General features: G+C 50.6%; 44 protein-coding genes and 1 pseudogene (2 of these 45 only partly in view). 33 read left to right on the top strand and 12 right to left on the bottom strand.

Annotated elements, in window-relative coordinates:
• The 4 genes from AC0YN0_RS23110 to AC0YN0_RS23095 form a co-directional block, all read right to left on the bottom strand.
• Positions 1-860 carry the 5' portion of a pentapeptide repeat-containing protein gene (locus AC0YN0_RS23110; RefSeq protein ID WP_475823375.1) on the bottom strand. It extends 10 nt beyond the left edge of the window, so only the first 860 of its 870 coding nucleotides appear in the window; it begins with the start codon at positions 858-860; the stop codon falls past the left edge of the window.
• Positions 861-874: 14 nt separating this feature from the next.
• Positions 875-1,204 (bottom strand): PadR family transcriptional regulator, encoded by a 330-nt coding sequence (locus AC0YN0_RS23105; RefSeq protein WP_442048704.1) that lies wholly within the window; start codon positions 1,202-1,204, stop codon positions 875-877.
• Between the two features lie 315 nt (positions 1,205-1,519).
• Positions 1,520-3,265 (bottom strand): sensor histidine kinase, encoded by a 1,746-nt coding sequence (locus tag AC0YN0_RS23100; RefSeq protein WP_475823374.1) that lies wholly within the window; start codon positions 3,263-3,265, stop codon positions 1,520-1,522.
• A gap of 21 nt (positions 3,266-3,286) precedes the next feature.
• Positions 3,287-4,912 (bottom strand): response regulator, encoded by a 1,626-nt coding sequence (locus tag AC0YN0_RS23095; protein ID WP_475823373.1) that lies wholly within the window; start codon positions 4,910-4,912, stop codon positions 3,287-3,289.
• Positions 4,913-5,110: 198 nt separating this feature from the next.
• On the opposite strand from AC0YN0_RS23095, the gene AC0YN0_RS23090 reads away from it, so the two are divergent.
• From AC0YN0_RS23090 to AC0YN0_RS23070, 5 genes are all read left to right on the top strand, one after another.
• Positions 5,111-6,097, top strand: coding sequence for an ABC transporter permease (locus AC0YN0_RS23090; RefSeq protein ID WP_337100160.1), 987 nt, complete (start codon positions 5,111-5,113; stop codon positions 6,095-6,097).
• Between the two features lie 24 nt (positions 6,098-6,121).
• Entirely contained in the window at positions 6,122-7,009 is an 888-nt protein-coding gene (locus AC0YN0_RS23085) for a carbohydrate ABC transporter permease (RefSeq protein WP_442048700.1), read from the top strand.
• A 99-nt stretch (positions 7,010-7,108) separates the two neighbouring features.
• On the top strand, positions 7,109-8,731 hold the full coding sequence (locus AC0YN0_RS23080) for an ABC transporter substrate-binding protein (protein WP_475823372.1): 1,623 nt from the start codon (positions 7,109-7,111) through the stop codon (positions 8,729-8,731).
• Positions 8,732-9,096: 365 nt separating this feature from the next.
• Positions 9,097-11,154, top strand: coding sequence for an alpha-galactosidase (locus tag AC0YN0_RS23075; protein ID WP_475823371.1), 2,058 nt, complete (start codon positions 9,097-9,099; stop codon positions 11,152-11,154).
• Between the two features lie 181 nt (positions 11,155-11,335).
• Entirely contained in the window at positions 11,336-11,671 is a 336-nt protein-coding gene (locus tag AC0YN0_RS23070; protein ID WP_475823370.1) for a hypothetical protein, read from the top strand.
• Positions 11,672-11,833: 162 nt separating this feature from the next.
• Here AC0YN0_RS23070 and AC0YN0_RS23065 read toward each other — a convergent pair whose 3' ends face one another.
• The 3 genes from AC0YN0_RS23065 to AC0YN0_RS23055 are packed head-to-tail and all read right to left on the bottom strand — an operon-like array spanning position 11,834 to position 14,927.
• Complete coding sequence (locus tag AC0YN0_RS23065; protein WP_475823369.1) at positions 11,834-12,979, bottom strand: DHHW family protein; 1,146 nt, start codon at positions 12,977-12,979, stop codon at positions 11,834-11,836.
• 14 nt (positions 12,980-12,993) lie between these two features.
• A complete protein-coding gene (locus AC0YN0_RS23060; RefSeq protein ID WP_475823368.1) occupies positions 12,994-14,376 on the bottom strand; it encodes an MBOAT family O-acyltransferase in 1,383 nt (460 codons plus the stop codon).
• A gap of 5 nt (positions 14,377-14,381) precedes the next feature.
• Positions 14,382-14,927 (bottom strand): DUF4358 domain-containing protein, encoded by a 546-nt coding sequence (locus AC0YN0_RS23055; RefSeq protein ID WP_475823367.1) that lies wholly within the window; start codon positions 14,925-14,927, stop codon positions 14,382-14,384.
• Between the two features lie 538 nt (positions 14,928-15,465).
• Between AC0YN0_RS23055 and AC0YN0_RS23050 the strand changes: the two genes are divergently transcribed.
• From AC0YN0_RS23050 to AC0YN0_RS23030, 5 genes are read left to right on the top strand one after another with little or no spacing between them, the layout of a single operon-like run.
• On the top strand, positions 15,466-15,861 hold the full coding sequence (locus AC0YN0_RS23050) for a GNAT family N-acetyltransferase (protein WP_475823366.1): 396 nt from the start codon (positions 15,466-15,468) through the stop codon (positions 15,859-15,861).
• On the top strand, positions 15,843-16,367 hold the full coding sequence (locus tag AC0YN0_RS23045; RefSeq protein ID WP_475823365.1) for a phage tail protein: 525 nt from the start codon (positions 15,843-15,845) through the stop codon (positions 16,365-16,367). Before AC0YN0_RS23050 ends, AC0YN0_RS23045 begins: the two co-directional genes overlap by 19 nt.
• Before the next feature lie 45 nt (positions 16,368-16,412).
• Entirely contained in the window at positions 16,413-16,934 is a 522-nt protein-coding gene (locus AC0YN0_RS23040) for a phage tail protein (protein ID WP_475823364.1), read from the top strand.
• Between the two features lie 15 nt (positions 16,935-16,949).
• Positions 16,950-17,486, top strand: coding sequence for a phage tail protein (locus tag AC0YN0_RS23035; protein ID WP_475823363.1), 537 nt, complete (start codon positions 16,950-16,952; stop codon positions 17,484-17,486).
• Between the two features lie 39 nt (positions 17,487-17,525).
• The gene (locus tag AC0YN0_RS23030; RefSeq protein ID WP_475823362.1) at positions 17,526-24,200 is read left to right on the top strand and encodes an S-layer homology domain-containing protein; all 6,675 of its coding nucleotides are present in this window, start codon (positions 17,526-17,528) and stop codon (positions 24,198-24,200) included.
• A 90-nt stretch (positions 24,201-24,290) separates the two neighbouring features.
• Here the strand turns inward: AC0YN0_RS23030 and AC0YN0_RS23025 are convergent, their stop codons facing one another.
• Positions 24,291-25,391 carry a DUF3895 domain-containing protein gene (locus tag AC0YN0_RS23025; protein WP_475823361.1) on the bottom strand — a complete coding sequence of 367 codons (1,101 nt, stop codon included), beginning with the start codon at positions 25,389-25,391 and terminating at the stop codon, positions 24,291-24,293.
• A gap of 126 nt (positions 25,392-25,517) precedes the next feature.
• Here AC0YN0_RS23025 and AC0YN0_RS23020 point away from each other — a divergent pair, with 126 nt between their 5' ends.
• From AC0YN0_RS23020 to AC0YN0_RS23000, 5 genes are all read left to right on the top strand, one after another.
• Entirely contained in the window at positions 25,518-26,171 is a 654-nt protein-coding gene (locus AC0YN0_RS23020) for a pentapeptide repeat-containing protein (RefSeq protein WP_475823360.1), read from the top strand.
• A gap of 129 nt (positions 26,172-26,300) precedes the next feature.
• Positions 26,301-27,695 (top strand): threonine synthase, encoded by a 1,395-nt coding sequence (thrC, locus tag AC0YN0_RS23015; RefSeq protein ID WP_475823359.1) that lies wholly within the window; start codon positions 26,301-26,303, stop codon positions 27,693-27,695.
• 413 nt (positions 27,696-28,108) lie between these two features.
• Positions 28,109-28,588 (top strand): DUF2975 domain-containing protein, encoded by a 480-nt coding sequence (locus tag AC0YN0_RS23010; protein ID WP_475823358.1) that lies wholly within the window; start codon positions 28,109-28,111, stop codon positions 28,586-28,588.
• A 44-nt stretch (positions 28,589-28,632) separates the two neighbouring features.
• Positions 28,633-29,115, top strand: coding sequence for a DUF2975 domain-containing protein (locus AC0YN0_RS23005; protein WP_475823357.1), 483 nt, complete (start codon positions 28,633-28,635; stop codon positions 29,113-29,115).
• 10 nt (positions 29,116-29,125) lie between these two features.
• Entirely contained in the window at positions 29,126-29,347 is a 222-nt protein-coding gene (locus tag AC0YN0_RS23000; RefSeq protein ID WP_475823356.1) for a helix-turn-helix domain-containing protein, read from the top strand.
• A 35-nt stretch (positions 29,348-29,382) separates the two neighbouring features.
• On the opposite strand, the gene AC0YN0_RS22995 is transcribed toward AC0YN0_RS23000, so the two are convergent.
• Together AC0YN0_RS22995 and AC0YN0_RS22990 are read right to left on the bottom strand one after the other, a co-directional pair.
• Positions 29,383-31,245: an ABC transporter ATP-binding protein gene (locus AC0YN0_RS22995; protein ID WP_475823355.1), complete on the bottom strand. Its 1,863-nt coding sequence runs from the start codon at positions 31,243-31,245 to the stop codon at positions 29,383-29,385.
• A complete protein-coding gene (locus AC0YN0_RS22990; RefSeq protein ID WP_475823354.1) occupies positions 31,242-33,014 on the bottom strand; it encodes an ABC transporter ATP-binding protein in 1,773 nt (590 codons plus the stop codon). Before AC0YN0_RS22990 ends, AC0YN0_RS22995 begins: the two co-directional genes overlap by 4 nt.
• 140 nt (positions 33,015-33,154) lie before the next feature.
• On the opposite strand from AC0YN0_RS22990, the gene AC0YN0_RS22985 reads away from it, so the two are divergent.
• Positions 33,155-35,623 carry a UTP--glucose-1-phosphate uridylyltransferase gene (locus AC0YN0_RS22985; protein WP_475823353.1) on the top strand — a complete coding sequence of 823 codons (2,469 nt, stop codon included), beginning with the start codon at positions 33,155-33,157 and terminating at the stop codon, positions 35,621-35,623.
• Between the two features lie 308 nt (positions 35,624-35,931).
• Here AC0YN0_RS22985 and uvrA read toward each other — a convergent pair whose 3' ends face one another.
• Complete coding sequence (gene uvrA / locus AC0YN0_RS22980) at positions 35,932-38,829, bottom strand: excinuclease ABC subunit UvrA (protein ID WP_475823352.1); 2,898 nt, start codon at positions 38,827-38,829, stop codon at positions 35,932-35,934.
• 7 nt (positions 38,830-38,836) lie between these two features.
• The gene (locus AC0YN0_RS22975; RefSeq protein ID WP_475823351.1) at positions 38,837-39,793 is read right to left on the bottom strand and encodes a nucleotidyltransferase domain-containing protein; all 957 of its coding nucleotides are present in this window, start codon (positions 39,791-39,793) and stop codon (positions 38,837-38,839) included.
• 160 nt (positions 39,794-39,953) lie between these two features.
• Between AC0YN0_RS22975 and AC0YN0_RS22970 the strand changes: the two genes are divergently transcribed.
• The 17 genes and pseudogenes from AC0YN0_RS22970 to AC0YN0_RS22890 all read left to right on the top strand — a co-directional run.
• Positions 39,954-40,616: a lysoplasmalogenase gene (locus AC0YN0_RS22970; RefSeq protein WP_475823350.1), complete on the top strand. Its 663-nt coding sequence runs from the start codon at positions 39,954-39,956 to the stop codon at positions 40,614-40,616.
• A gap of 108 nt (positions 40,617-40,724) precedes the next feature.
• Complete coding sequence (locus tag AC0YN0_RS22965) at positions 40,725-42,332, top strand: response regulator transcription factor (protein ID WP_475823349.1); 1,608 nt, start codon at positions 40,725-40,727, stop codon at positions 42,330-42,332.
• A gap of 20 nt (positions 42,333-42,352) precedes the next feature.
• A complete protein-coding gene (locus AC0YN0_RS22960; protein WP_475823348.1) occupies positions 42,353-44,197 on the top strand; it encodes a sensor histidine kinase in 1,845 nt (614 codons plus the stop codon).
• On the top strand, positions 44,194-45,594 hold the full coding sequence (locus tag AC0YN0_RS22955) for an ABC transporter substrate-binding protein (RefSeq protein WP_475823347.1): 1,401 nt from the start codon (positions 44,194-44,196) through the stop codon (positions 45,592-45,594). The genes AC0YN0_RS22960 and AC0YN0_RS22955 overlap by 4 nt, the downstream gene beginning before the upstream one ends.
• Before the next feature lie 796 nt (positions 45,595-46,390).
• A complete protein-coding gene (locus AC0YN0_RS22950) occupies positions 46,391-48,022 on the top strand; it encodes an extracellular solute-binding protein (RefSeq protein WP_475823346.1) in 1,632 nt (543 codons plus the stop codon).
• 195 nt (positions 48,023-48,217) lie between these two features.
• On the top strand, positions 48,218-49,075 hold the full coding sequence (locus AC0YN0_RS22945) for an ABC transporter permease (RefSeq protein WP_475823484.1): 858 nt from the start codon (positions 48,218-48,220) through the stop codon (positions 49,073-49,075).
• A gap of 49 nt (positions 49,076-49,124) precedes the next feature.
• Complete coding sequence (locus AC0YN0_RS22940) at positions 49,125-49,985, top strand: carbohydrate ABC transporter permease (RefSeq protein WP_475823483.1); 861 nt, start codon at positions 49,125-49,127, stop codon at positions 49,983-49,985.
• A 226-nt stretch (positions 49,986-50,211) separates the two neighbouring features.
• Positions 50,212-50,745 (top strand): hypothetical protein, encoded by a 534-nt coding sequence (locus AC0YN0_RS22935; RefSeq protein ID WP_475823345.1) that lies wholly within the window; start codon positions 50,212-50,214, stop codon positions 50,743-50,745.
• A 201-nt stretch (positions 50,746-50,946) separates the two neighbouring features.
• Positions 50,947-51,510 carry a GIY-YIG nuclease family protein gene (locus AC0YN0_RS22930; RefSeq protein WP_475823344.1) on the top strand — a complete coding sequence of 188 codons (564 nt, stop codon included), beginning with the start codon at positions 50,947-50,949 and terminating at the stop codon, positions 51,508-51,510.
• Positions 51,511-51,892: 382 nt separating this feature from the next.
• Positions 51,893-52,402: a hypothetical protein gene (locus AC0YN0_RS22925; protein WP_475823343.1), complete on the top strand. Its 510-nt coding sequence runs from the start codon at positions 51,893-51,895 to the stop codon at positions 52,400-52,402.
• A 328-nt stretch (positions 52,403-52,730) separates the two neighbouring features.
• A pseudogene (locus AC0YN0_RS22920) lies at positions 52,731-53,135 on the top strand (DUF6756 family protein); the annotation flags it as partial.
• Positions 53,136-54,033: 898 nt separating this feature from the next.
• The gene (locus tag AC0YN0_RS22915; RefSeq protein ID WP_475823342.1) at positions 54,034-54,600 is read left to right on the top strand and encodes a histidine phosphatase family protein; all 567 of its coding nucleotides are present in this window, start codon (positions 54,034-54,036) and stop codon (positions 54,598-54,600) included.
• A gap of 105 nt (positions 54,601-54,705) precedes the next feature.
• A complete protein-coding gene (locus AC0YN0_RS22910) occupies positions 54,706-55,509 on the top strand; it encodes a hypothetical protein (protein ID WP_475823341.1) in 804 nt (267 codons plus the stop codon).
• Positions 55,510-55,547: 38 nt separating this feature from the next.
• A complete protein-coding gene (locus AC0YN0_RS22905) occupies positions 55,548-56,084 on the top strand; it encodes a hypothetical protein (protein ID WP_475823340.1) in 537 nt (178 codons plus the stop codon).
• A gap of 78 nt (positions 56,085-56,162) precedes the next feature.
• Positions 56,163-56,588 carry an NUDIX hydrolase gene (locus AC0YN0_RS22900; protein WP_475823339.1) on the top strand — a complete coding sequence of 142 codons (426 nt, stop codon included), beginning with the start codon at positions 56,163-56,165 and terminating at the stop codon, positions 56,586-56,588.
• Positions 56,589-56,605: 17 nt separating this feature from the next.
• Positions 56,606-57,079 (top strand): GNAT family N-acetyltransferase, encoded by a 474-nt coding sequence (locus tag AC0YN0_RS22895; protein ID WP_475823338.1) that lies wholly within the window; start codon positions 56,606-56,608, stop codon positions 57,077-57,079.
• A 47-nt stretch (positions 57,080-57,126) separates the two neighbouring features.
• Positions 57,127-57,671: the 5' portion of a cysteine peptidase family C39 domain-containing protein gene (locus AC0YN0_RS22890; RefSeq protein WP_475823337.1), read on the top strand. Its footprint extends 106 nt past the window's final position; only the first 545 of its 651 coding nucleotides appear in the window; its start codon is at positions 57,127-57,129; its stop codon lies beyond the right edge, outside the window.

Raw genomic sequence — 57,671 nt, 5'->3', positions numbered from 1 at the left:
ATGGTAACCTTCGATAAATCGGCTCCCATGCCTTTAAGCCCGGCGTAGGTCAGTTTATCCATCAATGCACCGTCAAAGCAGATTGTTTTGATGGTACGGTAATACTTATTGGTCAACGAGAAATACGCCTGAAAAGATACATTCTTGAGTGTAGCGCCTCTAAACGAGACGTCGTTTACTGCCGACTTGTCAAATTTAACGCCGGTAAAGGTCTGACCGTCAAAACACAGCCCGCTAAGGTCGGATTTTTCGAAGTCCACGCCGTCAAAGGAACAACCCTCAAAGATCGTTTTTCTAAGGTCGATCATGCTTAGCGTAACGTCGGTCAGTTTGACGCCCGTGAATGTTGCTCCTTCCATTCCCGACTTGCTGAAGTTGGTGCGTACAAGGATCGATTTATTGAAGCTTGCATTCGCAAGGTCAACGACGGATAGGCTGCAGTCCGTCAGATTCGCGCCGTCAAAATTGGCTTCGCGTACGTCGCTGGCCTTGAACGAGCTGCCGGTCAAGTCTGCGCCCGCAAAGTAGGCACCGCGTAACGCGCTAGCGTTAAATTGTCCTTTATGGGCCGTAACGCCGGCAAAATCGCTCTCTGACAGGTCGCTCGCGTTAAAGTTCGTCACGACCTGCCGCTCCAGCGAGCGGGAGAGGTTAGCGACCTCCAGTACCGTCTGCTCGATGTCGCCTATGCTGTCAACGGTCATCTCAAAAGCCGTTTCATCGTCCTTGCCCTCGGCTTTGAGATCGCGGAAGCGCTCCTGCAAATCGGAGTGCAGGTCGGCCTTTAATTCGGTGACGCTTTTAACCCCATCGTAAGGTGCGAAAACGCCGTTCAAGTAGCTAGTCAACTTTTCATTCATAACATTCAATCCCCCTATAGTAAGTTTTCGAGCACACGCTTCGCATACTCCCAATTGCTTTTGTTGCGGACGTAAGCACCTTTGCCTTTTTCGGTAATCCTAAAATATTTACGCCGGCCGCCCTGTGATTCATCGCCCCAATACCACTCGATATCACCGTCGGCTTCAAGCCGCCGGACGCTCGAGTACATGGTGGCTTCCTTTAATTCATACTCGCCGTCCGAACGTTCTGCAATCAGCTTTACAATCTCGTAACCGTAGCGGTCAGCTTCGGATAAGAGCCGTAAAATCATCGTATCGGTATGTCCTCGCAGCAAGTCGGATGTTATTTTGTTCTCGCTCATGTAATCAACCTCCATGTCTGTATAATACGGCATACTACCATGACTGTCAATGTAGTATTTTAAATAAAATACTTTGCTTGAAAAATGGTTGTTTGCCCACAATAGAATTTATAGGTTTTCGAGGTACAGGAATCTGAAATTCTATTTGGCGATAAATCCTACCTCTAAACGCGGTCGATCATCCTGAATAGGCCTCGATAGAGGATTTCTCACCATCAAAAAGCTCCCCTTGCAGCACACAGGTTTATTGATTTCACCTGTCTACCGTAAAGGGAGCCTATGGGACTTGCACAACTTAACTTCTCTGCTTATTGCTCATCTGCCCGGAATACGAATCATCACGGTCGTCCCGATGCCGAGTCTGCTGTAGATCGAGACGCCGTAGGATTCGCCATACAGCAGCTTGATCCGGTTGTCGACGTTACGAATGCCGTAGCCGGACAGCTTGTCGCCGCTTTGCGGCAGCTCGCTATCGCCTCGAAGGCGCATGCCCATGCCGTCGTCGATCACTTTCAGCACGATATCGCCGCCGTCGCGGCAGGCGCGGATCGTAATGTTCACGCCAAGCTCATGATCCCATATCGCATGATTGATGCAATTTTCGACGAAGGGCTGAAGGGTGAGCTTAATGATCGGACAAGGCAGCACCGCTTCATCGATGTCGAAGTGAACGCGAAGCAGGTTGCCGAATCGCACTTGCTGGATTGAAATATAATAACGGGTCAACTGTAGCTCTTCGTGAATGGATAACGTGTTCTTGCCTTTGTTCAATGAAATGCGGTAAAACTTCGCCAGATCGGTCACCATCTTGTTCATGCGCGGGTCTGCGTTGCGGATGGCGAGAGACGAGATGGACGCGAGCGAGTTGTACAGAAAATGAGGATTAATCTGCGCTTGCAGCACGTTCAGCTCCGCTTCCCGCTTGTCGATCTCCTTCTTGTAGACGTCGGAGATGAGCGAGCTTAGCCGCTGGCCCATCTTGCGCAGCGCATTGCCGATCTGGCCGATCTCGTCGCGGCCGAGCGGCCGGACGTCGGCGAGCTCGAATTCTTCCTTCTCGATGCGCCTCATCATGCCGACGAGCGTTTCTACCCGTTTCGTGAACAGCCTTGCCGTAACATAAATCAGAAGCGCCATAACGGCAAGGCTGGCGATCGCGTAGATAAAGATCCGCTTGGCGGCCAAGTTCGCTTTGGACAGGAAGCTGCTGTAAGGGATGAGCGATACGCTCTTCCATCCGTACTTGGTCGTGTTGTAGACGACAAGCACATTCTCGCCGTTATACGTACTGTCGAATCTCCCTCCGCTACCTTCCGGGAAGGAGTCCGGCAGGGCGAGCGGCTGATTCAGCAGGCTCTTGTCCTTGGCGGACATGATGATGCCTTGCTCGTTAATGATGAGCACCGTCTTGTCCGACGATTCCTTCTCCATAAGCCGGAAAATATCTGATTCCAATATATTAATCGTCAGTACGCCGTACGCGTTGTTCATACTGTTGATATTCAGCATGCGCGAGAGCGTGAATATAGGAGGCCTATCCGGCTCGGAGGGCGACGTCACGAAGCGAACGTTGCCGAAGCTGCCGCTGAGCGACTTGTAGGCAAGCGATTCGCGAAACGCCTTGTCCATTTTTTTGATAAAAAGGTCGTCCGCAGGCAAGGTGTCGTTGTTGATATAGATGGTCATGGAATCAATATCCGGATTCGTCGTCAGCATGTTAACGAACGAGTTATTGATGTATTTGTAAGCATCGACGAATAAGGACGGGTCCTTCGAATAGTCGTTCGTCAGATAGGCGCGCATATTGCTGTCCAAATAAAACGTGGCGGACAGCTTCGTATACGTGTCGAGCTTGTTCTCGAGGTTCGAATTAATCTGTGCCACGGTAGAGGCGCTATTCGTCACCATCTGATCGGACAGCTCGCCGCGAATCGTCGTATAGGAATACAGGACGAAGAACAACAGCGGCAGAATGCCGCCGAGCAGGAACATGACGAACAGCTTCTCGCGGAGCCGCCAGTTGTATAACGGCTTTATTAGCCAGCCGGACAGTTTTCTCATGCGCGTTCACTCCACTCCAGCCTATAGATGCATTTTGCGATATTCGTTTGGGGTGCTGCCCTTATGCTTCTGGAACACCGAGCAGAAATAGGATACGTTCTCGTAACCGACCTTGTGAGCGATCTCGCGTACCTTGAGCGACCGGTCCTTGAGCAGCTCGGAGGCATGCCCCATGCGGATGCGGGTCAGGTAATCGAGAATCGTTTCGCCCGTCTTGTCCTTGAAAATAGAGCGAACATAGTTCGGCGACAAGAATACCTCCTTCGCAATGTCCTCGACCGTTATCGGCAGATGATAACGATCGGCAATGAGCTTCGCGATCTGGTCGGCGACCGATTGATTGCGGTCGAGATCGCGTTCGCTGGCCGCCTTCAGAAGCTCTCCGCAGAAGCGCAGCGTATAGGCATGGAAGTGGGCGATCGTCGGAAGCTGCGACAGCTCCTTCCAATGGTCGGCTAGCAGATGGTCGCGGAACGTTCCGGCCATCAGCGTCGTGAAGTGCTGCTCCAAAGCGGTAAGCAGCTGAATATTAGCTCTGACGGCGTAGTTGCGCTCGATTCGCTCTTGCCGCATGGCGGCGAACCAGTCGCCCAGCACCTGTCCGGTCCGATCCGAATCGGACGCTTGAATCGCTCCGATGAGAGCGGCGGCGGCATGCTCCGCGCTCAGCTCCTCCGATTGCTTCACGGGCGTCACCGTTCCCGGGTTGATGACGGCGCCTGCTTGCCGATACAGCTTCTCGTCGTTGCAACGCTTCGACTCCTCGTAGGCTTCCTTAAGCAGGTTGAAGCCTCTGTATGGACTGGACAAGCCGATCGACAAGTCTGCCTTGCCGCCGATTGCCCGCGACAGCTCTTCTCGCAGAAGCTCCCAATAAGCGTGCTCCCATTGCTGGGGCTTGCCTTGGAACAGGACGAACAGCGTATTCGGGCTGGTCTCCAGCACAATGGAGGCGTCGAGGCGGGGCCCAAGTACGGCTCGCGCATATTCAGCCGCATCGTAAGCCAGCTCGTAGGCTGCATTTGCTGATTCCGTGTCGGTATCGCCAGCGGCCTCGCGAATGGCAGCGACGGCGGCTCTCATGCCGTCCGGGAAAGCTGGCGGCTCGAACGTTATATAGGCAGCGCCGTAAGGCAGGTGAGCCGTGAAGCCCGTTGCCTGGCTTTCCCACTGGCGAGTCCATTCGATTCTGCGCTCCGCAAGCGGCTCTCGCACGATGCGAAGCAGCAGCTTCTCCAGCAGCCATCCGCCGCCTTGCCCGGCAAGCTGCTCCTCGTCGCATTTCTTCTTCACCTTCTCAAGGAGGGCTAGCAGTTCCTCCATATCGATCGGCTTCAGCACGTAGCCGGCCGCTTCAATGTTAAGCGCCGACTTAATATATTGAAATTCATTATGACCGCTTAAGTAGATAAGCTTGACGCTCTTGTCGATCTGCTTCGCCCGGCGTCCGAATTCAAGACCGTCCATAATCGGCATGCGAACATCGGTAACGATGATGTCGGGCTTGAGCTCCGCGAGCTTGCCGAGCGCCTCCTTGCCGTTGCGCGCCGTTCCGGCTACCCGAATACCCGCTTGCTCCCAAGGAACGTATTGAACCATCGTTTCCAGCTCGATCGCTTCGTCGTCGACCAGCAGCACACTGTACATCTAGCCACCGCCTTTCTGTGAAAATGATGCTCTTTCCTCCAGTGTAACGGCAATGCCGTTATTCAACAACGGAAGGAGAGGAAGTGTGTGCTTTTGGAGCACGAATTGTTAAATCCTTATATAGAACGGCTCTAGGACCGGACCTATAATGAGGACACGAAGCAAAGAAAGCGCAATCAATTTACGGGAGGCAACACGATGAACATGCTATCGAAAGCGCAACCTAACCAGCGCAGCGCACCTGCCGTCCGTAAGCCCGAAGGGGGCGGACTGCTCGGCAGACTGAAGGAGCAGAGGTTGCTGTACGTGCTCATGCTGCCGGCGATCATTCTGACTTTAATGTTCTCCTACGTGCCGATGTTCGGGCTGTATATGGCATTCATTAATTATCAGCCGGGCGGCGGGTCGTTCTTCAAGCAATTTTTTACAACCGACTTCGTCGGGCTGCAATGGTTCGAATATTTCTTCACGAACGGTGACTTCGTTCGAATCATGCGCAATACGATCGCCCAGAGCTTCCTGTCGCTCCTGTTCGGATTCCCGATGCCGATTATATTGGCGCTCATGATTAATGAATTGCGCAACGGCTGGTTCAAGCGAACGTTCCAGACCGTCTCCTACATGCCGCACTTCATCTCATGGGTCATCGCGGCGAACATTATCGTCACGATGCTGTCATCCGGCGGTGTTATCAACAACCTGCTCACGGGACTGGGAATCGTCGACGAGCCGATTCAATTCATGCAGAAGGGGCCATTGTTCTGGTGGATCATCGCCTTCTCGAATACGTGGAAGGACATGGGCTTCAATGCGATTATGTATTTGGCCGCGATCTCGGCGATCAACCCCGAATTGTATGAGGTAGCCAAGGTGGACGGAGCGAGCAGGCTGAAGCAAATGCTGCATATTACGCTTCCGTCGATCCGGCCGACGATCATTATCCTGGCCATCCTAGCGGTTGGCGGCATTCTGAATGCCGGGTTCGATCAGCAATATTTGCTCCAAAACAATACGGTACTGCAATATTCCGAAGTCATCGATACGTACACGTACAAGTATGGCTTGCAGAACGGTATGTTCTCCTACGGGGCGGCCGTCGGCTTATTCAAATCAGTCGTCGCTTTCATACTCGTCATCAGCGTAAATCAGATGGCCAAAAAAATGAACGAACAGTCACTGTTCTAGCAAAAACGAAGAGGAGAACGCGCCATGGTGAAAGACAAAAAAGATTTTCTCTTTATGACCGCCGTTTATGCGTTTATCGTTTCGGTGTTCGTCGTGACCTTCTATCCATTCTGGAATATATTCATTATTTCGCTGAACAGCGCGGAGGATACGCTGCGGGGCAACTTGTACTTATGGCCGAGGGAATTCAGCTTGGCAAGCTACGCGCAGATCCTGACCGACAGCGAAATATGGACGGCGATCAAGGTGACGGTGCTGCGGACGGCAGTCGGTACGCCGCTCGCTGTCATGACGATCAGCATGCTGTCGTTCGCGCTGAGTAAGAGGGAGCTGGTTGCGAACCGCTTCTGGACGCTGTACTTCGTGTTCACGATGTATTTTGGCGGCGGCCTGATCCCTTATTATATGGTGCTCAAAAACTATGGCCTTATCGACAACTTCATGGTCTTCATCGTGCCTGGGCTGATGAACGTGTTCTATATGATCATCGTTCGGACGTTCATGCAAGGACTGCCGCAGGAGCTGGACGAATCGGCGAAAATCGACGGCGCGAACTACTTGCAAATTTTTTTCCGCATCATCCTTCCGCTTACGACGCCCGTACTGGCAACGATCGGTCTGTTCACCGCTATCAGCCACTGGAACTCGTGGTTCGACTCGTACGTCTTTACTTACGATCCGGAGCTGAAGACGCTGCAGGCCGTGCTCGTGAAGATCTTGAACCAATACCAGACGGGCTCGATGGTTGGAGACGCGCAGCAGATGGCCAACTCCGCTAAGCGGCTTGCCGTATCGCCGGATACGATCCGGATGGCGGCCACGATGGTCGCTACGCTGCCTATCATTATGGTGTACCCGTTCCTGCAAAAATATTTTGTCAAAGGCATGACGTTAGGCGCGGTAAAGAGCTAATTAATGCGAATTTCTTTTGGGAGGTGTTGCGGCTACTAGTATTAGGAGTACGGAACGTTTATCTGTTAAAATGACGACAACGAACAAGGGGGATTTTACATGAACGCAAAGAAATGGCTGCTCTCGATGCTTACGGCTGTAATGTTGGTATCCGTATTGTCCGCATGCGCTTCGAACTCATCTAATAAACCTAGCAACGGCAACAATACGGAGAACGGTGCCGAAGGAACGAAAGATCCGGGTACAGATCCGATTACGATTACGTTCTTCGATAAAAACACGGGCGACAAATTCGATAACCTGATTGCCAAAGAGATTACGAAACAGACCGGCGTAACGATCGAAATTCAGCAGCCTACCGGCAACCCGACAGAAAAGCTGAACCTGATGCTGGCGAGCGAAGACTTGCCGGATATGATCATGTTCGACCGCTCCAGCGATCTGGTGGCGAAGTATATCGAGGCGGGCGCTATCATTCCTCTTAATAAACTAATCGAAGATTACGGCCATGACGTATCCGAAATGTACGGCGATGTGCTGAACAAGACGCGTTACAAGGACGGCAACAACTACTACTTGTCCAACTGGTACGGCCTTGAGCATGAGCCGGTATTCGGCTTCAATATGCGCAAAGATATCGTGAAGGAGCTTGCTCCGGACAAAGCTGACGGCGGCGTGCCGTTCACGGCGACGGAATTCAAGCAGCTGCTAAGCGACTTCAAAGCGAAATATCCGCAAATCGAAGGCAAGGATACGATTGCCCTGACGATGGACGGCGAGAACTTCGGCGGCACGATGGGAACATTCAAAGGCATGTTCGGTCTGACCAACTACTATGAGACGGACGGCAAGCTGCAATACGACGTGAAAAATCCGAAATACCGCGACATGATTTTGTACATGAACGATCTGTACCGCTCGGGCTTGATGGATAAAGAATGGGCGATCAACAAGCGTCAAGTATGGGAGCAAAAAATTGCGACAGGCACGATTTTCTCCTCGACAGGCGCGTACTGGGATCTGGGCAACTCTAATACAATCATTAAAAAGGACATCGGCGAGGAATCGCAGCTGTTCGCTTACAAAGTCGTTGCAGACGGCCTCGACCCGTCGAAAACAACGTACGGCGGCCGCAGCTCCCTTGGCTGGGACGCGATTGCAATCACGAAGAAGAACAAAAATCCGGAACGTACCATGCAGTTCATCAACTTCCTGGCTAGCGAAGCAGGCCAATACTTGCTCATGTGGGGCATTGAAGGCACGCACTGGGATATGAAGGACGGCAAGCATACGCCGCGTCCGGAAGTGCTGCAAAGCTTCAAGGACGACTGGGCTGCTTATACGAAAGAAACAGGCATTCGCAAATGGACTTGGTTCATCAAGAACGGACCAGGCGCCGACGGTACGCCGTACGATCTTCCTGGCCGTTACGAGCGTTCCCCGATCGACCAAATGGCGATCAAGAACTTGTCGGATTCGATTTTCGACACAGCGATTTATGACGGCTTGAGCCCTCAAGGCGGCACGCCGGAAGCGCTGAACGAGCAGAAGATCAACGACATTACGAAGCAGGCGATCACGAAAGCGATCATGGCTCCTTCGGCTGAAGAAGCAGGAGCGATCTTCGACAAAATGTTGTCCGACATGAAAGCGGCCGGCGACGAGAAAGTAGAAGCTGTCTATACGACGAACTTCGCATCTCGTTCGGAGCTGTGGAAGTAAGAAGCGAGCGGCAAAGGAGCAAACGTTCGAATGGGGGAGGCCAGCATTGCTGGCCTTTTCTATTAGAAGCTTATATCTAGCTTTTCGCCTGCCCCTACCTGCCTCCGCTTGCCTCCGAAAGGAATCAAGAAGCGCTTATTAGTGACTATCGGGAGCGGGGAGTTTTCTTAGGAACTTAGGTATTCTTATTTAATCGAAATAGCGTCCAAATGTATGTACAAGAGCGAAATAAGGTGTTCTGAATTCGTTAACCTACGGATTACAGCGTGAAATAGCAATTAAGGTTTCTACGATTCCTTACTGCGATTCTACTGCGATGAAACATGATAGCTGAGCGAATATGGGCAACGGGGAGAGGATTACACATGACAACGGTTATTGGGCAAATCAAGCTGGAGAAGGATGGCAACGCTTACGTGGCGGACAATGGCATCGTAAAAGTAACGGCGAATGTTGCGGACGGTACGCTTTCGTATGCATGGAAGGATGGACAGTCGTTAGGCGCTACTTATGCTGAAGCACGTTATGGCTGGGAGACCGTTCGTTCGTCGCTGTACGGCAAGCATGATGTGCCTACAGGATCGGTGAAGCCGATTGCGGACGGCTTCGGCGAAGGCGTGCGCTTCAGCTTCGAACATGAGGAGCCGGGCAAGCCGATGCTGCGTCAGCATATTCGGTTGTACAAAGGGCTGCCGTATGCGCTTGTCGAGCTGGAAGCGGCGTATGAGCACGAGTGGGAGACGAACGAGCTGACTCCGCTTGCCGCCTATTTGAATGACGGCGGCGTGCTGGACTTCGGCGATGAAGCCGGTGAAGCCGAAGTGCGTGCGCTGTTCATTCCTTACGATAACGACAAGTGGGTACGCTTCGCTTCGCATGCGAATCAGAACAGCGTGCGCAGCTATGAAGTGACGGCGGTCTACCGTTCGGAATCGCGCCGCGGCTTCGTGTTCGGTTCGGTGACGCATGATACTTGGAAAACGGCGATCGATGTCGAGGGCACGTTCACTTCGACGGTTGGCAGGGTACGTGTGCAAGCCGGTGCTGCGGACCTGCAGACTCGCGACACCGTGCCGCACGGCTCGCTGCGCGGAACGAGCATCGTCTCGCCGACGATATTCGTTGGCGCTTATCTCGATTACCGCGAAGGGTTGGAAGCTTACGGTAAGGCGAACGCGATCGTGAAGCCGGCGCTGGGCTGGTCCGGCGGCGTGCCGATGGGCTGGAACAGCTGGTCGGCCGTGATGGCGAAGCTCGATTACGACGTATACACGCATACATCGGACTTCTTCGCATCGGCGCTTCAAGGCGAAGGCTTCGCTGACGACAGCGGCAGCTTGTATGTCAACTTCGATGCTTTCTCGGACAATTTGCCGGCGGAGCAGCTTACGGATGCGGTGCGCCGGGTGAAGGCGAACGGTCAGAAGCCGGGCACGTATTATACGCCGTTCGCGTTCTGGGGGAGCAACCCGGATACGCCGGTGGAAGGAACGGACGGCGCTGTGCTGTACCGCGAAATACTGCTTAAGGACGCTGGCGGCAACCCGCTGCCGAAGCTGGATGGCGCATTCCCCATCGATCCATCGCATCCGGAAGCGATCGCTCGGATTATGCGCAAGCTTGATGAGGTTGTTGCCGCAGGCTTCGACTACTTGAAAATGGACTTCCTTGCGCATGGCGCGATGGAAGGCGTTCATTACGATTCGGCCGTGCGGACCGGCATTCAAGCGTATAACGTGGGCATGGCAGCCATTGCAGAAGCGCTCAGCCCAGAGCGGATTGGCCGCGAGTTCCTTATTAACCTGTCGATTGCTCCGCTGTTCCCTCATGGTTATGCGCATAGCAGACGCGTATCCTGCGATGCGTTCGGAACGATCGATGATACGGAATATATGCTGAACGCGGTGACGTATGGCTGGTGGATCAGCGACAACTTGTATCGCTTCAACGATCCCGACCATATCGTATTGTACAAGAGCGACAACCAGCGCGCCACCTCGGAGCATGAGGGTCGCAGCCGCTTGAATGCGGGCGTCATCGCTGGCACGTCGCTGCTGCTTGGCGACGACTATCGCATGGAGGAGGCCGCTCGCCGCGCGAAGGAATGGATGACGAACACGGCGGTCATGACGCTCGCCCGCCGCGGCGAGACATTCCGTCCTGCGGAAGGCCGCAGCGGTACGAAGGGCGAGGACCTGTTCACGCTGGCCGGCGATGGCGGCGTATACGTAGCCGTATTCAACTTCGACGCCGAGAGCGGCCAGTCGAAGACGATCGATCTCGCTCGCGTCGGCATTGACGCAGCTAACGGCTTAGTCGTCCGCGACCTATGGTCGGGCGGCGAATACAGCCTGACGCCAGGCACGGCCGAGCACGCTATTACGCTGGAAGCAGCCGAATCCAAGCTGCTGTTCTACAAATAAAGAAGAAGGGCTGTGTCATTAGTTGGCACAGCCCTTTATTTCATAGGTGCTCAATTGCATGGAATAGCGAAAATTTGTTACGCTAATTTAGAGAAGAGGCATCGATTGGTGCAAATAGCGAAAGGTATTTTCGCTATTGGGGCGCGGGAAGGTGCTTGGATAGCGGTTGGAGCTCAGTTGCATGGAAATAGCGAAAATTTGTTACGCTATTTTAGAGCAGAGACGGCGATTGGTGCAAATAGCGAAAGTTTTTTTCGCTATTGGGGCGCGGGAAGGTGCTTGGATAGCGGTTGGAGCTCAATTGCATGGAATTAGCGAAAATTTGTTTCGCTATTGTAGAGAAGAGTCGGCGATTGGTGCAAATAGCGAAAGTTTTTTTCGCTATGGTGGCCTGGAGGTCGCCCAAGTCCTCGAGCCTGTCACCACGCGCCGATATAAGTATAGAAAGTATATGTATATCGAAAAATCGAGTGTGTTGGAGGGAAATAGGTATAGAAAGTATACCTATCACCCATGAAAGTAACGTCCAAGTGTTCCAACCCAGCCTCACGCGTCTACATAAGGATAGAAAGTATACGTATACCATAAAATCGAGTGTGTTGGAGGGAAATAGGTATAGAAAATATACCTATCGCCCATGAAAGTGAGTTGAAAAACGTGGCGCATGCAGCGGACTGCATCAGTACTTCAACTTCAGCATGTTGCGCTCGGTGATGAAGGTTGAGGTGTTGAACAGCAGCAGGACATCCTCGATGCCGTTCTGTTCCATGTAGTCGGCGATGCTGCCGTTGTAGTAACGAATGTCGATGACATGGATTTCGGAGACGTGCTGCGTTAGGAAAGGCAGCAAGCTGTGCGCGTACGAATCTTTGATCACGAGCAGTTTCTCTTTGTCTGCATAGGCTGGATCAATATTCGTTGTCAGCGTCATAAGCGCGTGGACGCCGCCTTGGAAGTAGGAATACTTGTCCTTTTTCTCCAAGTAACTTGCATCGTACATGCTGTCGAACGTCTCTTCTGAATCGGCCACGTACATTTGCGTAGACGCCTCATTGAGCGGTTTATACACTTGGATCGAATCAGGCTTCAGGCCGCTGAACTGGCTGCGCGTATGGTAGCTTCCGAGAAAATCGCTTGTGACGGTCTCAATGCGGAATTCGGATTCCGGCAGCGGTGCCCAGCCCATCTGTTCCGCATATGCTACATAAGCCAAGTAGGCACCGTATGAAGTCCAGTGGTGATCCGTCCGGTAATAGATCGGTTTCTCATCGGTAGCATGCGGATTTAGAATGTCAAAGCCGTTCATGAAATGTAAGCTGTCAGCGAGCTGCTTCTCAATGTAGCCGTTAACGATCGTCTGCGGGTACGCCTCAGCGAGCCATGGCAGTTTCTTTCCATAGATGCCAACAGAGTTGGGGGCAAGCAGGAAGGACATATCCGCTTCCGGATGCGCTTTGGCGAAAGCGGCTACGGCATCGGTCAACTGCTTGATTTGCTCGAAGTCAGGTTTGTCGAACTTCTCGAATAAGTAGCCGTCCCTGCCTTTGTATATGCCGTTGTTTTCCTGCTGCAGACGAAGCTGCTCCATTGCAGACTTGACCGATACCCAATTATCCCTGTACGGAAAATGGTCGGTGATGTAGCTCTCCGTCTGCTCCGAAAACTTCTTGTTCCAAATATTGTCCCAAGTAAGCTCAGGCTTGCCCTGCAAACTCCGATTCTCCATGTCGGAGAAAGCTTGCATCGGCAGGGAGAAGAACAGGACCGACATGACGAGCAAGCTGCCGGTGAACCCCCATACGTATGCGGCATTTGTCTTCTTCATTGCTGTAACAACTCCTAGAAGCGGAAATATAAAAACGGATTAAACGTTGCATCGACCAAATAAGCGACGGACAAAAAGAACAAAATGCCGTGCCAGACGAGGCGAACGATACCGCCGCTGCTGCTTTCTCTTTTTCTTGCAGGCAGCGATGCTGCGACGAGCAGTATCAATAAGATCGCATTCGTGTACAACAAGTACAAGCTGTTGTTATCCAACAGCGGCTGCCCGCCCGCGCCGACCATCGCGGCGAAATAAGCACCCATTTCCCCCAAATCCTCGAAGGCGAAGAAGACCCAACCGATCAGAATCAATACAAGCGCGTACGTATGCCGAACCCAGGCAGGTACGCGTTGCAATAACCGCAGTCCGATCCATTTTTCGAAAATAAGCACGACCCCGAAATACAGACCCCACAGCAGGAAGTTCCAGCTTGCGCCATGCCAGATACCCGTCAGCAGCCATACGATCATAATGTTGCGAAGCTGCTTCCAAATGCCGTGGCGATTGCCGCCGAGCGGGATGTACACGTAATCGCGGAACCAGGTGCTGAGCGAGATATGCCAGCGCCGCCAAAAGTCGGTAATACTTGTCGCCGTATACGGCTTGTTAAAGTTCTCGTTGAAGCGGAAGCCGAACATAAGGCCGAGGCCGATCGCCATATCGGAATAACCGCTAAAGTCGAAGTAGATCTGGAACGCAAAGGCGATAATGCCGATCCAAGCGGTTAATGCGGGCAGCGAGCCTGGACTGCTGCTTGAGATGCCGTCCCAGAGCAGTCCGATATTGTTCGCCAGCAGCACCTTCTTGGCAAGACCGATGATGAACCGTTGAACGCCTTCGGCGAACATGTCCATCGTGACGGTACGATGCTTCAACTGCTCGGCGACCGTCTTGTAATGAACGATCGGGCCAGCGACCAGTTGCGGGAATAGAGCCACGAATGTGCCGAAGTCGAGCCAGTTGCGCTGCGCTTTCGCCGTGCCTCGGTAGATGTCGATGATATAGGACATCGATTGGAACGTATAGAACGAAATGCCGATCGGCAGCGGCAGGTCGGTCGGCGGAATGCTCGTACCCAGCAATGCGTTGACATTATGAATCAGAAAGTCGGCGTATTTGAAAAAGCCGAGCAGCGCCAGGTTGATAATGATCGAGAATACGACGATGCCTTTGCGCTTGCCTGCGCTCATATTCGACCTGCTTAGCAGCAGGCCGAAGCAGTAGTCGGTGACCGTCGACAGCAGCATGATCGCAATGTAGATCGGCTCGCCCCATGCGTAGAAGATAAGGCTTGTGGCGAACAGAACTAAATTTTTGATGCGCCATGGCGAGCTGAAGTAGAGCAGCAGTACCGCAGGCAGAAAGATAAATAGGAATAATAGGCTGCTAAATACCATAACGGTTATTTTTGAGCGAAGAAGGTTTCGTATTCAGCAGTTAGCTTATCTACATCCGCGCTATCGGCGATCACGAAGAAGATGTAGTTGCCTTTCGTGATCAGCTTATAGTTTTTGGCATTCTCGTATTGGTCTGGGAGGTAAGTCTCGAATTGCTTCTGTACGTTGCCGGCACGTTTCTTGATTGCTTCCTCTACCGTTGCGACATCCTTAGCATCCTTCACTTTAATAATCGCAATTTCGTTCGTTTTCACATTCATCATCGGCGTCATTATCGTGAATTGGTCAAGCAATGCAGCGTCGAGGTAATACAATTGCGTCAGCATGTCGCCTTGCAGCTCCATAAGTGCCGGTTGCTCGACCTTCGCCAGCAATGCATCCATCATTTCTTTCGTCGTTTGCGTCGGTTCAACGACTTTCTCTTCTTGCTGTGTGTTGTTGCCCGATCCACCATTCTCGCCGTTGTTATTGCCTCCGTTGCCGCCTGAGCAAGCAGTAAGCATAAGTCCTAATACGATCGTGAGCAGCAGTGCCATGTACATTTTTTTCATGTGTGTAATCTCCTTGTTGTCTGTTTTTTTTGAATTTCTTACCACATTGGAAAGTCTAAGTTCGCTGAAGCGTCAAAGCGAACCTAAACTTTCCTATTGACGAATAAACCAACCTTTAAACGCGGTCGCTCATCTTGGAAAGACCTCGATAGAGGTTTATCTCATAGCCTCAAACGAGCAAGGTTCGACAATTGTTGCAATGAAATTTTTGGTAAGGTATGCAATTATTTTGGCTTAGGGGTTGAGAAACGCTACCTGGCAAGGGTTTATTGCGATTTGAAACACAGACCGAATGGTATGAGCTATTCTTAAGCGAAGATTGAAAATTGTAAAACATTAGCAGGAAAATAGACATTTTTGGAGAATTTATACCAAGATTTTCTACGAAGATGTTGGGAGGGTGCGTCCAGTTCTAAATTATGCTCAAAGCTCTCTGCACATCAAAGAGGCTGCTCCGCAGGAAGAAGGTTTTCGATTTCAAGTGTACGCGAGTACGAGACTTGAGGAGTTCGCTGCTTTGAACTGGGAGACATCACAGTTGGAAACTTTTTTACGTATGCAGTTCGAAATGCAGCAACAGTCTTATAAGACGAATTATCCCGAGTCGAGTTATCAGATTATACTGGTTGACGATCAACCTGTAGGTCACATGCTGGTGGCGGAGCAGGTAGAACGGATGGTGTTGGTCGATATCGCGCTGCTGCCGGACTTTCGCGGTGGCGGAATCGGTACGGCATTCATCGAGAAGCTGCAGCGGGAAGCCGGAAGATCGGGCAAATCGATTGTCCTTCGTGTCGTGGCGACAAGTGCAGCTAGGCGACTGTATGAGAGATTAGGGTTTCGCGCGATAGGTGATAACGGCTTTCAGCTTGAAATGCAGTGGGAGCAGTCAAATTTTAACGAGGAGATGAAGGAATGGCTGAACCGTATTTAGGTGAGATTCGCATGTTTGCGGGTGCTTATGCTCCTGTAGGGTGGGCGCTTTGTGATGGCTCTCTAATAAGAATTTCTGACAATGAGGCTTTGTATACCCTTCTTGGCACGATATATGGCGGGGACGGTCAAACGACGTTTGCTTTGCCGGACTTGAGAGGCCGTGTTCCGATTCATAAGAGCAACACGACTCCTATTGGCCTCATAGGCGGAACTGAACAAGTCACGTTGACGCAGACTCAGCTTCCGTTACATACGCATGATGTCATCGGCTCTTCAACGACCGGCGAAGCTTCATCGCCGGCGAATGCGGTGTGGGCCGCCTCTCCGTTAAAAACGTATTCGGACGGCCTTGCCCAGCCTCCATTACCCCCTATCAATAAAGTACCGATGAGCGGCCGGGCGATTGGCGTTGCAGGCGGTAATTTGCCGCACGATAATATGATGCCGTCCTTAACGATTACTTATATTATTGCGCTGTACGGCATTTTTCCGCAACCGAACTAGCAGCTTTTTAATCAACTACTTTTCGTATGAAGGAGGAATTTAATAATGGGAGAACAATTTCTTGGCGAGATTCGCTTGTTTCCGATAGGGTTTGCTCCAAAAGGCTGGGCCTATTGCGAAGGGCAAACGTTATCGATCGCTAATAACTCCGCTTTGTATTCGTTGCTCGGAGTGACATATGGCGGAAATGGAACAACGACGTTCAATCTTCCCGATTTACGGGGGCGGGTACCGATAGGTATCAACCTTGATCCCGGTAAAGGTACGGTTTATTTGCAGGGTCAGTCGGCGGGAGAGGCGGCGCACACGCTGACTGTTAATGAAATGCCAGCCCATAATCATGGGGTGAGCGCCTCATCGAACGATAAGAATTTATTAAATGCGCCTACCAATAACGTATGGGCTGCAGTAACAAGCCCTTATACAACCGGGACGGGAGCACCCGTGGCCATGAATCGGGAGGCGCTTGCGATCTCGGGCGGCAGTCAGCCTCATAACAACATGCAGCCGTATTTGGCTATGTCTTTTTGTATTGCAACAACGGGAATTTACCCAAGTCGAAGCTAAAAGGGGCGATAAGAGATGGCAGATGCGTATGTAGGTGAAATTCGTTTGTTTGCAGGGAGTTTCGCTCCGGTAAACTGGGCGTTATGTAACGGAGCGATTATGAATGTATCTCAAAATACAACGCTTTATTCCATTATAGGCAATAGATATGGCGGAGACGGACAAAGAACTTTTGCTTTGCCTAATTTGAATGGTGCCGCTCCGATGGGACAAGGTACCGGTCCCGGATTAACTCCGCGCGATGTGGGGGAACCGGTAGGAACTGCCAACGTGACGTTGCTCAGCACGGAAATGCCTGCGCATATCCACGTACCGACGGCCGTTACCAATGTAGGCAATTCGGAAAGTCCCGCTAACAACTATTGGGGAGAGCTCGCTCCGTCAGGAAGGCCTCCTGCTGCGAGGCCGCTTTATGATGCAACGTATAATGTGACGATGTCTCCTTTGGCTATAGGCGTGACAGGCGGCTCGTTGCCGCATAACAACATGCAGCCGTATTTGGTTTTGAACTACATCATTTGTCTGCAAGGCGTTTTTCCGCAGCGGTCTTAATCGTCTATATAATGCAAGTTACAGGAGTGAGGACTAGATATGAAACCAATCGCTAGCACAATCCATGATAGCGATAACGTCGTTCCTACGGGCGGGCGGCTTATGGCTGCCGCGCGCGTTTTTTTGTCGCTGTTGTTGGCGTTATCGCTGATCTATCAAGTCGCTCCGCGGAGCGCGTATGCGGCTGTGGCAGACGGAACTTATGATTTTAGCGGGCTTTCCTGGACAAATAATAGCGGAGGGTCTGGCTTCAGAACGATTGGCAACGGCCTGTTCGTCGTTAGCAACGGCTTTGCGCAAGACACAATAAAGACAGGGGCCATATGGTCGGAAAACCAGCAGACGGCCAATGCAACGGGAACGTTGACGATTAAGGCAGAGGGCGGGGTCTTAAACAAAACATTCACCTTTCAAAACATCGGCATTAGTTCTTATGAACCCGCGGGTCAAAGCTTGGAGTCGATCTCTGTTATTTTGTATAACAGCAGCGGTGATGTTATAACGACAATATCAAGCGGAGCGGGGAGAAACATTGCTCTGACCGATAGTTCCGTACAGCTTGGATCTCTGCTGAATAGCGGCTCAGCATACAATGTTGCGGACGTTGCGTCTTTAACGCTTTCCTGGCATTTCAACAATAATTTGGCACCTTCCAATATGAATATCGAGAATATCACGATTGCTAATGTGGAGGCTGCTACACCGGCGTGGACGGCTGCAGCTTCCGCGGCGTCGGCAACGCCTACGGTTGGCGCGAACGACGCGATTACGTTGACGGTGAAAGACTCGCTCGGCAATACGGATACGACTTTTACCGGAGCGCGAAACGTGACGGTATCGGGTTATTCGGCGGCGCCGAACGGCTCGTACGGCAGCTTCAACGGCACGGCGCTAACAGCTTCGCCGAATACGGTTAGCGTAAGCTTTGCGAACGGTGTTGCGACGTCGAACTTGCAACTGAACAAAGCGTCGGCACAGACGGTAGCCTTTAGTATAGCGGGCGTGAATACGCCTGCGACGAATACGCTGAGCATAACGCCAGTGGCAGGAAGTGCGGCTTCGATGGCCGTGACGACGAACGTCGCCGCGCCAGCCAGCAATGGCGGTTCGTTCGCGCAGCAGCCGGCAATTACGCTTCGAGATACGTTCGGCAACACGAGCGTGGGCGATAACTCGACCACGGTGACGGTATCGAAGTCCGATGCAGGCTCGTGGACGCTGACAGGTACGGCGACGCGGACGGCGGCTTCCGGCGTCGTGACGTTCAGCGGTCTAGGCGCTACGAATGCGGCGGCGGTAATCGGTGCGCAGCTCGCCTTTAATGCGGGCGGGCTAACGCAAGTGCTGAGTTCGGCAGTGAACCTGCCTGCTCCGACAGGGGCGTGGACGGCTACTTCTTCGGCAGCGACGAGTACCCCTGCAGTTGGCGCGAACGACGCGATAACGCTGACGGTCAAAAACTCGGTCGGCAACACGGATACGACTTTTACCGGAACGCATAACGTGACGGTATCCGGTTATTCGGCGGCGCCGAACGGCACGTACGGCAGCTTCAACGGCACGGCTCTTACAGCTTCGCCGAATACGGTCAGCGTAAGCTTCGCGAACGGCGTTGCGACGCCGAACTTGCAATTGAACAAAGCGTCGACGCAGACGATCGGCTTCAGCATAGCGGGCGTGAGTACGCCTGCGACGAATACCGTGAGCCTAACGCCTGCGGCGGGAAGTGCGACTTCGATGGAAGTGACGACGAACGTCACCGCGCCGCCTAGCAATGGCGGTTCGTTCGCGCAGCAGCCGGTCATTACGCTTCGCGATGCGTTCGGCAACACGAGCGTAGGCGACAGTACGACTGTTGTAACGGCATCGAAGTCCGATGGAGGCGCGTGGACGTTGACGGGAACGGCGACGCGCACGGCGGCCAACGGCGTTGTGACGTTCAGCAGCCTTGGTGCTGCGAACGCGGCGGCGGTAACAGGTGCGCAGCTCGCCTTTAATGCGGGCGGGCTGACGCAAGTGCTTAGCGGCACGATGAACTTGCCTGCCCCGGCGGGGGCGTGGACGGCTAGTGCCGCAGCCGCTATATCAACTCCGAATGTCGGTGCTGATGATGCCATCACGTTGACGGTGAAAGATGCGCTGGGCAACACGGATACGAGCTTTACGGGTGCGCATAACGTGACGGTGTCGGGTTACACGGCAGCGCCGAATGGGACATACGGCAGCTTTAACGGCACGGCACTCACGGCATCGCCGAATACGATTAGCGTTACTTTTACGAACGGCGCAGCAACGGTTAACTTGCGATTGAACCATTCGTCGTCGCAGTCGATGGGGTTTAGCATAGCTGGTGTGAATACGCCTGCGACAAATACGGTAAGCATAACGCCCGCAGCGGGAAGCGCGGCTTCGATGGCAGTGACGACGAACGTCACCGCGCCGTCCAGCAATGGCGGTACATTCGCACAGCAACCGGTCATTACGCTTCGCGATGCGTTCGGCAACACGAGCGTAAGCGACAGCACGACTGCTGTAACGGCATCGAAGTTTGATGGAGGCACGTGGACGCTGATAGGAACGCTGACGCGCACAGCGACTTCCGGCGTTGTAACGTTCAGCGATCTTGGCGCTACGAACGTGGCGGCGGTAACCGGTGCGCAGCTCGTCTTTAATGCGGTTGGTCTTACGCAAGTGTCGAGCGGGACGGTGAACTTGCCTGCTCCGGCGGGAGCTTGGACGGCTCGTGCAGCAGCCGCTACATTAACACCCGTTGTCGGCGCTGACGACGCGATAACGCTTACGGTCAAAAACTCGCTCGGCAACACGGATACGAGCTTTGCTGGAGCGCATAATGTGACCGTGTCCGGCTATACGGCAGCACCTGATGGTTCATACGGCAGCTTCAACGGTACGGCGCTGACAGCTTCTCCGAACACGATAAGCGTTACGTTTACGAACGGCGCAGCAACGGTGAACTTGCGATTGAACAAAGCGGCGTCGCAGACGATTGGCTTCAGCGTAGAGGGATTAAATACGGCTGCGGCTAACACGCTGACTATTGTGCCGGCAATCGGGATAACTTCGATGGGGTTGACGACGGGGGTTGCTGCACCCTCCAGCAATGGCGGTTCGTTCGCGCAGCAGCCGGTCATTACGCTTCGCGATACATTCGGCAATATTGATGTGAACGACAATACCACTTCTGTAACGGTATCGAAAGTTGATGCCAATACGTGGACGTTAACGGGAACCCAAACAGTGTCAGCGGTTGCTGGTGTAGTGGCGTTTAGCGACCTTGGCGCTACGAACGTGGCGGCGGTGACAGGCGCGCAGCTTGCGTTTGATGCGAGCGGGCTTACGCAGGTGCTGAGCGGCATGGTGAACTTGCCTGCTCCGGCAGGGGCATGGACGGCTAGTGCAGCAGCCGCTACATTAACACCCGTTGTCGGCGCTGACGACGCGCTAACGCTGACGGTCAAAAACTCGCTCGGCAACACGGATACGAGCTTTGCTGGAGCGCATAATGTGACCGTGTCCGGCTATACGGCAGCACCTGATGGTTCATACGGCAGCTTCAACGGTACGGCGCTGACAGCTTCTCCGAACACGATAAGCGTTACGTTTACGAACGGCGCAGCAACGGTGAACTTGCGATTGAACAAAGCGGCGTCGCAGACGATTGGCTTCAGCGTAGCGGGCGTAAATACGCCTGCTACGAATACGCTGACGATTGAGCCGGCAGCTGGCGACTCAGCTTCGATGGCAGTGACGACGAACGTCAACGCACCGTCCAGCAATGGCGGCTCGTTCGCTCAGCAGCCGGTCATTACGCTTCGCGATGCGTTCGGCAATACGAGCGTAGGCGACAGCACGACTGTTGTATCGGCAGTGAAAGCTGATGGAGGCACATGGACGCTGACAGGGACGCTGTCTCGTACAGCGGTTTCCGGTGTTGTGACGTTCACAGACCTTGGCGCTACGAACGTGGCGGCGGTAACGAATGCGCAGCTTGCGTTCGATGCGGATGGGCTGACGCAAGTGCTGAGCGGCACGGTGAACTTGCCTGCTCCGGCTGGGGCATGGACGGCAAGTGCCGCCGCCGCTACATTAACACCGAATGTCGGTGATGATGATGTGATAACGTTAACGGTGAAAGATGAGCTCGGCAACACGGATACGAGCTTTACCGGAGTACACAGCGTAATTGTATCCGGCTACTTGGCAGCACCAGACGGTACGTACGGCAGCTTTAACGGTACGGCACTTATGGCATCTCCGAATACGATAAGCGTGAACTTTACGAACGGTGTTGCAACAGTAAGCTTGCAATTGAACAAAGCGGCGTCGCAGACGATCGGTTTTAGCGTGGCAGGCGTAAATACGCCTGCGGCGAATACGCTTACTATTGTGCCAGCAATTGGGATAACTTCGATGGTGCTGACGACGGGTGTTGCTGCACCATCCAGCAATGGCGGGATGTTCGCGCAGCAGCCGGTCATTACGCTTCGCGATGCATTCGGCAATGTTGACGTGAACGACAATACCACTTCGGTAACGGTATCGAAGGCTGATGCCAATACGTGGACGTTAACGGGAACAAAAACCGAAATAGCGGTCGCTGGGATCGTGACGTTCAGCGGGCTTGGCGCCGCGAACGCGGCGACAGTAACAGGCTCGCAGCTCGCTTTCGATGCGAGCGGTCTGACACAGGTGCTGAGCGGCACGGTGAACTTGCCTGCTCCGGCGGGGGCGTGGACGGCAAGCGCAGCAGCAGCAACATTAACACCGAATGTCGGCGTTGATGATGCCATTACGTTGACGGTGAAGGATGAGCTCGGCAACACGGATACGTTCTTTACAGGAGCACACAATGTGACGGTGTCCGGCTATACGGCAGCGCCAGACGGTACGTACGGCAGCTTTAACGGTACGGCGATGACGGCATCGCCGAATGCGATAAGCGTTACTTTTACGAACGGCGTTGCCACGGTGAACTTGCAATTGAACAACGCGGCGTCGCAGACGATCGGCTTCAGCGTGGCGGGCGTGAACACTTCCGCGACGAATACGCTGACTGTGACGCCTGCTGCTGGAAGCGCAGTCTCGATGATGCTGACGACGAACATTGTCGCGCCTTCGACTAATGGCGGCAAGTTCGCGCAGCAGCCGGTCGTGAAGCTGTTCGATGCCTATGGCAATATTAGTGTAAACGACCACAGCACGAGCGTGACGGCGTCGAAGAAAGACGGCGGCAGTTGGACGCTATCAGGAACGGCAACGAAAACGGCCAGCGCAGGTATCGTTGCGTTTACGAATCTGGCGGCAGCTAATGCGGCTGCAGTGAACGGGGCGCAGCTCGCCTTTAATGCGAGCGGACTGACAGAGATCGTCAGCTCCGCCGTGAACTTGCCGACACGCAGACATTCAGGAGGTTCATCCGGAGAAGGGACTTCTGAACCCGATACAGGAGCGGAAGTGTTGGTCAACGGCAAGCCGGTAGCCGCCGGTAAGATTACAACAACGACTGTGAATGGGAAGATCGTAACGACCCTGGTTGTCGATCAGTCAGCGCTTGACGGCAGACTGGAAGCGGAAGGGCCACGTGCAGTTATTACGATTATGATTAGTTCACAATCCGATGTTATTATCGCAGAACTTAACGGTCAGATGATCAAAAAAATAGAACAGAAGCAAGGCATTTTAAAAATTGTCTCCAAGCGTGCCGGCTATGAAATCGATTCTAAACAAATCAACATGAATGCGATTGCCGACCAACTCGGAGGGAAGAACACGCTCCAAGACATAAAAATCCAAATTGAAATTGCCACACCGAAAGATGACGTTGTGAAAGTGGTGGAAAGCTCGGCTATTGAACGAAAGTATGTCATTGTCGTGCCGCCACTTGAGTTCGTTGTGCGTGCCATTTACGGCAACCAAACCGTGGAAATCTCCAAGTTCAGCGGCTATGTGAAGCGTACCATTGCAATTCCGGAAGGCGTCGATCCGAAGAAAATTACGACCGGTATCGTCATTGACCCGGATGGCAAAGTTCGTCATGTGCCGACCAAAATTGTTTTCATGGACGGCATGTACTATGCCGTAATCAAGAGCATGACGAACAGTGTTTATTCCATCGTCTGGCATCCGGTGGAATTCCCGGACGTCTCCGCGCATTGGGCCCAAGCAGCGATCAACGATATGGGCTCGCGTATGATCGTAGAGGGAACAAGCAACGGCCTGTTTAATCCTGATCAAGATGTTACACGTGCTGGGTTTGTCGCTATTCTCGTTCGCGGATTGGGGTTAAAGCTGGAGGACGGGAACCATTCGTTCTCGGATGTCCACGCTTCGGATTGGTATAGTTCTGCCGTACAAACCGCGGTTTCGTACGGTCTGATCAGCGGATATAGCGATGGTCGATTCCATCCGATGGACAACATTACACGGGAGCAAGCGATGACGATTATTGCGAAAGCGATGACGCTCAGCGGACTGAAGGAGAAGCTTAAACCTGTCGATGCGACCGATCTTTTAAGTGCATTTACAGATGCGGCTAACGTGGCCAAATGGGCACAAGAGAGCATTTCCGATTGCTTGCAAGCAGGAATTGTGTCTGGGCGTACAGGGAATAAGCTTGCTCCGCAGGGGACTTTGACACGAGCAGAGGCTGCTATAATGGTTCAAAAGCTTTTGCAAAAGTCCGAGCTGATTTAATTCTCACAGGCTCGAAAAGAATAACAGCAAAGCCCGCCTAATTGTAGGCGGGCTTTGCTGTTATTCTCTTTCCAACCTGCCACAGACCAGCTACGCGGAGCTATATGTCCGGTCCTCCGAGCTGAAGTCAACGAGCTTGCAACGGCCTTCGAAGGTCAGCTTGTCCAAATAAGCGGCAACCGCAATGTAGATATCCGGCTTGCCGGAAGACATTCGCTTATCGCTTACCAGCTTCTGCTCAATCAGAAATTCGGATACGGAACGAGCGCTTATTCGGCCCCGATGGAGCGCGTCGTCGATGATGCGCTGCGAGGAAGCGCCTAAGCGGAAGAGGTTGGCGTTAGACGGTTCTGTTACAGGAACGTAGCCGGGTGCAGCAGCAGGCGTAGCCGCTGACGATGCCGCCGGTGCGGGTTCCTCCTCGAACAGGTCGAACAAGAACATGCCCTGGCCTTCTTCATCTGCCAAATAGCTTGGCTCTTCAGGCCCTGGATCAGGCAAAGGAGCAGGCTCTTCCATAGCAGCGGATGTGTCGTAGTCAATGCCGGACGGTTGTTTGTACGCGGCGCTTGTTTCTCGCGGCAACGAAGCAATTCGTTCCAGCCTGTCCTGCTTCTCAAGTCCGCGCAGCTTGGCGCGCAGCCGAATCAGCTGTCTTCCTAGCAGCGGCAGCTTCACCCGCATATGCGCCTCAATGTCCGGCGGCACGATGAGCTCTTCCGGGAAGGGCAAATAGACCTGATGCTCGATTCGCCAGCCGTCCCGATATTTGCCGAGCACCTCGTTCATCTCGCCGTCGAGCACGTCGAACCCTTTTAGAATCGCGCTTACCGCCTTGGCATCAATGCCCGTATGGAGCTGCAGATGCTCGATGCCGAAGTAACGGATTGTATTCGTCGGCACGTGGAGCACTTTGTGCTGATAACGCAGCGATCTGCCGCATTCACATTTGGTCTCGGGCGATACTTCGCCGCTGTCGGTGAAACCTTGGTAGTCCCATTCTTCTATAAAAGCCTGAATTTCTTCGAATTCGGCATCTTCGGGAATGAACTGGCATTTCACACGGGCTAATTGCCTGGCGAACAATGTCCTTCTGCCCCTCACGAGCTCGTGGTGGATGAATTGCCGCTGCTCCTCGGTTAGCTGGGCCATAATGACATCGCGCTGCTCAATCGTTAGTTCATAGCTCATCGTCTCGTAGCCCCCCTTCCTCGTAAAATGATTTTCGGATATGTGCTTAGTCTCTCCATCCATTATATAATAAGGGTCGGCACAGCAATCAAGAGGGTTGCCGCTGTGAAAGGAGATGGATAAGAGATGTCAGGGTCAAAAGTGAAGGTAGAGGCGCCGAAATTGCCTGCAGCGCTGGAGTCTAGAACGATCGAAGCTTATGAGCTATGCGATGAATATGCGATCAGCGATTGCGTCGTTCGCGATTGCGAAGTGGAGAATCAGACCGGCTATCGGATCTGTTTGGATCGTATCTTATTTCAAAATGTCGCGTTCCGAGGAACGAGTCTGCCGAAGTCGGAATGGACGGACGTCCGATTCGATAATTGCGACTTGTCGAACATCGATTTGAACGGGGCTATTATGCATAGAGTGACTTTTAATGAATGCAAGCTGCTCGGTATGGATTTGACCGAAGCGACGCTGCGCAACGTCTTGTTCGATGAGTGTTACGGGGATTACGCGGTGCTGCGGTTCTCGAATACGAAGCAGGTGAAGTTTGAGAAGTGCTCGCTTGCCAAAGCGGACTTGTCCAATATGACGCATGCTCAAACTTCACTTCACGAATGCAATATTGATGGTGTGCAATTCGCGCAAACGAAACTTCGCGGCGTTGATCTCAGCAACTGCGATTTTGCAAGCTTGAGCGTGAATATAGAAGATTTGCAAGGCTGTATGATTTCGCCGCTTCAAGCGTCGTCGTTCGCGACCATGTTCGGTTTAGTTGTGAATGAGGACTAGAAAGCTTACAATACAAAGAAAAAGACGGGGATATTTACGAATATGCTTGAGGTGAAGGGCCTGTCTTACATATAATGATTAAAGCTAATAAAGTTGACGTTGCACTATGATGTAGGAGGACATAGACAGATGGAATATGTAAGCACGAGGGGCAAGATTGGGAAAATCGGCTTTTTGGACGCGTTCCTGATGGGACTTGCCGATGACGGAGGTTTGCTTGTACCTAGCGAGATCCCGGTTGTTCCCGCAAGCACGCTTGAAAAATGGGAGAAGCTTAGCTACCAAGAGCTGGTACTTGCTATTTTCTCTTATTACACGAATGGAGAAATTCCAGAGCAGGACTTGAAGGAAATGGTGTACGCCAGCTACGCGACGTTCCGCGATCCGGAAGTGACGCCGGTGCGCAAGCTGTCGGACGAGCTGTACTTGCTGGAACTGTTCCACGGTCCGACATTCGCGTTCAAGGATATTGCATTGCAATTCATGGGGCAGCTGTACACGTACGTGTCCCGCAAGCAGGGCAAAAAGATTCACATTCTGGGCGCGACATCCGGCGACACGGGGGCATCGGCGATCGAGGGCGTGAAAGGCAAAGAAGGCATCAAAATTTGTATCCTTCACCCGCATGGCAAAGTAAGCAAGGTGCAAGAGCTGCAAATGACGACGGTATTGGACAGCAACGTGCTGAACTTGTCGGTTGAAGGCAACTTCGACGATTGCCAAGGCATGATCAAGGAGCTGTTCGCCGATCTGGACTTCAAAGCGAACAACCATTTGGCGGCGATCAACTCGATCAATTTCATTCGGATCATGGCGCAGATTGTTTACTACTTCTACGCTTACTTCCAAGTGAAGAAGGAGACGGGTGCAGCTGTTGTGAACTTCAGCGTGCCAACAGGCAACTTTGGCGATATTTTCGCAGGTTACGTGGCGAAGCGGATGGGCCTGCCGGTAGGCAAGCTGATCTTGGCGACGAACGAAAACAATATTTTGGAGCGTTTCGTGCTGGAGGGCGTGTACAAGCCGGGCGACTTCCGTATGACCTACAGCCCGTCGATGGACATTCAAGTAGCAAGCAACTTTGAGCGTTACTTGTATTATGTGCTGGGCGAAGACTCGGCGAAGATCGGCGAGCTGATGAACCAGTTCAAGTCGGAAGGGCAAATCGTCATTTCCGGAGATGCGCTTGCCAAGGTGCAATCGGAATTCGGCGCGCATGGCGTGCAAGGACAGGAATGCCTCGACACGATATCGGCGTACAAAGCGGATACGGGCTACCTGCTTGATCCGCACTCCGCATGCGGCGTTGCAGCAGCTAACAAATACAGCGGCGACGGCGTAGTGACGATATCGCTGGCGACTGCGCATCCGGCGAAGTTCGACGAGGCGATCCGCCTCTGCGGCATCGAGCAGCAATATCCGGAGCAAATCTCGGCATTGTTCGAGAAGGAGCAGCGTCAGACTCGGGTCGACGGCTCGCTGCCGGACATTGTAAGCGAACTGGTTAAATTCTATAACGCATAGGTAGGCTGTCCCAAAGGCAAGTTAGAGAATGGATTTCATCCAACCAAACAGGCCAAAGAACGCGAAATCAACAGTTTGATTGGATTTCGTACAGGCTAATGATGGCGTTTTGGAGGAAATGAGTAATTTGGGTTGATTAGATTGGAGAATTTCCAGTCAAAAGTCAATGATTCGTCGAAAGGAGCTGTTTGGCTGGACAAATTCCACTCAAACAGCGAGTTTGGTTTATCAGGGCATAAATATGAAAGCCGCTACGTGGGGAGGAATCCTTGCGTAGCGGTTTTTTTGCGCTGCTCTTTTTTGCGTTACCAATCAAAACAATAATTAAGTATCTAATAACAATCTAAATTTATTGCAAAACGATAAATCTTATGTTAAATTCAATATCGAGATATCGAAAGGAGGTGTGTTTGATGAAACGAGGTTCTACCTTGTTCCTGAAGGGGGTTGTCGTGCTACTTGGCCTTGGGGCACTTGCAGTGTGCATCTTCTTTTTGCCGTGGATTGCGAGCGGAGATGCGGAAGCCCATCCGGAGGACAGTTATTTGCAATATCCGTTTTTGGTGTGTTCGTATTTATTGTCTATCCCGTTTTTTGCAGCATTGGTTCAGACGTTGCAGCTTTTAAGCTGCATTGATCGGGGGTATGCCTTCTCAGAATCATCGATTAGAGCTTTGAGGACGATCAAGCATTGCGGCTTTACGATAAGTGTCTTTATAACGCTCGGCGTGTTGTTCGTCGTTATATTCATAGACGATGACATTACGCACATCATTTCGCTGGGAGCGCTGTCCATTTTTACTTCAAGCGTCATCGCGTCCTTTGCTGCGCTTCTGCAGAAGGTTTTGCGAGATGTCATAAGGATCAAAATAGAAAATGACCTAACGGTCTGAAGTGAATTGAAATTTAAAATTTACAATAAGCGAGGGGCTTTTTTATGGAACGGGGAACGACACTCTTTTTGAAGGCGGCTGTTATCGTTATTGGTCTGCCAATACTTGCTTTATGCATATTTGCAGTGCCGGAGTTTGCGAACTATTTAGTAGAGATGTATCCGGAGCATTCTTATTTAAAATATCTTATTTATGTCGTTTTTTATGGAGCGGCGATCCCATTTTACATTGCGCTGTATCAATCATTTAAGCTGTTAAACTATATCGATAAGAACAATGCTTTCTCGGAACTGTCCGTACGCGTATTAAAAAATATCAAATACTGTGCGATCATCATCAGCTGCATTTTCGTGTTAGGCATGCCGCTCTTCTATCTGTTTGCGGAGAAGGACGATGCTCCTGGCGTCATCTTAGTCGGAATGGTCTTGGTCTTCGCCTCGATGGTGATTGCCGTATTTGCCGCTGTCCTCGAAAGGCTCTTGAAACAGGCTATCGATATTAAATCAGAAAACGACCTGACGGTCTGAGGTGAATAACATGGCGATTATTATTAATATAGACGTGATGCTGGCTAAGCGTAAAATGAGCGTGACGGAGCTTTCGGAGCGGGTTGGAATTACGATGGCGAACCTTTCTATATTGAAAAACGGAAAGGCAAAAGCGATTCGAATCTCCACTTTAGAGGCGATTTGCAAAGCTTTGGATTGTCAGCCGGGGGATGTTTTAGAATACAGAAGCGACGAAGACAGTACGATTTGATTTCAACTATAAATAAAAAATGAAACAGCCTGTTCTCAGCGAGAATGGGCTGCTTCTTCTTGTTCTTGTTCTTGCTCTTGTTCTTGATTCCATAACAGGCGCATCTCCTGCGAGTGTGCGAGCAGTTCGGACAAAGTCCCTTCCGCCTCGACGAGGCCGTCTTTAAGGACGATAATGTGGTCGGCGCGCTGAAGTGCGGCTCTTCGGTGGGAGACGATGAGGCAGGCCGCATGCGGCGTATGGGCAACGCGCTCCCATAACAGCTGTTCGGTCGCTACATCGAGCGCGCTCGACAGGTCGTCGAAGACGAGCAGCTCCGGTTCGCGTACGAACATGCGGGCCGCTGCCGTGCGCTGCGCTTGACCGCCGGACAGCTTCACGCCTCGTTGGCCGATCATAGTGTCCAGTCCGTGCTCCAAGCTTGGAATATCCTGATCGAGCACGGCCGTATGGATCGCGCGCTCGCGTTTATCTTCGTTCGCGGCGGTCAATCCAAGTAATATATTCGTGAGCAGCGTCTCACTGAAGAGATTCGGAACCTGCGACGTATAGGCGCTTCGCGGCGGAACGAAGAAGGAAGCGGGATCCGTGATGATATGCCCGTTCCAGCGAATGTCGCCAGCATCAAGCGGCAGTAGTCCGAGTATGGAGCGGAGCAGCGTTGTTTTGCCGGAGCCGATGCGTCCAGTAATAACGGTAATGCCGCCTCGACGCAGCTCCAAGCTAATGTCGTCGATGCCTCTGCCGGAATCGGGATAGCGGTAGCTAACATGGCTTACCGTTAAGGACTGGAATGGAGCATCTCCGTCTATTTGGCCATTAGCAATGTCGATTGGCACGGCGGGCTCTTCCGACCACTCCCCCCTTAAGTGCAGGGGACGATGCTCCGTTAGTGAGTCGGATGGAGCGCCTTGCAGCAATGCGTACATCCGTTTGAATGATACGCCTGTCTGCTGCAGGTGCGACAGGAAGTTGCCGAAGAACGACGTGAAGTCCGTTACGAACGCCAAGTAATAGATGAATAAGGCGAAGTCGCCGACCGTCAGCTCGGAGCGCTGAAGCGATGCTGCTCCAAGCAGCAGGATGAGTCCTGTTCCAACATTGACGATGTTGGAGAAGACGGAAGCGAGCAAGGAGCTGAACAGCCGGTCTTTCAATGCGGCTTGCCTGCGCTTCAGGTTCAGGTCGCGGAATCGTTCGATGAATCGCTCTTCTGCTCCCGCGAGCTGAATCGCCTGTACGGAGCCGAACATTTCGCCGACATGTCCCGATACCCTGCTCGTTGCCTCGCGGCTTTCGGCGCGGTAAGCTTGCACCCGTTTCGTTGCAATCTGAGTGACCGACACGATAAGAATGATCGGAAGGAAGACATAGCAGGTAATCATGGCATCGACTCGGAGCAGAAGCACGATAGCGGCTGCTGCAAAGACGATTTTGCCGATGAGATCAAGCGTCCAGCTAATGGCATCCTCGGCTTGCCCAGCGTCGTCGCGGAACTGGGAGAGCGCCTCGCCCGGCGAACCGGGAATCGCCGCTGCGGCCGGCTGCTTCAGTATCTGGCGCAGCATATTCGTGCGGAGCAGTGCCCCCATATGGAAGCGATGGAGCGAATCGGTCCAAGCGCCGCCGTATATATTGACGATCCGGGCGACGGATATGGCCATCAATAGCGCTGCCAAGCCGTAGGCGCTCAAGGCCCATGTAGACTGGCCGGTCAGTTTATCGAAAAACTGTTGTATAATTAACCCCGGAAATAGCGGGAATAAGTGAACGCCAACCCATAAAACCGCGTTTGCCGTATAGAGAACCGGGCGATAGCGAATGAGCCTCCACATCGATTGCAGCGTCGAAGGCAGGATTTCGTTGCCGTTCTTTTTCATATTTCTATTCATGTTCATGCAAGCACCTCCTCGGTCCCCGTTCTTAATAGTTGATAGAGGCGCGAGCCGCTGTCTGCTGCGAGCTCGGTACGTGATCCGGCTTCAACAACCGTTCCTGCATCCAAGATGAGGATGTCGTCAGCGCGCTTGATCGTTGCGAGCCGGTGGGCGATAATGATGGCCGTTCGTCCCGCAAGCAGCTTATCGATGGCTCTCTCCATATGCGATTCCGTCGCGGGATCAAGCCTGGATGAAGCTTCATCCAAAATGACGAGGCTTGGATCGGCTAGAAATGCGCGGGCGAATGCAAGCAGCTGCGCTTCTCCGGCCGAGAGGCCGCTGCCTCCCGAAGCGAGCGTCGTGTCGAGCCCGTTCTCAAGCGATGCCAGCCATGAAGCTAAGCCTAGATCGGTCAACACCCGTGTGAGGCGAGCATCCGGGATGGAAGAATCATATAAAGTTAGATTGTCGCGGACAGTCGCTTGGAATAACTGAATGTTTTGCGATACCATGGCAATCTTGCCGCGGAGCTGAGACATGGCTACCTCTCTGACGTCCTCGCCGCCGATGCGCACAGTGCCTTCCGTTGCGTCGTAGAATCGTACAAGCAGGCGGGCAAGCGTGCTTTTGCCGCTTCCCGTTCTCCCTAACAAGCCGAGCACTCGGCCTGGAGCAAGCTCGAAGCTGACATTGCGCAGCACAGATGCAGCGCTAGTCTCGCTGCTGTATTCACCAGCGTAGTTGAAGCTGACGTCCTCGAACTTAATGGCCAGCGCGCCGTCTGCCAACTGCGATGGCGAGTGCTTTTCCACGAGTGCAGACTTCGTCGCGAACAACTGGCTGACCCTAACAATGCTGGCGTCCGCACGCTGCAGATCCTGAATTTGCGTCCGGATTTGCTCCAGCGGATGGTTTAATAGCTCCGTATAGGTGAACACCAAATAAATGGTTCCGAGCGTCATGGCATCGGTAGCCCACAAATAACCGCAGTAAATAAGGGCAAGGGAACGGCTAAGCGCGAATACGAAAATGGTCGATACCCACATCGTGTAACCGCCGAAGCTTGCTTTCATATGGATGGGAAGCAGCTTGCGCAAAATGCCGTGAAAGCGGCGCATGACGAAAGAGCTTGCGCCGTTCGCGCGGGTGTCCTCGGTGCCTGCCATATGCTCGCCAAGGAAACCGTACATTTCGGCATAGGCCTCGCTCGACTTGACCCAAGCGGACGAGAATGAAGAACGGATGCGCTGCAGCACGATAACGGCGGCTATGACGAAGAGCGTCATGCCTAGCCCAAGTATCCAATCTTCCAGGAACATCATGACTAGCACGCCTGATATGAGCAGTACATTGGCAGACAAAGAAAATACGAAGCTGGAGAAAAAGTTGGACAGCTCGTTCACGTCGCCGTCAATCCGCTGAATCATTTCGCCGCTCGTTCGTTCCTTATGGAACGACTGGTCGAGATGAAGGCAATGCTTGGCAAGATCGCCCCGCAGCGCGTTCGTCGCCGTCCAGCCGACCTGTTCGCCCACGTATCCGGAGCAGACAGTAACGAGCTGATAGAGAAGAGCGAGCACGATGAACAGGACCGCGCCGCCGATGAGGCTGCCGAGCGAGACGCCCGGCTTCGTCGCGTCGTCGATGAATTGGCGCATAATTTGGGGATTCCAGAGCTGCAGCCCGATTCCGGCTATAAGCAATAGCGCGAGTGCTGCCAGCTTACCGCGTTCATGCCGCAAGTAGGAGCTGAGCAAGCGCCAATATTGTTTGATAGGTATGTTCAACGTGATTTCCTCCAAAGAAGACAAATTCATCCAAGATATGTTCTAATAGTAGGGGGAGAGCAATGGAAGGCGCAAGGTAAAAGTTAAATATAAAGTTTAATCTACATACCCTAGCGGAACGATGCCGAAGAGGTGATAAAATGGATCATTTGTTGCAGCAGGCGGAGGCTGTGCTTATTCAGCATAAGCAGGAGCATGTGCTTCATGTCATGAAAAGTTTGGACACGCCGGAGCGTGAGCGATTGTGCGAGCAAGTGCTTCGCGCGGATTTGGATCGGTTGAAAAAAATAGTGAACCAGCATCTCACTTCCGATAACGAGGACATGGGAACGATTACTCCAATCGCCTATAAAGAATGGGACAGCTTTGGCCAAGCGGAGCGCGATGACTATATACAGCTAGGCTGGGAGCAATTACAGAATGGCAAAATAGCCGCACTCGTCGTAGCGGGTGGACATGGCAGCAGGTTAGGCCATGACGGTCCGAAAGGAACAATCGACATCGGGCTGCCTTCAGGCAAGTCGCTGTTCGAGCTGCAAGCGGATCGGCTGGCGGAACTCTCGCGCAGGACAGGCGTCACTATTCCCTGGTATATCATGACAAGTCCCGATAATGATGCGGAGACGAGAGCTTTTTTCGAAGAAGCGGGATTTTTTGGTTATCCGAAACAGGATTGCTGCTTCTTCCAGCAGCATACGATGCCGGCGGTTGATTACAGCGGCAAGCTGCTGTTCTCGTCGGAGTCCGAGCTGAACTTCGCGCCTAGCGGCAACGGGGAATGCTTCTCTTCCTTGCGAAGCTCGGGGGCGCTTGAAGATATGAAGCGGCGGGGCATTCAATGGGTGTTTTATTATAACGTCGATAACGCGCTTATCCAGATCGCTGATCCGGCTTTCATCGGGGTAGCGGTCGCCGGCGGTCATCCGATCGCGACCAAGGTTGTAGAGAGAAACAATCCCCGTGAGAAGATCGGTATTTTGTGCACGAGGGATGGCAGACCCGCGGTTGTCGAGTATACCGAAATTCCGCAAGCCATGCTCGAAGCGAGGGAGCTGGACGGCAGTCTTACGTATCATTTAGGCAACATTTCGATTCATCTGTTCCGGCTAGATTTCATCGAGAAGCATGCTGATACCGACCTTCCCTACCATGTGGCGAAGAAGAAAATCGACTATGTCGATGCGAAAGGGCGTTATGTGGAGCCAACCGAGCCTAACGCTTATAAGCTGGAGCGGTTTATATTCGATTTCTTCCCGATGTCGGACGGAATGACGGTGTTGAAGGCAGGGAGGGAAGGGGAGTTCGCCCCTGTCAAAAACAAAGAGGGCGAGGACAGCCCGGCGAGCGCGCGCGAGCTCGTTCTTCGGGCACAGGCGGCGGCGGAGGCGCAGCGTGGTGTAAGCACCTTGGATTCGGAGCTGACGTTCGTGAACGGCCCTTATTTGCAATGGCCGACCGAGCGCGGCATGACGATGATGTGGGAGACGTCGCAGCCGGCGAGTGGAAAGCTCGAGATTTACGAGGCAGAGCGCATACATAGCGGAGAGCGCGGCAATTACGTGCTTCATGATCAGCCTATGCTTACCGTGCATAGCGAAGAGGAAGAGGGAGCGCGTCAACGGATTCAGAGGCTTACGGTGGAAGGTTTGACGCCGGGAACGACTTATTTCTATAAGGCTTATGCGGATACTGCCGAGGGGAAGAGCGTGGAGGAAGGGCCGTATCCGTTTCGTACGTCTACGCCGAACGGCGTTCCTTTCTCGTTTGTGGTGACGAGCGAAACGGGAGGTTATCATTATTTTGACCAGAGCGGTGGAGATATTAATAGGTCGCTGTTCAGTCAAATGAGCAAGTATCGGCCCGACTTTGCTTTATTCGTCGGCGATATGGTGGACGATGGACGCAGGCAGGAGGACTGGCATACGTACTTGTTCGGGCCGGGAAAGGAATTACTCGGGACGACGCCGTTCTATAGCTGCTTAGGCAATCATGAGTATCAAAGCTCGTGGTTTTACGATTATTCGGCTTATGCGCATCCGGGCAATTACTATTCCTTCAACTATGGGGACGCTCATTTCATAGCGCTGGACAGCACCGATTTCATTAAGGATGACTTTTATCCGGATGGTGATGGATCGATTGGACCCGGCCATGCGCAATATGATTTTTTGGAGCGGGATTTGCAAGCGGCTGCAGAGAATAAGGCTTTGAAATGGCGAATCGTGTTCATCCATTACTCGCCTTACGTATCGGGAGGTTATGAGGTGGAGGCGCTGCGGAAGCTCGCGCCGGTTATGGAGAAGTACGGCGTCGATGTCGTATTCAGCTCGCATACGATCGTGTACGAGCGAAGCCATCCGCTGCGGGAAGGGAAGCTGGATTACGACAACGGCATTGTCTATGTCGTGGCCGGAGGAGCGGGGGCCATGCCGAGCTGGCAGCTTCCGAAGCGGGAATGGCATACGTCGCAGTCGCTCGCCGTGCCGCATTTTGTACAAGTGACGGCGGCAGGCGACTGCCTGGATCTTCGAGCAATCGATATCGAAGGCAGGCTGTTCGACACGCTTAAGATCAAGAAGGGGAGCGGCGGGGCGAAGCAGTTCATATAGAGAAGCAGCTGCGCGTAATATTAAGCGGTGAAATCCATCTTACAGCAGCCTGTCTAGTAAAAGTAGAACGGATAAGATGGATTCCTCAGCCTATTCCTGAACTTATGAGGTGTCAGAAGCTCCAAGAGAGAGGCTTCATGCAGAATAAGCAGGAAAATACATCCTATTAAATGCCGAACAAGCTAGATAGTAAGAATAGGATGAATTACGCTTCCTAAAAAAGAAATCCGACCCGATCCAAGCAAACCTAGTGATAGGTAACTTGGAAAAGGACGGATTTCTTTGGTTACTAGATTAAGATTAGCACCCTATCGAGCGTAAGTATGCTGAGGGGCAAGCATCTCGCGCAAGTAGCGGCCGGTTAAGGAGTCGCTGCTTGCCGCAACCTCTTCCGGCGTACCGGAAGCGACGACCGTACCGCCTTTATGTCCGCCGTCCGGTCCCATATCGATAATATGGTCGGCGATCTTAATCATATCGAGATGGTGCTCGATGATGACGACGGTGTGGCCAGCATCCACGAGCTGGTTCAGGCAGTCGATGAGCCGCTGAATGTCGCGCAGGTGGAGGCCCGTTGTCGGCTCGTCGAGCACGTACAGGTTATGCGAGCCGCGCTTCACCTTGCTTAGCTCGGTTGCGAGCTTGATACGCTGCGCTTCGCCGCCAGACAAGGTGGCCGAAGATTGGCCGATCTGCAAATAACCGAGACCGAGATCGTTCAGCACCGCCAGCTTGCGGGCGATATAAGGCTGATCATCGAAAAAGGCAACGGCATCCTCGATGCTCATGTCGAGCACCTCCGCGATGTTCTTCTCCTTAATGCGTATATCGAGCACGCTTTCGTTGAAGCGGGCGCCCTTGCATACCGGACATACGGCTTCGACGTCGGGCATGAACTGCAGCTGCGTCGTGACCGTTCCTTCGCCTTGGCAATGCTCGCAACGGCCGCCGTTTTTCTGATTGAAGCTGAAGTCATGCTTCGTGAGCGGACTGCCTTCCGCGCTTGCCGCCTCGGCATACATCTCGCGAATGCGGTCGAAGAAGCCGACGTAAGTGGCCGGATTGGAGCGGGAGCTGCGGCCGATCGGCGATTGGTCGATCGTGATAATGCCGCTAAGCCGCTCATGTCCTTCCAGCGCGTCATGCTCACCCGGCACGATACGGGCATCATGGAAGGTTGCATAGAGCTGCTTGCACATGACTTCGTTAATGAGCGTACTTTTGCCCGAGCCTGATACGCCGGTAATGCACACCATAACGCCGAGCGGAATATCGACGGTAATGTTCCGCAGATTATTCGCCCGCGCGCCGCGGATGGTAAGCTTCATCCCTTGCGGCGGTCTGCGCTGGACAGGGACCTCGATCTTGCGGGCGCCAGTCAGGAATGCGCCCGTAATGGAGTTCGCCTCGGCGCGAAGCTGCTCAACCTTGCCTTCGGCGATAATGCGTCCGCCGCGCCGGCCCGGTCCAGGTCCGACCTCGATAATATGGTCGGCGCTGCAAATCGTATCGATGTCGTGTTCGACGACGATGATCGTATTGCCGATATCGCGCAGCTTCTTCAGCGTGTCGATGATGCGCATGCTGTCGCGGGCATGGAGACCGATGCTCGGCTCGTCGAGCACGTAAAGCATGCCCATAAGTCCCGAGCTGATCTGCGTCGACAAGCGAATTCGCTGCGCTTCGCCGCCGGAGATCGAGTCCGAGCGTCTGCCAAGACTCAGATAGTCGAGTCCAATATCGAGCAGCAGCACGAGCCGCGACTGAATCTCCGCCGTAATCTGGCGGCCGATGACTGCGGTCTCTTCCTTAAACTTCAGCCCATCGAGGAACGAATGCAGCTCTTGAAGCGACATTTGGCATAGCTCATGAATATCCGCGCCGCCGACTTTGACATGGAAGCGCTGCGGCTTAAGCTTGCGTCCTTCACAGTCCGGACATGTGTGCTCGATCATGACGCGCTTATAAAATTCTTCCTCGGCGGGACTCGCCGCCTTGCGCTTCAGGTACAGCTTATACCACCAGTTGATCATATGGACGAGTCCGCCGTAGCTCATCGGCTTGCCGATATGGCGGGCTTGCGTTTTGCTAATTTCATCGCCGGGCGTGAACGGGAATTTCTCTCCGCGCGATCCGTAGAAAATAAGGCTGTGCGCCCAATCCGGCAGCTCCTTGAGCGGTGTATTAAGGCTGAAGCCGTAATGCTTCGCCAAGCTGTTCAGCATCGCCCAGTTCCATGTCGTATTGTTCGTTCCGAGCATCTTCGGATCGAGCGCGCCTTTGTTAATGCTTTTGTCGGCGTTCTTCACAAGAAACTTCGCTTCCGCGCGCATGAACGTTCCGATGCCGCCGCAGGTGCGGCAGGCGCTGTCCGGGTCGTTGAAGGAGAAGTAGTTCGGCTGCAGCTCGCCGAGCGTCAGATGATGCTCCGGACAGGCGAAGCCTCGGTAGAAGTCATCGGCGTTCACTTGCTTGCCTTCAGGAACGCCGGTAATCTCGAAGCGGATGAAGCCTTCACCCACGAGCTTCAAGCTGTTCTCGATCGTTTTGGTGAGCGCCTTGAACACGTTTGGCTGCACGACCACTTTATCGATGACGACCTCGATCTGATGCTCGATTTCCTCGTCTAGAGCAATCGGATCGCCCAAGCTGAACCGCGATCCATCAATGATAACCGTACGAAAGCCTTTGGAGCGAATCTCGTCGAACGTCGTTTCATAGTTCTCGCCGTAAATTTTGTAGATCGGCGCGAGCACCTCCAGCTCCGTGCCCATCGGCAACTGCTGAATACGATCGATCATTTGGCCGGGGGTCCGAGCCGGAACTTTGTGATCGCAGAAAGGGCAGCCCGCATCGCTTGCCGAGGCGAACAGCAGCCGCAGGAAGTCGTAGATGTCGGTCATCGTGCCGACCGTCGAACGCGGATTGACGATCCCTTTTTTCTGCTCGATCGCAATGACGGGAGATAGACCGAAGACGAAGTCGACATCCGGCTTCTTAAGCTGATTCATTCGGCTCTTCGCGAAGGTGGACAGCGATTCGAGGAATCGCCGTTGTCCTTCGCCGTATATGACTTCGAACGCGAGCGACGACTTGCCGGAGCCGCTGACACCTGTAATGACCGTCAGCTTGTCGCGCGGAATGTTAACATCGATATTTTGCAAATTGTTCTGCCTTGCTCCGCGTACTTCAATAAATTGCTTCATACGTCGATCACATCCCCCATTGCGGTTCGTCCATATTTTCGAATAAATAGGCAGGCTCGCTTAAGCTCACCCGGCTAGCAGGCGTCGCCTTCGTGTCTGATTCCAGCTTAGCGATCAAGCCCTGTTCGGCCAGCCAGTCACAGCCTGTCGTAATCGCTCCCGTATCGAGATCGATGACCGGCTTGAACTTATGCATGATGTCGATTGCGGTACGAACGTCGGCCTCCTCCTTCAAGTAGGCAAGCACGGGAGCGAATAGCCGCTCGGCTCGCTCGCTCAAATACGCGTTAATGCTCTTAAGCGCATCGTTCACTTTCTCCTCGTGGGCATTGGCGGCAACGAGCTCTGAATACACCGTCCGAAAAAAATCCGGGTTGTACGTCAGCGCCTGCTGCACGCATTCGCGCATCGGAATATCGCCATTCAGCAGCACCTCGATCTGGGACAGCGTATCGACCATCTTGATGATCCAAAAGGCGCTGTACGTGAAGTCGCGCTTCACGTATTGCCACTTCTCGGCCTTCGCCAGCAGCGCGAGGGAGAAGCAGCTAAGCTGCAGCAGCCGAAGCTGTCTGTCGCGTTCGCCAATATAACGAATCTGCTCGAAATACGACTCGATGGACGAGTCCTTCGTGAACAGCAGAGTGCTGCGCACGAGCATCGAATGACCGAACGAGCCTTGGACGGTGCGTTCCATATCGCGCTTGAAGTCGTTCCTCGTCGTAATGCTTGCGTTGATCGGCACGTCGTTCTCCACGAAGGTCCGATAGCCGTACTTCAGCTTCTGATCGTGCACGATCAGCTTTAGGTCGATGTCCGACTTCTCCCATACTTGATCGTAGGATAGGCTGCCGAACAAGATGACGGCGATCACTTGATCATCCTGTTTGACCTTATCGACGAAGGTTTGCAAGGATGCCCGGAAGGCGGCAGTCATGGCTTCCGCTTGTGTGTATTGGTCCATATAATTACCTCCACCCTATAGATGCCGCTGCACCTGGAATGCTATCATTTAAATAAGACTTTTTTTCCAAAATAGCGATTTGCTCGTTTCTTGAATTCGTTGCAAGAAATGGAAATCCTGTTTTTCAATACAACACATTTCTGGGAGGTATAAATGATCTATGGCTCGCAAATGGCTCATCGGACTTATTATCGTAATTGGATTGATTCACTTGGCAACGCTGTCGGTCGACAGCACGCCCTTGAATTGGGTATTCAAGCTGACCCCGATGCTGCTTATTATCGCGCTAGCGGTCACTTCCCCGCCTGAGGGAAAGTCGGCTCGCGCCTACAAGGGACTGATCTTAACCGGGCTTGTGTTCGGCATTGCAGGCGACGCGTTCCTCTTGGTGCCGGGCGATACTTGGTTCATGTGCGGGCTTGGCTCTTTCTTGATTGGTCATTTATTCTACATCATCGCGCTGTTGCCGCGCATGCGCTATTCGCTGCTTGGTCTGCTGGCAGGACTGCCGATTGCAGCGTATCTCATCTTCATGATCATCCGATTGCATGAAAGCATCATGGCGGACAGCTCCCAAAGCGGATTGTGGATTCCGGTTCTCGTCTACGTTCTCGTCATCGGCACGATGTTCTGGGTCGCGATTTTGTCGCGTAACATGCATGCGGCGATCGGCTCGCTATTTTTTGTCGTATCGGACTCCATCTTGGCCTGGAATAAGTTCATAGGAGAAGTCACGATGTCCGACATCCTGATTATGGCGACGTATTTCGCGGCCCAACTGCTGCTGGCGGGAAGTATTGCGAATGTGTTCAGAAGCAAATAATATTACTCTTTTCCAATTATTTTCACCGAATGCGCCGTTCTCAAAGGATGCCGGACAACTTACAATGAAAGTACTAGCCTTATCGGATTCTATTAAAGGGGGATGCGTATGCCTTCGGATAAGATGGAAGTGTTGATCGTCGATGACGAGCCTAGGCAGAGGCGCGGGCTTGCGGCCATGGTTCGCTCCTTGCGTCCCGACTACAGAGTCGGCGAAGCGAAGAACGGCAAGGAAGCGCTCGAGTACGCGAGAGGCAGACAGCTCGACATCGTCTTTACCGATATTCAGATGCCGATTATGAACGGCCTTGAATTCGCCGCAGAGCTGGGCAAGTCATGCCCGAAAGAACCTAAAATCGTTTTTGTAAGCGTATACCATGAATTCGATTATGCCCGAAAGGCGATCCGGCTTGGGGCAAAAGATTATTTGGTGAAGCCCGTGAGCGCGGAAAATCTCGACGGCGTATTGCTGGAGCTGGAGAATCAGCTCCTCCAAGAGAGTTCGGCCATCGCGGAGACGCGGCAGTTGACGGAGGAACTGGCTCATACGAAGCCGATCTATCTGGAGCATCTGCTATTCAAATGGATGACGGGTGAGCTGGAGACAGCAGAAAAGAAGGAAATCGACCAGCACTTCGACATTCGAGGACATGGAACGGTGTTGATCTTGGAGTCGCATTGCACGCAGGCTTCGGAAGGAAGCTTGGAGTGGCGGAGCATCCTGAAGCGGGCGGCAGCACAGGCGCTTGGCAGATGGGCCATGACGTATATGCTCGCTCCCGAGCATGAGCGAAACAAGCTGTATATCATTGTTCAGTGGAAGACGGGCGCGCAAGCCGCGGATGGGCTGAAGCAGCTTCAGCAGGCTCTTGCGGGATTGGAGACCGTGCATGATAAATCGATCGGCGCGGGTATCGGCCATGAAACGCATCAGCTCGAGATGGATATGAAGGATTGCCACGAGCGCGCGGCGATGGCGCTTGAATATTTGTATTATTTTCGCGATGGCAGATGGGTGTCCGCGGAGCAGCTGCGCGCTGAGATCGGAAGCTGCCCGACGGGCAGCATCAGCGTGAAGGAAAACGGCCGGCTGGAGCAGGCGGTAGCCGGAGGTCAGGTCGAGCAATCGATTCAAGAGTGCATGGCGATATTGGATAAGCTGGCGGCTGCCAGACCTTCTCCGTTCCGCATGAAATGCAATTCGATTCAATTGCTGCTCTCCTGCTTGAAGCAGGCAGAGACGGTTATGGACGATCGCCATTATGCGTCGCTTGGCCGCGAGATCGAAGAGCAATTGCTTGCGACGGATTCGCTTACAGCAACGAAGGCGACAGCGTCCAGCTTGCTCGGCGACATCGTTAATCAGATGAAGAAGGACAAGGGCTCGCGAAGCGAGCTGATTATGCAGAAGTGCCGCGAATATATCGAGGACAATCTGCATGAGGATCTCGGACTCGAGGTCGTCGCGCAGCATTTTTTCTATAACGCTTCTTATTTCAGCATCCTGTTCAAAAATCATTTCAGCATATCGTTCACCGATTTCCTTGTAAAGCTGCGTATGCAGAAAGCGCGCTCCCTGCTGCTAGAATCGGATAAGCGAGTGGCTGATATAGCCAAGCAGGTCGGTTACAAGGACATCAAATATTTCAACAAAGTATTCAAAAAAACGTTTCTCTACTCGCCGGAGGAGTTCCGCAGAATGTTCGCCACTACCTAACCCGCAAATGAGGTCAGCCTATGCTCTTGATTCGAAAGCTTGCAGCTCTGGTCGCCAATGCCAAGTTCCGCATTAAGCTGATCGTTTCTTATTTTCTGCTTGTCAGCATCATTATTCTTATTCTAGGATTCACGTACTACCAGATCAGCGCCAGCAACATGCTTATGAACGTGAGGAGCAGTCTGGGCAACGTCGTGCTGAACAACAACCAGCTGCTGGACGAGAAGCTGGAGGCGATACGGGGCAAGAGCGACGTCTTGCCTGTCGATAGCGAGCTCTATCAGATCATGATCGGGCTGAAAATGTCGGATAACGAATCGTTATTGAAGGCCGACCGCCGCCTGACGGAACTGCTGTTCCAATATTTCGGGGGCAATGACGACATCTATGCTTCCTTCATCGTAACGCGGGACTATACGTTCGGGAACGGGGCGAGGATGTACGTGCCGTCCGCGGGCTTCTTCAATTCGGAGCTGCACCTGCTCGCCGAGCGGGCTCAGGGCGATCTCGCCTGGATGCCGACGTACGACTTCGCCAAGACGTTCAAGGACCGGCATATGGAGACCGTTTCCTTCGAGTACAGCCATCTCATCTCTGCCGTTAAGGAACTCAACCTCACCTATATCGACGAGGAAGGCATCTTCCATACGCTCCCGCCGGGGATCGAGCGGCCGATTCTGATGATTAATTTTACGACGGACGACTTCGGCAAGCTGTTCGCGGATTACGCGGGCAAGAATGAATACCGCAATCTATCCTATGGCATCGTGAGCCCGAAGGGCGACGTGATCGTTCACTCGGTGCATGAGCAGGAGACAAGCCGTGAGGCCCCGCCGTGGCTCGAGGAGGCCTACAGGCTCGGGGACGGCAGCTTCGAGAAAGTGATCGACGGCAAGGAAATGCTCATTAACTTCGACAAAATGGAGAGCACGGGCTGGATGTCCTTCGTCGAAATTCCGGTCGAGGACGCGCTGTACGGGCTAAAGTCTCTGCAATCGGTATCGGTTCTTTTTCTGGCGGTTATGCTGCTTGTATCGGCGCTGCTTGCTTACCTGATGTCGATCTTCATTACGAAGCCGATCATTCGGATCAAAAAAGCGATGAAGATGGTTGAGCGAGGCAACTTCGATATTCGCATTCCCGAGAAGGGGCGCGATGAACTCGGTCAGCTGACCCGGATGTTCAATCATATGAACGGAAGAATTCAGACCTTAATCGAGGAAAACTATGCTTCAAGGCTTAGGGAAAAGGAAGCGGAGCTGATGGCGCTGAACCTGCAGCTTAATCCTCATTTTCTATACAACACGCTGACGACCATGTATTGGATAGCGGTCGAGAACGGGCAAGAGGAAATCAGCACGATCATGCGCAACTTGGCCGAGATGCTGCAAACGTCTACGCGCAACAAAAACGAGACATGGCCGCTGCGAACGGACCTCGATTGGCTGGAGAAATATATTTTCATCATGGCAAGCCGATTCCAGAATCAGTTCCAGGTGAGCTTCGAGGTGGATGAGAGTTTGCAGGAGATGATGGTGCCGAAGCTGTTCCTGCAGCCGTTCGTCGAGAACGCCATTATTCACGGATTCGCGGAGTTTGAGCAAGGTGGAGTCATTGCCGTCAAAGGCTGGTGCGAGGACGATCAAGTGATGTTTTCCGTGGAAGATAACGGGGCTGGCTTTGGCAGAGATGCCATGGATCGGATGAAGTCCGGCGAGAGCGGATCTACAGGCATGCCCAATGTAGAGAAGCGCATTAAGCTGTTGTACGGGAACAGTCAGGGGATCGACATCTACTCTCTTGCAGGGAAAGGCACCAGAGTCGTTATTCGTATGGGGTCGCGGACGGGGGGACAACGGAGATGAAGACGATGAGATTCAGATTCGTATGGTTGCTTATGATTTGCGCCATGCTTGGGGCGTCGGGCTGCAGTTTCGTGGAAGGCGGAAACGGCGGAAGTTCGGATGGGGATTCGGGTGCAGGCAACGACCCGTTCACGTTCGACGGCCATGAAAGGGTCACGCTGACGTATGCGTCTTGGGGATCGCCGAACGAGAAACAGGTGCAGGAGCGGATCGTCGCAAAGTTTATGGAGAAGTACCCGTGGATCACGGTCAATTATTTGTTCGTGCCGGGCGATTATGTGAAGCGGTTGACGACGCTGTACGCCGCGAACAAAGCGCCTGATGTATTCGTGCTGTACAAGCACACGGCGCTGCAATGGGCGGAACAAGGGAAAATATACAATCTGAACGAGTTTCTGGGGCAAGACGAGGATATTAATGAAGATATGTTAATCCCCAATGCAATCATGTACTGGGCTCCGGGCAAGGTTGCGGGAATTAAGGCAACGGAAGAATCGTTCGCTCTCTACTATAATAAGCAAATGTTCGAGGAGGCAGGCGTAGAGCTGCCCCCTTCTCGTGCGGCGGATGCATGGACATGGGACGAATTCGTTCATTATGCCAAGCGGCTGACGCTTGACGAGGACGGCAACAACGCGTTGTCGCCAAGCTTCAACCCCGGTGAGATTAAGCAATACGGCGTGCGCTTCAATGCATGGGCATGGCATTTGTTCGTACCCTCGAACGAGGCGAGCGTCATCAAGGAGGATGGAAGCGGTCTCAATCTCGATGAACCGGCTGTCATCGAGGCTGTGCAGCGGTTGGCGGATCTAATCTACGTCCATCATGTAGCACCGTCCCCGATTCAGGAGAAAAGCTTGCCTACGCCGGATATCGCGCTTCAGAGCAAGAAGGTGGCGATGGATATGAACGGCCAGTGGGTTCAGCTCGATCTTGCGGCGACGGGGATCGACTATGGCGTTGGCGTGCTGCCGATGCTGAAGAGGAGCGTGACGGTCCAATTCGGCGAGCCCGTCGTGATGTCCCAGTCGACGAAGCACCCGAAGGAAGCGTGGCTGTTCTACAAATGGCTGCTCGATGCGGAAAGCGCCCTCGATATGCATGCAAGCGGCTTATGGATGCCGATCGCGAAGGATTATTATACGAAGCAGGAGCTGATCGACAAGTGGGCGACCGTCACTCCCGGCCATGCCGAAGGGTATGAGGATGCCGTCATGCGGCAGACGCTGGAGAACGGAGTCAATTCGTACGATTACTATGTGAAAAATATTGAGAAGATCAATGCCATATTAAATCCTGCGCTGGATCAAATTTTTCTTGGCAAAAAAAGCGTCAAAGAGGCGTTCGAGAGCATCATGCCGAAGATTAGCGCCGAGTTTAAGGGGACATATCCGTGAACGGGAGGAGATGGAATAGTGGGATCGGAAATCGGAGGTTGGGGAGGGAACTGCTGCTTCTGCGTTATGAGGGAGCTCACTAAATAGTGAGGAGAACCTCACTATTTATGACCGATTTCGGCATGATCGCGCAATTGCATGAGGCAAACCTCACTGCTCGTGAACTTAGGTTCATGGCAAGTGAGGTTTGCCTCATTATTTTTGTAATACAGCTAGATTTGCCTTCAATTGTATGAGGACAGCCTCAATATGAATGAATATAGCCTCACTTCTTCCCCTGTTCCACCCTTTTATCCGTCCCTCCCCAGCCCTTTAGCGGCAAACCTCAAATTAGTTTCTCAGAACGACACTATGCGCGGAAATGTTGGTGTTTGATCATCAATCAGCTATACCGGGCATTACCAGCATCCTAACCTCAATAGCGGCATTTCGTCGAACTAACTCGGGATGTTCAGCCGAATTGCGCGTTTAACGGCATATCGTCGAATTAATCAAGGCATTTTTCCTCATCAAGCATAAACCGCCCCATTAGAGTCCTGAAATCGAACTAAATGAGGCAGTCACTCACTTCCCCCGTAAATAGTTTCCCAAAACGACACTGTCCACCTTCTATGCCACTCCATCCAGCACCGTCCCCGACTCTCCCTGAAACCGAACCCAATAAAAAGCTCCTAATCCAATGATTTTCCGAATTGTTGTAAATGAAAGCGTTTGCTAATCTAAGGTTGTCATTCGCTGCAGCGTGACGACTTGTTTCTGAAGGCGGTCCTATAACCGAAAAACTGGAGGAACTTTAATGAAAAAAGCAGTTGCAGGTTTGCTTAGCTTATCTCTCATAGCGACGACAATAATAGCGGGGTGCAGTTCGAACAATACAGATAATAATGCAGGCACGAATGCAGGCACGGAAGGAGCTTCCGGCAGTAAAGTGAAGCTGACAGCGATTATTACGAAGCATCCGCTGACGCAGGAGCTGTCGAAGATGAAGTGGCTCCAGGATGCAGAGGATAGAGCGGGCGTTGACATCGAATGGCAGGAGGTTACGGCGGACTGGGATCAGAAGAAAGGCGCGCTGCTTGCAAGCGGCGACGTTCCGGATCTCATCGTCGGACCGAACGCGATTACCGATGCGGACTTCGCGCAGTTCCCGGGCTTGTTCCAGGATCTGACGGAGCTCGTGGAGAAAAACGCGCCGAACGTGCAGACGATGTTCTCCGAGAAGCCGGAAACGAAGGTTATCGCAACGCAGCTCGACGGCAAAATCTACGGTCTTCCGAAGTATCAGCGGTTCTGGCCGGGAACGGCAACGAGACAGTTCATTAACCAAAAGTGGCTCGATAATCTCGGCTTGCAAATGCCGACGACATGGGATGAGCTGTACGACGTTCTACTCGCCTTCAAGGAGAAGGACGCGAACGGCAACGGCGATCCGAGCGATGAAATTCCGATGGACTTCGCGCCAACGGGAACGGTAGCCTTCGGCTTCTTCATGCCGACGGTGCTGCTCGGAAGTCTAGGCATTACATTGACGGACGCGAGCGGCTTCGGGTATTTCGTCGAGGACGGCAAAGTGAAGAACTTCCTCGTAGACGACCGCTATAAGCAGGTTGTGACATTCCTGAACAAGCTGTACAGCGCGGGTCTTATTAGCAAGGAAGCATTCACGCAAGACTATACGAAGTACCAATCGGTTGCTCGCGGCAATGGCGATACGGCGGCGGTCGGCTTCACTTGGGGCTGGGAAATAACGGACCGCGTAGGCAATACGCTTGCCCCGCAGTATTCGTTCATGTCGCCGCTTAAGGCAACAGCGAATCAATCGGAACAAGTATCATGGGACTATGATTTCAACGCGCTCAACTACGGCACGAATATGGTTACGATGTCGGCGGGCACGAAGAACAAAGAGGCTGCGATGAAATTCATCAATGAGCTGTATGATCCGAAGGTGAGTATGCAAGTATTGTTCGGCTCGCTTGGCACGAATATTGAGGACAAAGGCGACGGCAGCTACGCGATCCTGCCTCCTGCCGATGCGGCCATGGATCCGGGCACTTGGAAATGGACGTCCTCATGGGCCGATAACGGTCCGATGTACATCTCCGATTCTCTTAACCTGACGCTTGGCACCGACATGCAGTCCGTTGGCAAGCAGACCGAACCGTTACAGGCCGCGCTTGACGCTGTCGACAAGGAGAACGACGTATTGCCGAGCATGTTCATCAAGTACAGCACGGCGGACAACAGCACGCTTGGCATTAACAATACGAATCTGATGAACTTGGCGCTCGCTAAGTGGGCGCAATGGATTACGGCTGGCGGTATCGAGTCCGAGTGGGATGCTTACCTGAGCAACGTGAAGAAAACAGGGCTCGAAGATAATCTTAACATTATGCAGAAGTATTACGACGAATACATGAGCAAGTAATCAAACGATGGCGTCGCCGAATGCTTCGTTCCGATTTTTATATAACGACGGTCGGGGCATTCGGTTCAGGCGTTAAGGGGGTAGGGAATGATGGCCGCTCAAACGAAAGTACTGACTCGCAAAAACATAAGTAACGGCCTCGGAAGGAGGCCGTCGATCGTCCTGGAGTTCGTTCGGGACTATCAGCTATGGCTCATGATACTGCCGGCTATCGTCGTCATTATCCTCTTCAACTACATTCCGATGTACGGCATTCAGCTGGCCTTCCGGGATTATGATTTCACGAAGGGGCTTACGGGCGGCGAATTTCGGGGACTGTTCTACTTCAAACAATTCATAGACAGCTATATGTTTGCCGACTTGATGAAAAACACGATAATTATCAGCTTAGCTACGATCGTGCTCGGTTTTCCGGCGCCTATATTGCTCGCGCTGCTCATTAATCAGGTCAAATGGAAGCGGGCGAAAAAGACGCTGCAGACGACCGTTTATTTGCCTCATTTTATATCAATCGTCGTTATGGTCGGTCTGATGAACGTGCTGCTCTCTCCTAATTCGGGCATCATCGGCCATCTGCTGTCCTCGCTGGGGATTGGGGAGACGAACGTTCTTGCTTCAACGAATACGTTCGTGCCTGTCTATGTCTTGTCCGATATTTGGCAGCATTGCGGCTGGAACAGCATTATTTATTTGGCCGCGTTATCGACAGTCGATCCGCAATTATACGATTCCTCGAAGATTGACGGCGCGAACAGATGGCAAACGATTCGCCATATCGATCTGCCGGCTATCCTGCCGACGATTATTATTTTGCTCGTGCTGAGCATGGGCAGCGTTCTGGGGACGGGATTCGAGAAAGTGTTTCTGATGCAAAATGCGCTCAACCTGCCGGTATCGGAAGTTATCGCAACGTACGTCTACAAGATAGGTATTATTTCGAACCAGATCAGTTACTCCTCGGCCATCGGTTTGTTTAATACACTAATTAACTTTATCTTCTTATTCGCTGCCAATGCGATTTCGCGGCGAGTCGCGAATATAAGCTTATGGTAATGGGGGCAACGCTATGGGATTCACGCGCAAGATTAACATAGGCGATAAAATGTTCGATACAGCCGTCATCGTGTTAGGCCTTTTCGTTTTCCTGATCGTCGCTTACCCGCTATACTTCGTCATTATCGCCTCCGTCAGCGACTCGACGCTTGTGGCTACAGGCAAGGTTACGTTATTCCCGAAGGGGTTCAGCACGTTCGGCTATAACGAGATCATGGGCGATTCGAGAGTATGGACAGGATACAAAAATACGATTTTGTATACGACGTTAGGCACGTTCGTGAACTTATTGTTCACGCTGCCTGCGGCCTATGTATTGTCGCGGAAGGAGTTCCGCGCACGGCGAGTGCTGATGCTCGTATTCGTTATTACGATGTTTTTCAGCGGGGGACTTATTCCGACCTACTTGCTAATGAAAGGCCTGCACATGACGAATACGATGTGGGTATTCATCTTCCCGTTCTGCGTCAACGTGTACAATCTGATTATTACGCGCACATTCTTCGAAAGCTCCATACCGAAGGAGCTGTACGAAGCGGCCGCGATGGACGGCTGCTCGCACTTCGGCTTCTTCATGAAGGTTGCGCTGCCGCTCTCCAAGGCGGTTATATCCGTCATCGGCCTCTATTATCTGGTGGCGCATTGGAATGATTTCTTCACGGCGCTCATTTATGTCAGAAGCAATACGCTGCAGCCGCTTCAGATCGTACTGCGGGACATCTTGCTGTCCAACCAGGTGTTCTCGGGCGGGGCTGGTGCTGGGGGAGCTTCAGGAGGTTATGCGCAGAAGTATGCGGACCAGATCAAATACGGCGTTATTATCGTATCGACACTGCCGATCCTGTTCGTCTATCCGTTCATCCAGAAGTACTTTGAGCAAGGCGTCATGATTGGTTCGGTGAAGGGGTAGTGAATTGGATCGGAGCTGGGAGGAGAGGAATTGGCTCCGAAAGAATATGGAGGCTGCAGGGCTTGTTATAGCTCTGACAAGCCTCTTTTTTAATTTCCAACAATTTCAAATATGGTATAATGGAGGGGATTTATATGGAACTATCTGTAATGAAACAGAACGATAAGGAGCTTAAATTAAAGTAGGTAGAAGAAATATAAGCAATGAAAAACAGGAGGAACAACAGATGACTTATCAATATCCAAAAACGGAATACTTAAAGAAGCTTATTCAACTTGACGAGAAATTACAAGCTAATCAACAAGGATCACTTGATGATTACCTAGGCTTTTATATTAGCTTTAACGACGAGGATAGATATAACTGTACGCCGGAAGATGCAGTCATATTTGGATGGACAGGGTGTGATGGGGATCATTTTGCGTTTTCAACGCTCAACGGATCAATTGAGAATCTAGATGAAGCGCCAATCTTATTTATACAGCCAATGGATTCGAGGGACCCCATCAGTTTAGTAGCAAGAAATATTAAGGAGTTTTTCTCGTTGTACCTATCAATAAGAGATTTCTATGTTCTCGAAGGATTTAAATGGTATGAAAGCAAAGAAGATTTTACAAAACACTACAATGATAACTTCAAAGAGGATTTATTTGAAAGGGAAGAAGAGTTTAATTTCATCTCGAATAAATTAATAAATCTATTAAATATTGAACCGATTGATGATCCCTATCTTTATATTAATAAAATTAGAACGAGCTAAGGCGTCTAAGGTATATCAAGAGGTCCTGTACTTCATTTAACACCATATTCAGGCATTGGGCGTTTGCCCTCAGTCCGGTACGAAGTTAGAAGTGGACTCGGAGTGTCATTTCAGTTGCAGAGAAGCGGAATCAGTCGGACCGGACACATCCGCACCGACTAAGCGCATCGCGCTCGGCGACTTCGCCGTCACCTTAAGTCAGTGGGACGTCGTGAATACACAACGTTAGGCGAAATGCTAGAGGAGTTGAACAGAATAAACTTTAACAGTTCCTATCTAATCTATATTGTAATTTGCTCTTTTAATAGTGATTCATTTATTAAGATCGGTAGGTCAAGAAACTTATATAACAGAATTAAAAACATACAAACTGGTTGCCCTCATCCTATTACTAATGTCTTTGTTGTTATCTCGGAATACGAAGAAGAAATTATTGGACTTGAGAAAGTACTACATAGAATGATAGATAATTATAAGTTGAAAGGTGAATGGTTTCTTGGATCAGAAGAATTTTTTATGTTGTTTAGCTCAATTTTAGAACGAATTAATTTGGGGAACTTAGGAGACTTAGTTTTTGAGGATGAAGATCGCTTTTCATTCGAAGAAGTAGAGATTTTATTCCATACTCATAATTACAGTTTCTATGAGATTGAATTACCTATAAAACAAAAAGAACAAATAATACATAAACAACTTTTCAAACCAAGTGAAATATTTATGAAGATCCAAAAGAATCAAACTATAAGAACAGATTCTGTGGGCTGAACTGAACGCACTTCGCCTAACACCGTATTCACGTTAAGGACCTAACGGTCCTTGGTTTGCCAGAGGCATTTCGAGGAAGAGGATTCAGGCAGACAACCCTGCACTGGCTAAGTCCATCGGCCCCGGCTCTAACGCGCCTAAAACTAGTGAGGGTTCGTGAATACAAGAACGTTATGTATTCACGCATCGGGCATTCGCCCTCGGTCCGGCAAGAAGTTAGATGTTGAATCGAAGAAGCATATCTGTTGCGGGGAAGCTGAAGCAGCCGGACACATCGATCCCCCTAAGATAGGAGCTATCTAAGGGGGATCGACGTCGTGAATACAACAACGTTATGCGAAATCTAAGCAATAGCTTATTAAAATCTGGAGGTAGTAGGGCTATGCTGCATAAATTCATAAACTTCATTAAATCCAAACCAATTGATGATATTAATTTCATAGGTTTTATTTACTTAGAAGATGATGGTTTATATGAATTCACTCCGATGCAGACATTTGTTTATTTTCAATATGGAGAAGAATATATAGAGTTCGAGTCCATCAATCAATACTCTAGACTTAAAATTACTTTAGTTCAATCTTTACCATCAATTAGAGAGAAATTCGATACGGTTGAGAACTTTCTTCCAGCGAAATCTTCAATAAACGATGTAGTGTTGATAAACCCTATTGCCATCAACAATATTGTATCGAGTATCACATTTTATAACCTTGAAGAAAGTGATGATTTAATTACATGCGATAGTATTTTGTTTCGATTAAGGAATGAACAAGTGATATTCCTAGATCCAACATTTATTTCAGGAATTAATGTTGGAGGAATAGAACAATATGAATTCTGGAGAATAAATAATAATAAAGAAATTAATATGAAATACATAGAGATCTGATTTTGAGAGTTGTTCAAGAGGGTTTAGACATCGCATAACACCATATTCACGCATCGAGCATTCGCCCTCGGTCCGGCAGAGCGATTACGGGGAGGCTGAGCAGCCGGACACATCCGCACCGACTAACCGCATCGCGGCCGCCCTCCGGGCTTAAGGTGGTAGGACGTCGTGAATACAATTACGTTATATGAAATACGTGCAGATCGATAATTTATGAGATCAATTGAAGGAGTTTTATATGGACTCTTTATCAGTTCGACTGGAAATTGAAGAATTAATAAAGAAACTTCAAATAGACAGGGAAGACCTATTTTAAGTTAGGAAAGACCAGTGGAGAAATATTATAAATAATATTGAATTACGATTCTTAGTGAAGAATCATTATACACATGGATTACATTGGGGATGGAATAGACTTAAAGAACCTAAATATTCAGTTAGGTTTGTCGATCAGCCATATAAACATATTAAAGACATTATTGAAGATGAGTATATCTGGTTTATTGTAGAAGACCTTTATGACAAGATGTGGGTATATGAAGGTACTCGAAATACTATATTTGAAATAGTAATTCCTGAACTAAATCATCTAAGGGAATATTTTTTGGTCTCTAAGAAATATCAATGGCTTATTTGTGAGGATCATCATAAAATTATTCATCTATCTGGACAGGAAATCGTTGAACGAATGAAGACATATGAACAAAAGAACATTGAAAAGATATTTAAGTGAAAGCTATCTCAAGATGGCTCGCACTTAATATAACACCATATTCACGCATCTATCATTTGCCTTCGGTCCGGCCGGAGTTAGGAGTGGATTCGGAGAAGTATCTCAGCAGCAGAGAAGTATATTCAGCCGGACACACCCGCACCACCTAGCGACATCGCGGACGTCCTTTCGGGACTTATGGTATTGGGGCGTAGTGAATACAATAACGTTAAGCGAAATTGCTGAAATCTTCAGTGAAGAAATCTATAAGGCAATAATTTAAACCATTTATGTAAAGAGATTAACTTTAATCAATTCAATGATTATTTACGGAGGAGCCTTATTGAAATCTCTAACAATTAGAATAGTTATTTTTATAATTCTTTTTTTACCCACTCTCATAACCTTGCATCTATTATTGAAATTCTATCCACATACCGGACTTGGACGAATCATAACTCTGCCAGCTACTTTTCTATTGAATTCAATTATAGTACTAATCGGAATTAGAATATCAAAGAATAGGACAAGAAGTTTTTCTGTTATCATCTGGATATTGATTGTATTAATTACGATATGTGTTGCTATTATTTTGTATCCTCAAGATTATGGGCCTCATATTATCAATAAGCTATGGAAGCATATAAACCTCTAAAATAAAGGACGACAATTTTGAGAGTGAATCAAAGAAGTCGGCAACATCGCTTAACACCGTATTCACGCTGCGGGCTTGCGCTCTTGGTCCGTACCGTTGCAATAGGACCGAGGGTAGAATCAGCCGGACAACCAATGCGAGCCTAAGTCTAACGACCCGTTCCCACCCAGTCGTTGCAATCCTTTATGCCTTGTGGGTTCGTGAATACAACAACGTTTTGTGAAATCACAGTAATATAATAAGTTAGCATTTCAAGGAGGATTTATGAAGACCATTATCTATATGGTTAGGCATGCTGAATCACCATACAATGAAGGAACCGAAAGAACAAGAGGACTCACCACTAAGGGCAAGGGCGATGTTGAGAAAGTTACAGAAATTCTTAAAGGAGAAGGAATAGATGTTATTATATCTAGCCCGTATAACCGAGCAATCCTGAGTATTGAGGGATTGGCACAATACTTAGGATTAGAAATCAAAACATTTGAAGATCTCAGGGAAAGGTATTTTGCTGGAGAAATTATCGGAAATGCTGAGTTAATGTCAGTTATTAGCGGGAAATTTAATGATTTTGATTATTCTTTACCGGGTGGGGAGTCTAATTCTGATTGCCAGAATAGATCGATATCAGTGATAAAAGACATATTAAAAGAACACTCTGGGAAAAAAGTAGCTATTGGAACACATGGACTTGTAATGACTTTGATGATGAATTATTTTGATTCAAGTTATGGTTTGGATTTTTTGAATCAATTAAAGAAACCAGATATTTATAAATTACGTTTTGAAAATTTAGAATTAAAAGAAGTAACGAGACTGTGGAATGAATAGAGATTCGGGCCCTCGATCCGCCAGAAGTTAGGGGGACTCAGAGAGGCATATCAGTTGCATTCGGAGTGGGGAAATTTTGTGAAAATGAATTTAAGGGGTGGCTGAATGGAAAGGGATATTGCATTGAAATATTCGAATAAGTTCAAAGCATTACTAGAACTACAAGACAAGGTGAAAAGCATTCATCCATTGCTAAGTGAACATTTCCCGATTGCGATTGTTGAGGATAAACAGCTACACATCTTTGAATATAAGAAAGGAAGTTACAGTTTATCACTTAGTGAACCTGATACCATGGATTTACCAGTAGGTGTAAGGGCTGCTTTTCCGCTGGAATCCATGCAGAATCAAGTAGTTGTCGTTGTAACTGGAGAGGTGTTTGACACGGTTAGTGAGCAAGTGATTATTTTTCATGAGTTTGTGCATTGTTACCAGTTTCACACTTGCGAAATGCAATTGAGGGAACATATTGATTTAGCCAAACGGTCAGCAAACACAGGTGAGTCATGGGAATTAAATTACCCATTCCCTTATGCGGACAATCAGTACATAGAAATCACAAGGTCATTATTTGAAAGATTAGATAAGAAGGATGACAAGTTAATAGGTTCGACAAGAAGAAAACTTAAAGTGTGCTTGACTACTGAGCAAGTCGATTATATGGTTTGGCAAGAATGGAAAGAAGGATTTGCAAGATATATTGAGAATCAGGTCAAGTTATTTCTGGGAATTAATTTGAATCACGGAGGAAGGAATGAACCATACAGTCGAACTACCTTTTACGAGATGGGATCACAATTCATTGAACTTATCGTCCAAGCTTCACCAGGTTCACTTTACAAGATTGAAGAGCTTTATTACGCATTGAAAAATGATTTGTTTTTTGAGAATAACAATAACGTTAGATAAAATCTTCGAATGATATGTCAAAGCAAAGGAACAATCACATGACACTCTATATGCATCATTACTTTGAAAAAGATATAGGACCGTTTAAGAACTTATCAGAACTTTCTGTGAGTGAAGCGAATAAAGTCTCTGAGTGCATTAGACGAGATGGAAAGACTTTCGCAAGCCAGAGAACGAATGACTATATGGTCATACGAAGAGAACTAGAGCTTTTAGCTCGCGATCAATTTATTGCAAAAGGTGGAAAGCCCAAAAATTCTTTTCCTCATTACATGACATTAGGAGCTTGTGATTGGCTTGAGACATGGTATAAGAATCCGGATGCGATCGTGATACCATGGGATAAGTTTTTAGAAGAATCAATTAGTTTTACATATGGCGATCTCTTTCCAACAATGAGATATTTAGACGGAAAGCCATACCGTAAACAAGTCTTCAATAAGAAAGAAATTATAGAAATTATCAATGAATACGGTTTTCCGCAAGACTGGAACAAGAGTGGGGATAAAGGACCAGAGAGATATATTGAAGTTCAAGTATGGGATGATGAAGAAATCAGGAGATATATTGTGTGATTCTCTGTGGGTCGAAGACTTCATCTATATGATGGAATCGAATCTGGAATAGATACTAGTAAGTAGGGAGAGACTCTTATGAACCCACCTAAGCATATTGTTTCCGCAGCAGCCATTGTAATAAATGAAAAAAACGAATTGTTACTTATTAAAGGACCAAGAAGAGGCTGGGAGATGCCTGGCGGTCAAGTTGAAGAAAGAGAATCCTTAAGTCATGCAGCCATAAGAGAAACGAAAGAGGAGTCTGGGATCGACATAGAAATTATTAAATTCTGTGGAATATTTCAGAACGTAGGAAATTCAATTTGCAACGCACTGTTTTTAGCGAAGCCTGTAGGCGGACAATTAATACGTTCGGAAGAAAGCTTGGATTCAGGCTTTTTTCCAATAGAAGAAGCGCTAGAGAAAGTGGATTGGAAAGATTTTAGACAAAGAATTGAGTACTGTTTGAGACCTGAAATGCAACCGTTTTGTATTGAATTTCATGACGATAACAATATTTGAGCGTAAGGGGAAATCAAATGGATATTACGTTATTCAAATCAGGTCTTAATGAAGCATCTCTTATTCACGAAATGCAAATCAAGGCATTCAAACTTTTATTAAATAAATATCAGGATTATGATACCAGTCCTGCTAATGAATCTTTGGAACGAATAATAGATCGATTAAAGCAATCGTTCACCGACTATTACATTATAAAAAGCTCAAATCTATCCGTTGGTGCAATTAGGATCGTAAGAAAAGAGAATCAAACCTACCGCGTCAGCCCAATCTTTATTTTGCCTGAATATCAAGGGAAAGGAATTGCTCAAAAGGTATTTTCGATTATCGAAGAAACTTATAACGATGCGAGGCTTTGGGAGCTGGATACAATATTACAAGAGCAGGGCAATTGTTATCTCTATGAAAAACTAGGTTATCAAAAGACCGGGGAACTAAAACAAATTAATGACAAAATGACAATTGTGTTTTATGAGAAACGCTTGATGTAGCTGCTCTTAGTCGCTATTCATGTCAATCAGATTTGGTAGGAGGTCCAATGGCGATTATTGCTAACTGGCTGCTAATCTTCGTATTCGTTTTCGCAGTGCTTTCATATTTTTATAAATTGCCCAAGAGAGATAAGATAAATATAAGCGATATACCTAGTTCATATTGTATTCAAAATGAGAATAGGATGGATATCCAGCAAAACAATGAATGTGCTGCATTTTCAAGTGCTTTTATTCTGAGGCATTTTGGGAATGAAGCAGATGGTAACGAACTTTATAGGAAGTATCCTCGAAAGTTGCTTGATGGAACAGTCAGCCCTAGGGGCATCACCGTATTTTTCAAAAAACTTGGTTTTGATGTGTCTTATTATTCTGGTAATGCAAATACGTTAAAGAAGCAAATAGCTCAAGGTATACCGGTTATTGTGTTCATAAAGGTTTTTCCTGATAAAAGGTATTTACACTTTGTTCCGGTTGTAGGTTATGACGATAAATATTTTTATATGGCAGACTCATTAAAACACACAATAAACTGCGACGAAATGCACTACAACCGAAAAATACTGATTAGCGATTTAGAAGCTGTATGGAA

The sequence above is a fragment of the Paenibacillus sp. J22P218 genome, assembly GCF_056269195.1.
The sequence above is the reverse complement of the archived record's forward strand: the minus strand, read 5'-3'. Positions and strand labels throughout refer to the sequence as shown.

Bases quoted from the DNA above. Each gene is read 5' to 3' on its own strand.
- AC0YN0_RS23075 (WP_475823371.1), top strand. From the start codon at position 9,097: ATGACAACGGTTATTGGGCAAATCAAGCTGGAGAAGGATGGCAACGCT.
- AC0YN0_RS22905 (WP_475823340.1), top strand. From the start codon at position 55,548: ATGACACTCTATATGCATCATTACTTTGAAAAAGATATAGGACCGTTT.
- AC0YN0_RS22935 (WP_475823345.1), top strand. From the start codon at position 50,212: ATGACTTATCAATATCCAAAAACGGAATACTTAAAGAAGCTTATTCAA.
- AC0YN0_RS22910 (WP_475823341.1), top strand. From the start codon at position 54,706: ATGGAAAGGGATATTGCATTGAAATATTCGAATAAGTTCAAAGCATTA.
- AC0YN0_RS23020 (WP_475823360.1), top strand. From the start codon at position 25,518: ATGTCAGGGTCAAAAGTGAAGGTAGAGGCGCCGAAATTGCCTGCAGCG.
- AC0YN0_RS23060 (WP_475823368.1), bottom strand. From the start codon at position 14,376: ATGGTATTTAGCAGCCTATTATTCCTATTTATCTTTCTGCCTGCGGTA.
- AC0YN0_RS22975 (WP_475823351.1), bottom strand. From the start codon at position 39,793: ATGGACCAATACACACAAGCGGAAGCCATGACTGCCGCCTTCCGGGCA.
- AC0YN0_RS23000 (WP_475823356.1), top strand. From the start codon at position 29,126: ATGGCGATTATTATTAATATAGACGTGATGCTGGCTAAGCGTAAAATG.
- AC0YN0_RS23040 (WP_475823364.1), top strand. From the start codon at position 16,413: ATGGGAGAACAATTTCTTGGCGAGATTCGCTTGTTTCCGATAGGGTTT.
- AC0YN0_RS23030 (WP_475823362.1), top strand. From the start codon at position 17,526: ATGAAACCAATCGCTAGCACAATCCATGATAGCGATAACGTCGTTCCT.
- uvrA (WP_475823352.1), bottom strand. From the start codon at position 38,829: ATGAAGCAATTTATTGAAGTACGCGGAGCAAGGCAGAACAATTTGCAA.
- AC0YN0_RS22985 (WP_475823353.1), top strand. From the start codon at position 33,155: ATGGATCATTTGTTGCAGCAGGCGGAGGCTGTGCTTATTCAGCATAAG.
- thrC (WP_475823359.1), top strand. From the start codon at position 26,301: ATGGAATATGTAAGCACGAGGGGCAAGATTGGGAAAATCGGCTTTTTG.
- AC0YN0_RS23025 (WP_475823361.1), bottom strand. From the start codon at position 25,391: ATGAGCTATGAACTAACGATTGAGCAGCGCGATGTCATTATGGCCCAG.
- AC0YN0_RS22970 (WP_475823350.1), top strand. From the start codon at position 39,954: ATGGCTCGCAAATGGCTCATCGGACTTATTATCGTAATTGGATTGATT.
- AC0YN0_RS22900 (WP_475823339.1), top strand. From the start codon at position 56,163: ATGAACCCACCTAAGCATATTGTTTCCGCAGCAGCCATTGTAATAAAT.
- AC0YN0_RS23005 (WP_475823357.1), top strand. From the start codon at position 28,633: ATGGAACGGGGAACGACACTCTTTTTGAAGGCGGCTGTTATCGTTATT.
- AC0YN0_RS23085 (WP_442048700.1), top strand. From the start codon at position 6,122: ATGGTGAAAGACAAAAAAGATTTTCTCTTTATGACCGCCGTTTATGCG.
- AC0YN0_RS23055 (WP_475823367.1), bottom strand. From the start codon at position 14,927: ATGAAAAAAATGTACATGGCACTGCTGCTCACGATCGTATTAGGACTT.
- AC0YN0_RS22925 (WP_475823343.1), top strand. From the start codon at position 51,893: ATGCTGCATAAATTCATAAACTTCATTAAATCCAAACCAATTGATGAT.
- AC0YN0_RS22995 (WP_475823355.1), bottom strand. From the start codon at position 31,245: ATGAACATGAATAGAAATATGAAAAAGAACGGCAACGAAATCCTGCCT.
- AC0YN0_RS22945 (WP_475823484.1), top strand. From the start codon at position 48,218: ATGATACTGCCGGCTATCGTCGTCATTATCCTCTTCAACTACATTCCG.
- AC0YN0_RS23095 (WP_475823373.1), bottom strand. From the start codon at position 4,912: ATGTACAGTGTGCTGCTGGTCGACGACGAAGCGATCGAGCTGGAAACG.
- AC0YN0_RS22955 (WP_475823347.1), top strand. From the start codon at position 44,194: ATGAAGACGATGAGATTCAGATTCGTATGGTTGCTTATGATTTGCGCC.
- AC0YN0_RS22915 (WP_475823342.1), top strand. From the start codon at position 54,034: ATGAAGACCATTATCTATATGGTTAGGCATGCTGAATCACCATACAAT.
- AC0YN0_RS23065 (WP_475823369.1), bottom strand. From the start codon at position 12,979: ATGAAGAAGACAAATGCCGCATACGTATGGGGGTTCACCGGCAGCTTG.
- AC0YN0_RS22960 (WP_475823348.1), top strand. From the start codon at position 42,353: ATGCTCTTGATTCGAAAGCTTGCAGCTCTGGTCGCCAATGCCAAGTTC.
- AC0YN0_RS23035 (WP_475823363.1), top strand. From the start codon at position 16,950: ATGGCAGATGCGTATGTAGGTGAAATTCGTTTGTTTGCAGGGAGTTTC.
- AC0YN0_RS23080 (WP_475823372.1), top strand. From the start codon at position 7,109: ATGAACGCAAAGAAATGGCTGCTCTCGATGCTTACGGCTGTAATGTTG.
- AC0YN0_RS22965 (WP_475823349.1), top strand. From the start codon at position 40,725: ATGCCTTCGGATAAGATGGAAGTGTTGATCGTCGATGACGAGCCTAGG.
- AC0YN0_RS23070 (WP_475823370.1), top strand. From the start codon at position 11,336: ATGGAAATAGCGAAAATTTGTTACGCTATTTTAGAGCAGAGACGGCGA.
- AC0YN0_RS23045 (WP_475823365.1), top strand. From the start codon at position 15,843: ATGGCTGAACCGTATTTAGGTGAGATTCGCATGTTTGCGGGTGCTTAT.
- AC0YN0_RS22895 (WP_475823338.1), top strand. From the start codon at position 56,606: ATGGATATTACGTTATTCAAATCAGGTCTTAATGAAGCATCTCTTATT.
- AC0YN0_RS23010 (WP_475823358.1), top strand. From the start codon at position 28,109: ATGAAACGAGGTTCTACCTTGTTCCTGAAGGGGGTTGTCGTGCTACTT.
- AC0YN0_RS23105 (WP_442048704.1), bottom strand. From the start codon at position 1,204: ATGAGCGAGAACAAAATAACATCCGACTTGCTGCGAGGACATACCGAT.
- AC0YN0_RS23090 (WP_337100160.1), top strand. From the start codon at position 5,111: ATGAACATGCTATCGAAAGCGCAACCTAACCAGCGCAGCGCACCTGCC.
- AC0YN0_RS23100 (WP_475823374.1), bottom strand. From the start codon at position 3,265: ATGAGAAAACTGTCCGGCTGGCTAATAAAGCCGTTATACAACTGGCGG.
- AC0YN0_RS22950 (WP_475823346.1), top strand. From the start codon at position 46,391: ATGAAAAAAGCAGTTGCAGGTTTGCTTAGCTTATCTCTCATAGCGACG.
- AC0YN0_RS22940 (WP_475823483.1), top strand. From the start codon at position 49,125: ATGTTCGATACAGCCGTCATCGTGTTAGGCCTTTTCGTTTTCCTGATC.